The organism is Trichocoleus desertorum ATA4-8-CV12 (genome assembly GCA_019358975.1).
Lineage (GTDB): Bacteria > Cyanobacteriota > Cyanobacteriia > FACHB-46 > FACHB-46 > Trichocoleus > Trichocoleus desertorum_A.
This window is the reverse complement of record JAHHIL010000013.1, coordinates 1-57,671: the sequence shown is the minus strand read 5'-3', so window position 1 is coordinate 57,671 and position 57,671 is coordinate 1. Positions and strand designations below refer to the sequence as shown.

Sequence of the window (57,671 nt, the reverse complement as noted above, 5' to 3'; positions counted from 1 at the left end):
ATGGGAGCGACTATTTTGCCATTTTCTACCCAGAAACAGGCATAGCGGGTCATCCCGGTAATTCGTCCTGTCGGGCGATCGCTCCAATTTAAATAATGTAGATTCGAGACATACAAGCCTGTGTCCAGTTCTGACAAAATCTGATCGCGACTGAGGGTGCCAGGACTAATCTCTGGCGATCGCAACCCCTCCGAACCATTGGCTCCATTTGCAGCCACACCATACTCTTTGGCGGTGCGATCGCTGACTAGCGCATTGACCAATTGGCCTGCCACAATCAGCGGCAAGTCTAGCGGAGCTGTTTCACCCCACTCATTAAAGCGGGGCACTAAACCATGTTGAAAATTCTCCTTCAGTGTGAAGCGGGGAGACAAGCGCTTCTGACCACGGCGCAGCTCATTTAGGGCGCTATTTCCTTGCTGCAAGGTGGCTTCACTAATGCCACCCCAGGACAACATCCCTAGCAATTCTGCGACTGCTGCGGGCGCTAAATAGGTGCGGTATTGCCCCCGCGAGAGTTGCTTGGGGGGAGCGAAGAGCAGTTGCAGTTGCGTTTTAGATTCTTGAATTTGGGTTTTGTAAGCCTCTGTATCCCAGGTGCTACCTGCCAGTGTGCCTTTGACTGCTTCACCGTTGGTTCCAAACAAAGAATAGTCTAGGGCAAAAGAATTCGTGGCAAACCAATGCTTCTGACCGCTGGAGTCCGCATAGCCTCGCACAAGCAAGCCTGCTGCATAAATGCCTGTAAAATCCAACTCGGCTACGACTGGTAGCACGGTGGAGGTGACTGATTCAGGTGCTAGAAGTTGCCCTGAGTTGACATCTCGGCTGGTGCTGGTGCCCGCTGGAATGACTAAATAGGGGTCAATCGGTAGCTGGGGAACGGCTTGCCGCAGATCTGCAAAGGCGATTTGGGCTTGCTGCAAGTCAATTTCTAGATCGCCTGTAAAAGGAAAGGTGCGATAACTGGTGCGCTGGTCGCGAATCAAGGTGAGCTTGAGGCAGCCATCAACCACATTCCCGATTTGCCGCACTTTCGCGTGATTGAAGCGAATGAATTGACTGCGCTCACTGCTGAGTTTCAACGTTAAATGCTCACCGGGTTCGACTTGGTGCAACAGGGCTTCAACCACCTGAGCAAAACTGGTTTCCAAAGCGGCTAATGTCTGGGAGCTAGTTGAGGAGCTAGTTAAAGAACTCATGGAACTGATAGATGAACTCACCTAAAACTCCTGGGATGGTTGGAAGCCCTGGCTCTCTAGAGTAGGGAGGAAAACCGACTCAAGCGGCTTTAGCCGCCTTGGTGATACAGATACTTTCATGGGTTCACATGTGAGATAATCATAGGATGGAACAAAAGCTGACACTGACTTGCAAGCTTCAACCTACACCTGAACAAAGCGCCAAGATTGACGCATTGTTGAAGGCGTTTGCGGATGCTTGCAATTTTGCGAATCAGACCGTTAAACCATCCGTAACCAGCAAGACCACGATTCAAAGTCTGGTCTACAACCAGTTGCGAGAACAGTTTGGGTTGAGCGCCAATCAAGCTGTTAGAGTTTGTGCCAGAGTCGGAGCAAGCCGTAAGACCGCCAAGCTGAAAGACAAGCCCGTTAAGCAGTTCAAGCCTACGTCGGCTGATTACGATGCGCGGCTCTTTGCTTTCAGAGAAAAGGATTGGACGGTTAGCCTGACGCTTTTGGATGGACGGGAACACATCAAGCTGAATGTTGGCAATTATCAGCGAGGCAAATTGAAGGGACGAAAACCCACTTCTGCCCAGCTGTGCAAGCATCATGATGGCTCCCACTATATCCACATTCAACTGACCGATACCGCTCCAGACCCTATCAAGTCTGACAAAGTGATTGGTGTTGATCTTGGGCGACGCGAAATCGCTAAAACCAGCACCGACAGGGGTTGGGACGGCAAGCAGTTGAACGGCATTCGGGATAGGTTTTCTAGAGTTAGAACGTCTCTCCAGGTCAAAGCCTCGAAGGGCACAAGATCGACTCGCAGACGAGCGAGACAGGTCTTGAAACGGCTGTCGGGCAGAGAGCGACGTTTTCAGCAATGGCTGAACCATTCCATCAGCGCCTCCATTATCCGTGAGGCAAAACAACTCAATGCCACTATTGCAATCGAGAATTTGACGGGCATTCGAGATAGAACTAACCAACAACCAAGAAGTAAGACCGAACGGAGACGGTCTAACAGTTGGGCGTTCTATCAACTGCGTCAATTCCTCGAATACAAAGGCATTAAAGAAGGGGTTGAGGTTGTCGCCGTCAATCCTGCCTACACCAGCCAGACCTGTAACCAGTGCTTGCACATTGGCTTGAGGTCTGACAAAAAATTCAAGTGTGGGCATTGTGGCTGGCATGGTGACGCTGATCTGAATGGAGCTTTGAATATTGCTGCTTTGGGGCTGTCAGTAACGCAGCCTAGAGGTTCGGGATTGTTTTGCTCGCTTGAACAGGCAGTCTCAGGGCTACTGAAAGCCCCGTCGCTTTAGCGCGGGGAAGTTTACGCGCCACCTCCAAACACTTCAATATTGGCAAAGGCACAAACCGGGGCTGCGTGCCCAACCCAAATAGTCTGATTTGGCTCACCCTTACCACAGACTGGAGAACCATACAGCTTCCAGGTTGAGCGATCGCCCACTTGAGACAAGCTCCGCCAAAATTCGGGTGTCGTTCCCCGGTAGTTGGGATTGCGTAGAGTCTTGGTAAGTTGACCGTTCTCAATCAACCTGGCGTATTCGCAACCAAATTGGAATTTGTGCCGCTGGTCATCAATCGACCAAGAACGGTTAGATTGCATGTAAATCCCATGTTCAATGTTGCCGATGACCTCCTCAAAGCTGGCATTCCCCGGTTCTAAATTTAGGTTCGCCATGCGATCGATCGCCGGACGATTCCAAGAAGTAGCTCGTGCGCAAGCCACCCCTGGTAGCCCCAGTCGAGCTTGGCTTTCTAGACTTCCTAGACCACGCTCTAACACACCCTCGCGGATCACATACTCACGGGTCGCAGGCACGCCAGTATCGTCAAAGCTGTAGCTAGAAAACTCACCCGGAACCGTGGGGTCAAAGGTGATATTCATCAGCGGTGAACCGTAAACCAAATGCCCAAAATCCTTTGGTTTGACGAAACTGCCCCCGGCATAATTTCGCTCATCTCCTAAGATGCGATCGAGTTCTAGCGGATGCCCCACGCTTTCATGAATTTGTAACAGCATTTGGTCTGGATCGAGAACCAGCGTCGTAGCCGTGGTTGGGCATTCTTCAGCACTCAGCAACTCCACGGCTTGCTCCCCCACCTGCTTGACTTCATCCCATAGTTCAGGAGTTAAAAACAGTTCCATCCCGCCCTGAGAACAGTGGGCTAACCAGCCATTATGACTGCGCCGTTGCACGATCGCGCCTGCTTGAGCGGTTGCAGCGTAGTCGGTCGCCAAAGTGAGGAATTTTTGATAAACCTCAGAGCCATTGCTGCTGACAAACCAAGTTTCGATTTCTCTGGTATGGGCGGCGGCACTGGTTTGCACGATCTGATCAGATATCTTCAGGGTCTGACAGAGCTTGACCAGCACCTCGTTAATTTCCCCAGCTGTTAGAGATTGAAAGGGTTTTAGAAACGGTGACGTATATTGCCCGACCACTTTAGGCCGTTCTGCCACTGTGGTGGGGTGAATCGACCATTCACTAGCCGTAAAAGCTTGCTGGTAAGCAGTTTTGGCTGCCGCTTGCAAACTTTCTAGCTTTAGAGAATTGGTAGCTCCATAGCCCAGTTGACCATTTACCAACACTTCTACCATGACGCCTTGGGTCAGAGATTTGCCGTTGGCTTCAGGTTTGCCATCACGGACGGCATAAGTTGAGGAAGTGTCTTTAACGGCTCGCAGACCTATCCAATCAGCGGGAATATCTAGAGCCGCGATCGCCCTTGAAAGTTCAGATATCATCGTTTGTTGTTAAATAGCGCTTAACTTTGAGCAAAATCACAAAAGCAATGGATGAGGAGAGGAAACCTCATGGCTGCCCCTCCCTGCTCGGCTTTAACACTGGTTGCTAGTGTTTCCCTATTGGATTTGTAAGACTGGCTTCACCTGACCCCCAACCCTAACTAGCAAAATCAACGTAGTGAAATACTAGCTGTGGTGCCAGGTTGTGACGCCACCCAGTTGATCCACTAAAGTGATTCCTTGGGCTTTTAACTCATCCCGAATGCGATCGCTCTCCCCAAAGTTTTTGGCCTTGCGAGCCTCCTGCCTTTGTTGGATGAGTTGCTCGATTTCTGCATTCGTTAGGCCAGAGGGACTTAACTCAATGCCAGAATCCGATTCTTGACCTGAACCGAATTCGGTCGGCATGGCTTGTGGACGGATCTCTAAACCCAAAACCTGAGCTAGTACCACTAAAGTCTGCCACTTTTGTCTCAACGTTTGAGAGTCGAGCTTTGTTTCACCTTGATGAATTAGGAGGTTGCCTTCACGGCGTAGATCTTTGGCAAGTTCGAACAAAACGGCGACGCCTCCAGGGGTGTTAAAGTCGTCATCCATTGCTGTCTGAAAGCGTTGCACAGGATCACTCTCAATATCAATCCGCATGTTGGCGGAATTCCCAAAGTCAGAATCTTGGCGATCGGGCCAGTTCAGTTGCTCCCCGTATTGATAGCCGAATAACAATCCTTCTTTCAGTGTGTCCCAACTGTTGTTAGCAGAGGCGATCGCTTCATCGGTAAAGTCAATGGGTTTGCGGTAGTGCGCCTGTAAAACAAATAGCCGCAACACCATAGCATTCAGGCCATGATCCAACATTTGCCGAATCGTGGTGAAGTTGCCCAAGGATTTGGACATTTTCTCGCCGCCCACATTTACCATGCCGTTGTGGAGCCAGTAATGCGCTAAGGGGTGGCTTGTCGCTGCTTCCGACTGGGCAATCTCATTTTCGTGGTGGGGGAAGACTAGGTCGGCACCGCCCACGTGGATGTCGATTGTGTCGCCCAAGTGTTCCCGAACCATCGCCGAGCACTCGATATGCCATCCCGGACGACCTTGACCCCAAGGAGACTCCCAAAATTCCTCACCTGGTTTCGCTGCCTTCCACAGGGCAAAGTCAAAGGGGTCTTGCTTTTTCTGCTCCTCTACTGACACTTCGACACGGCCACTAGCCCCAGCTTGCATGTCATCTAGCTTGCGCCCAGAGAGTTTGCCGTACTCCGAAAACTGCCGCACCTTGTAGTAGACATCGCCATCCGCTGCATAGGCAAACCCCTTTTGCTCTAGCTCATGAATCAAGCGCTTGATGCCATCAAGGGTATGGGTGGCACGGGGATACTCATCAGCTTCGAGAATGTTCAGCCGCGCCATGTCTTCCAGGTAAGCTTCGGTGTAGCGATCCGCAATTTCTCGCGGAGAAACGCCCTGCTCCCGTGCCCGGTTGAGAATCTTGTCATCAATGTCGGTGAAGTTTTGCACGTAGCGCACGTCAAAGCCACGCCATTGCAAATAACGCCGCACCGTATCCCAAACAATGTAAGAACGAGCATGACCCAGGTGGCAGTAGTCGTACACCGTTACGCCACAGCAATACATCCGCACCTTACTAGGTTCAATCGGCTCAAAAGGTTCCTTGCGACGGGTGAGGCTGTTGTAGAGCGTTAGGGGCATTGTGAACTAGGGATGTTTGAGGGACGTAAGGCTAAACATTTTGATTCTACTAGGGTACTAGGCACAGCGCTCTGATTTGAGAAAGGCGATCGCTTAACCAGTCATTCGCCAGAGCGATCGCCTAATATGGGAGATGGCCCAACATCGGCTTGAGACTTCGTTACACTCACGCTAAATGTTGAGGTTGCTTCGAATTCAAAAAACTCTTGTTCTAGCAATTACTGACTAGTCACGCTATGCAATCAGCCACTGATCCCGCTCAAATTCAGGCAATGGATGCCCCCAAGCATGGTCTGCCAGTCACGATCATTACTGGCTTCCTCGGTAGTGGTAAGACGACGCTGCTAAACCATATCCTGACCAATCAGCAGGGGGTGAAAACTGCAGTTCTGGTGAATGAGTTTGGTGAAATCGGCATCGACAACGAGCTGATTGTGAAAACAGGCGATGACATGGTGGAACTCAGCAACGGTTGTATTTGCTGCACCATCAACAACGACTTGCTAGAAGCCGTTTACAAAATTCTAGAACGGCAAGAGCGCGTAGATTATCTGGTAGTTGAAACCACTGGCTTAGCCGATCCACTACCTGTAGCGCTAACTTTTTTGGGTACAGAACTGCGCGACTTGACCCGCCTCGATTCGATTGTGACGGTAGTTGATGCCGAAAACTACAGCCTGGATTTGTTCAACAGCGAAGCCGCTTACAACCAGATTGCTTACGGCGACATCATCCTGCTCAACAAGGTTGACTTGGTGGATGAAGCCGATGCGGATGCTCTAGAGCTAAAGATTCGGGACGTGAAGAAAGACGCTCGAATTCTGCGAACCACTAAGTCCCAAGTGGCCCTGCCTCTGATTCTGAGTGTGGGTCTGTTTGAATCGGACAAATATTTCAACCCCAGCGAGCCCGAACCAAACCAAGATCATCACCACGACCACCATCATGACCATGATCACCATCATGACCATGCTGAGCACGATCATCACGACCACCACGATCATCAGGCTCATGACGATCACTCAGCTTGCGATCATGATCATGGTCAATGCACTCACGATCACCATGATCACGACCATCACTCGCACCACTTAGAGAATGATGGCTTTACCTCTCTATCTTTCCAGAGCGACAAACCCTTTGCGATTAAGAAGTTCCAACACTTTCTAGATAGTCAATTACCTGCTGGTATCTTCCGGGCTAAAGGCATCCTCTGGTTTGACGAAAGCCCCAAACGTCATGTGTTTCACCTCAGTGGCAAGCGTTTCTCGCTCGAAGATGACACCTGGAACGGCCAGCCCAAAAACCAGTTGGTGCTGATCGGCCAAGACTTAGATCACGATGCTCTGCGATCGCAACTGGAAAAGTGCCTCTGCATGCCTTCTACTAACCGGGGTCGAGGGTTTGGTAAGTAATTAACGCCAGCTAGCAAAGTTGAGCGATCGCTGACTTTTGAAATCCCCGTGCTTTTCCCTAGGCTAGAGAATTTGTAGCTTTTCTAGAATGGGGAAACAGCACGGGGAATTTTTTAGTTGGAAGATGCGGCAGGTCAGCGTCAAGTTTTAGTTTGTCAATATCAGAACTGTCTAGCCAGAGGCTCGGCCCAAGTTTTGGCAGCGTTTCAAGCCAATCTGGTTCCTGAGGCCGATATTCAAGCGAGTGGTTGCCTAGGTCAGTGCAATATGGGGCCGAATGTGCGAGTGGTACCCGATGAGGTTTGGTATTGCCGAGTCCAACCTAGCGATGTCCCAGTTGTTGTGAACGAGCATTTGCGCTCAGGGTATGCGGTTGAGCCACTATTACATCCTCGATTTCATCCTAGAAGTGTGTGAGCCTAGACCCGTTACGTGCCAATTAGTTGCAATCTGTTGTGAAATCTATATTTTTCTCAGCAGCATGCTAAGAAACCGCGAGAATTGGCCCACAATATCTGAGGCCATCTTCAGCGATCGCATCGGCATCCTGAAGGTGATGTGAGTTTGTCACTGCTAGCCCAATTTTTCTTTGGAGTGCCAGGAGTTCCGGTGATCTACCGCCGATTGCGTCGCTACTGCTTAGTTGCCTCTGCTGCTTTATCTGCGGCTTTAGTGGTGGGTGGCAGTTCCCCTAAAGCTGCTGCTGTGCCTGCCGATATTTTTAGACCCCATCTAGATCAGATCAGCCAGACTTTGCCGCCAAATTTGGTCATGCGTCTGCCATCGCAAATTAGTTTGAGTGGCCCAGGAGATCAAGATTTTATTGATGAACTCATTGTTAAAGTGTTTCCGTCCCAGTCGCCTCCTGGTATGACCGTGGGGCTGTTCACTTGCGATATTGGCCCTCAGCCTTGCTTGATCGGCAGCTTCTCGGTAGAGAGTAAAAACTCAGAAAGTGCTCAGATCGAACTAAAAAAACATCAAGCTGCGGCGGCTCCGATTAAGTTGGCAGAAGGAGTGCAGGGTCATTTCTTACCAGGCTCTAGCCTTAAACCTGCCTCTCGATTTTCTTCTGTGATCTGGGAACAAAATGGCTTAGTGTACACCGTGAGTTTCTTTTCAGGAGAGCGGCAAAATATTTTGAATATGGCTTACTCTATGGCCAACAATCCACCGATTAACCGCGTTGTTACCCGTCAAAGGATGGTTCGTTAGGAGGCGTGGCGGTCTGAGATTGGAGGGTTAGATTGAGTTGATAACGAATAATTTCGGGTGAATTAGAAAGAATCACAATTTCGTAGTAGCCAGGACGGGGTAGCGTGCCCGACCAACTCGTTTTGGGTGTGTCGTTAATCAGCGCTTGAGCACCAGCGGAACGGCGATCGGGAGAATAAATAGACAACCGGGTGCCTTTACTCGGAGCTTGCAAGGCGACTTGGATCGTCTGCCCTTGGCTTAAATTGGCCACGTAAACTTTGCCTTCCCCAGGCTTGAGAGTGGCTGTCAAGGTTTGGCTAGGGTTTTTAGGGCCAAGCTGGAGCATAGAAAAGGCAGAGCCTGCTTGGATCGCTTTGAAGGTTTCCTCCGCGATCGCGTACCAGACCTGACCAAATCGGTTGGGGTCTAAATAGCGCTCTTGTTGCTCTGGAAACAGATGATAGAACTTGGCATCCACCAACTGGGCAAAGGTCGGACGGCTGAGACGTTGGCGCTCTAGGCCCATTACCCACTGGTCATAGTCTTGCTGACTGTAGCGTCCTAAGCGATTGCGGGACTCTTCGCTAAGGGTTTCTAGCTTATTGAGTAGTTTTTCTGCCGTGGCATTCCACTCGCGGCGCAACGCTCGATCGGATGGCTCGAAGCTGAGACGACGGTCGTTGAGTTCTGAGTGTTCTGTGTAAAAAACCGTATCAACTAAATGCACAAAGAGGTCATAGTTCACCCCCAAACGCCGACGGCGATCGCGCAAAGCTGCATGAATGTCATTCTCGGACTTAGGAGTTGGGCTAGGAGCGGCTGAAGATTTGGTGGCAGTGCGGGACTGAGCCGCTGCTTGCACCACCGTAGGGGCGGAGGAATCTGAGCGGGCTTGCTGCATTTGCCGTAGCGATCGCCAAGCCGTTCCAGCGAGTATCCCCATCACTAATAAAGTGAGTAACAGTGCGGCTACTGCTAGAGCTGAACCCATCCAAGTAATCTCACTTTCCTCTTCTGTCAGGTCTGATAGAGGAATAAAAGATTGTACTTCTGGTGCTAATTCGGGTGCTAATTCTGCCGCTAGCTCTGGTGCTGAGCTTGGCACTAGCTCTGAATTTAATTTTGGCTCAGGGGCTAGCTCTGGCTCTAGCGCTGTTAACGCTGGTTCTGGTGCTACTACAGGCGGCGGGTTGTTGTGTTGGGGAGCTAGCGCCAGGGTAGAAGGTGAGGGAATGTAAATGGGTTGGACAAACAGAGCTTGCAAGGCGCGAATCACTTTACCTGCTGAAGCATAGCGAGTTTGCGGCTTGGCACTCAGCATGCGACTGAGAATCTGAGCGAACCCTGGTGAAACCGTCGCCCAAGACTCCCAGGACCACAGTTGTCGCCGGGAATTGTAGAGCATGCGAGGTTCCTGGCCTGTGAGTAAGACAACCGCCGTCGCAGCTAAGGCATAGAGATCGCTGTTGCGATAAACTGTGCCAGATTGCAGTTGTTCTTTAGGCAGGTAGCCAGATGGGCTGAGATGCCTCCTAGGGCCAGGATAATAAAGTTCTAAGTCAGTAGCGATTTCCCGAATTAAGCCGAAATTGGTCAGTATCGGTGCGCCATCTCGTTGCCGAATCAGAATGCTGGCTGGAGAGAGATTGCCATGAATAATGCCTCGACTGTGAACATGCAGCAATACAGGCAGCACATGCCAAAGCAACTGCATCACTTCTGCTTCTGAGAAAGCCTGGTTCTGGGTTAACCGCTCCTCCAGCCATGCTTGACAAGTGGCCCCCTCAACATACTCTTGCACCACAAAGAAGGAATCGGCATACGTGATGATGCCGCGAAACCGAGGAATCTGAGGATGCTGCAATTCGTAAAGCACTGCTGCTTCTTGTTGAAAGACTCCCCGAATGACTTCGAGTGAGTAAGCGCCAGGATGACGCTGCCTGAACTCTTGCAACAGATACAGCTCATTAAACCGAGTTTGATCTTCGGCCAGATAGATACCTTGCTCCAGCAGGTCGATCAAGTGATATCGCCCTGGCAAAATGGTGCCTAGAGAAAGGGATGGCTGCATAGATCACGGGTAGACTTCACTCAAATCATAGAGAGTCTCATAACTCTACCCAACTAACTGTTGGGAGGATCTTAAGCTTGTAGTAACTTTATTTCTGCTTTTGTAGAATTTTCAGCAAAAACTTAAGGTGCTGGTGGGGTTGGTTCTGAGTCAGGGGAGGGAGAAGGCGGCGCTGAAACAGGGCTAGGAGGGGTAGAGATGACGTTATCCGCCGCCAAGCTTAGTTGAAACGTCACAGGCGATGACGCGCCTGAGACTACCACAAATTCGTAATAGCCATCTTGGGCCAACTTACCCGACCAAGTGGTTTCAGCAGAGTTTTCCAGCAATGGGGGTTGAGAGCTGGTAGGGGGGTAAATAGAGAGTAGGGTATTTTGATCCGCTTGCAGGCTCAACCGAATGAGTTGATTTTGAGAAAGTCGGGCAATATAAGCTTTGCCTTCACCGGGAGCGAGAGTTCCACTAACCTGCTGACTAAATGAGCCTTTAGCAAACTGGATTTCTTCTAGACTGGTTTTTGCTAGCACTGCTTTTAGCTCGTCCGCCGCGATCGCGTGCCAGAGCTGACCAATCGGTTGATTAACAAAATCTTGCCCCTGTTGTTCGGGAAACAGCTGGAAGAACTTGGCATCCGCGAGTGTATAGAGGGCACGGCTACTGAGGTTGAGTCCGCTGAGAATGCCCCGCCAACGATCGCGATCGCCTCGGTCATATTTACCCATCTGGCTACGCGTCTCTGGGCCAACGAGTTCTAATTTGTCGAGCAGTTGATTGGCGCTTTGATCCCATTGGGCGCGTAGGTCAGCATCTTCTGTGCCTGCACTGAGTTGTCGGCCTTGTAGCTCTGGGTGTTCGGCATAGAACACTTGATTCACCAGTCGCACGAAGAACTGATAGTCCACGCTTAAGTTGCGGCGGCGATCGCCCAAGGCTTGCTTGCGGTTTTGCTCCTCCTGAGACAATTCTGAAGCGGGCGGGGGTTCGTTGTTGGGAGCGACAATGGGTTGTTCGGTTGGGTTTCCAGATGGGGTGGGATCGGCCAAATCACCTAGCCAGCGGTTACTCAACCACCAGCCTCCAGCGGCGGCTCCAGCGATCACTAACAACAGTAAGAGCACTTTACCGAAGCCAAACGAGTTGCCACGGCTCGGGGGAGCATAAGCAGGGGGTGGGGCAACGGTGTAGTTGCTGACAGCTTCAGGCTGAGCGGGTGGCCGAGCCACGGCAACAGTCGCAGCAGGGGTCTGGACGGGTGGTGGGTAAACTGGGGCAGGAGCAGGTGGAGCATAAACCGGAACGTTATAGCTATTGAGGTCGTGTAGTACCTCTCGCACAGATTGGTAGCGATCGCTGGGGCGCTGAGCCAACATCCGGTCTAGAATGGCGCTGAGCTTGGGACTGAGGCTGACTTCCTGCCGCCAAACCCAACTCATGGTGTAGCTATCTAACAGATCGGGCGGTTCTTTGCCTGTCAGCAACACTAGGATTGTGACACCCAAGGCATAAAGGTCGCTGTGGGGAGAGGCGATGCCCATCTGTAACTGTTCATCGGGGGCGTAACCGATTTTGCCTAAGCGAGTGGGAGAACTAGCGCTACTGCCTACAGACTGCGCCAGAAACTGCGAGGCTACAGTAGCCGCAACCTGTTTCACGCCGCCAAAGTCAATTAAAACTGGAAGCCAATCAGCGCTCCGCAAAATCAAGTTATCTGGAGAAATATCCCGGTGAATGACGCCTAAAGAATGGATGTAGTCGAGAATCGGTAAGATTTGCAACAGGAGCTGAGTTACTTCTGCTTCATTGAACCGCTGCCCTTGGAGTTTGCGGGTGTCGAGTAAGGCGCGGTAAGTTTGCCCCTCGACATAGTCTTGCACTAAAAATAAGCGGCTGCGATCGGGGAGGGTAGCGCGAAAGAGTTCACGAAACCGAGGAATTTGCGGGTGTTGCAGCTTGTAGAGAATTCCTGCTTCTCGCTCAAACAGTTCTTCGGCTTTTTGCAGAGCGTAGGTGCCTTGAACCTGAGGCGCAAATTCTTTCAGGACACAAGGCTCTTGGAAACGGTTTTGGTCTTCTGCCAAGTAAGTCCGCCCAAAGCCTCCATGTCCCAATTCGCGCACGACTCGATAGCGATCGCCAAGCAGCAGCCCAGCATACACACCAACGCTGACAGGCGCTTGTAGCTTTTCGCCACAGAGATGGCAAAATCGGCTGGCATCCGGGTTTTCGTGTCTTTGACTGCAATAAAGGGGCATGGTAAACCTACAGCACTCCCATTAAATTTCGCGATCGCTCATCGATTTACTAACTACGCGCTGAACCGAGCTTGATCCAGATTACCCTTTCAAAGTGAGAAATTTCGGTGTCTGAGTCAAGGGCTTGGGGGCAAGCACCGATATACCCGTAAGTAGGCATTTCGCGCAGCCACAAAAGAGATAATGAAAGCGATCGCCCCAATTCTCTCTACATTTCCAAACTGGCTATGCAGATCATCAAATGCCTCCACACCGCTTTGCTAGTTGCTGATTTGGCGCGAGCGGAACATTTCTATGGCACCGTCTTAGGCTTGCCGAAAGCCGAGCGATCGCTAAATTTTCCTGGGGCTTGGTATCAGGTGGCAGATTATCAAATTCACTTGATTGTGGCGGACGGTGTTCCTAAGGATTTGGCGAACTCAGAGAAGTTAGGCCGCAATCGCCATCTGGCTTTTTCAGTTGCAGATTTAGCCGCAGCCAAAGATCAACTTTTGGCCCACGGTTGCTCTATTCAAATGAGTGCTTCCGGTCGGCCCGCCCTCTTCACCCAAGACCCAGATGGCAACATCATCGAGCTAGGCGAAACATAAACCGCTTAGAAGCATGAAGTAAATAGCTGCTGAGTGTAAATCTTATTGAGACCTAACCCCCAACCCCTTTTCTGGTAGGGAAGGGGAGCCACATTCAAAGTCCCTCTCCTGTAGAAGAGGGGTTTGGGGAGAGGTTTGAATTCAGTCTAAATTGCTTATTCCTAACTCCATGAAAATCATTGCCTATGTCTACAGCGATCCGTTGCTAGAACCTGCACCCGATCCGGAAATCTGGGGTTGGGAAGTCGATCGCATTTATCAAGACTTGGGAATGCGAGATGCCACCCTCAAGGAAATTGCTTTTCCCAGAGGTAAAGCGGCTCAGCAACAAAAGCGGCCCCAACTGCAACAACTACTTGTTGATTGCCAACAAGACTCTGTTGACTATGTACTAGTGCGCCGTCTAGAAGAATTAGGAGATTCGGTGCAAGAAGTCAGCGATCGCCTCGCCCAGTTAGAAGACCTGAGCGTGCAGTTGGTGGTCTTAGAAACCGCAGTCGGCACTGGCAATCAAACGCCACTGAAGCGCTCTGATTTGCTCAAAGTTTTGGAGGAAGTACAGCAAAGTCAACGGAGTCGTTTGATTCGACAAGGTCATGCCCGCAATCGCATCAAAGCTTTGCCACCACCGGGAAAAGCACCCTTTGGTTATCGCCGGGGCAAAGATCGTTACGCCCTCGATCGCAGCCAAGCCCCGATTGTGAAAGATTTCTTTGAGCGGTTTCTGCTCTACGGCTCTCTGCATGGCGCAGTACGCTACCTAGAAAAAAAACATGGGAAGAAAATTTCGGTTTCAACGGGGCAGCGCTGGCTCAACAATCCGGTGTATCGAGGAGATTTGGCTTACAAAAATGGGGAAGTGATCTCAAATACCCATGTACCGATCATGTCGCGGGAGGAAGCGGCCCAAGTCGATCGCTTGCTGCGGCGTAATCGTCGGCTCCCACCTCGTACCGCTAGCGCTCCTCGTTCTCTGGCGGGGTTGGTGGTTTGTGCTGAGTGTCAATCTGGCATGACCGTGACGCGCGTGACAACTCGCCGTAGTGACCAAGAATATCTCTACCTCCGACCGATCGCTTGTCCCCAGAAACCTAAATGCCGAGCGATTCCTTACGAGCAAATTTTGGAGCAAACCATTCAAACTATTTGCCAGGAGTTGCCGCGAGCGGTGGCTGAGGTGAATATGCCTAATATGGGCGGGATTCAAGGCTCAATTGAGCAGGCGATCGCTAGTAAGCAAACAGTGCTTGATCAACTGCCTGAACTGATTGAGCAAGACATTCTGGATGCTGAAACGGCGGAACTACGCGCCTACAAACTCCGCACCGAAATGTCACAGTTGCAAAACCAACTGGCTCAGCTCCCTCCACCCAATTTACCTGCGATCGCCCAAGCCGTTTCTATTCCTGAGTTTTGGCTGGATCTTTCTGAGTCAGAGCGTCGGTTCTATTTCCGTGAATTCATTCGCCAAGTTCAGCTGATCCGTCAAGACCAAACCTGGCAAGTCCGGTTGGTGTTTATTTTTTAAGCCTGCGTCGCTAGCAAGATTTCTTTAGGAACGGTCAGTACTTCTGGTACGCTGAGGAGTTCTGACTGCTGGAGCGGTAATTCGATCACAAAAGTGGTGCCTTCGCCCGGACTGGAGCAGCAATAAATTCGGCCTTGATGAGCCTCGGTAATGATTTGATACGAAATAGATAGCCCTAACCCAGTACCCACTCCTCTCGGTTTAGTGGTGAAAAAAGGTTCAAATAAATGCTCTTGAATGTCGGAGGCAATGCCAGGACCGTTGTCCGAAATCCAGATGCCTACGCGATTAGAACTGGCAGTAGCTGTCTTAATCACAATTTGTTTGAGTGGTGGGGAAGCGGTAGAACCAATCTGAATTGAACACTTCCCCGGTTCTGCTTCGAGTAAGGCGTCAATTGAATTGCTCAATAAATTCATGAATACTTGGTTGAGCTGATTGATGTGGCATTCTACAGGGGGAATTTTGCCAAACTGCCGCACAATCTCAATTTTCTGTTTATAGCGGTTTTGCAGCAGCACCAAAGTATTCTCAATCCCAGCTTCTAAGTCGGCTGGCTTCATTTCTGCCTCATCTAGGCGGTAAAAGTTTCGCAAGTTCAGCACGAGTTCGCGAATCCGCTCGGTACCCATTTTCATAGAAGCTAGGATGCGAGGGAGGTCTTCTGCAATGAAATCCATTTCGATGTTGGGTAAGGCCGCCTCTACCGCTAGGGTCTCCTGAGGAAAGCGATCGCGATAGGTTTGGAGAACGGCCAATAAATCCTCAACATGCTCCTCCATGTGGGGCAGGTTGCCGTGGATAAAATTGATCGGGTTGTTGATTTCATGAGAAATGCCAGAGACCATCTGCCCCAGCATCGACATTTTTTCAGTTTGCACCAAATGCAAATTCATTTTTTGCAATTCGGTCAAAGCTTCATTCAGGCGCTGATTTTGGGCCTCTAGCTCCTGAGTGCGCCGATCAATCTTCTGCTCTAGTTCAGCGTTGCGCTTTACCAATTGTTGCTGGGCTTCCAAAACCTGCGTTGAGCCAATCAGGAGGCTGTACCGTTGTCTCAAACTCAGAAACGCGATCGCGGGAATCACCGTAATAGCATCAAAGAAAGTTTGCCAACCAAGTGCCGACTCCAAGCCGACTATACTCGTAGCGTGGGCCGCATGGCTCCAACTGCCACTCCAAAAAATCCCAGCAGTAATGGCCGCAAAGGCATCAATGCCAGCCCGACGATTGCGCCACAGACCCAGACTAATTAAAACCGCAATCATCAGGTAGGAACCTGCAATGATCAAATTGGCAGCTCCATTCAGCTCTGCCAAATTTAGCCACGCCCGACTCAACCATGCCCAATTCAACCATGCCAGGTTCGGCCACTCAAGATGTAGATTTGCTGAGAAAAACGCTAGATATAAAAAACAGGCAGGTATCATTTCCGCATTGAATCAAACTGAGTGTTTACCATCACGTTTGTGATTGCAGCCTCGTCAATAGCTACAAATAAATAGCTACAAAATTTTTGCTGCTATCTTTACCTAGACTGGTTCGTCCCCTATGTTTTTTCAGGTAAATATTCAGGATTTTTTGCACCCAATTGTCGAGCCTGAAATCGGACGTAGCAACTTATACAATAACCAAGGCATGATAGAGACCTTGTAAAGTAGCTCGGCGCTTAGGTCAAGATATGAAGAACTAGAGCCAAGAGGTATCAAAATTGCCCAGTACGATCGATCGAGTTCAACCACCTTTGGAATTTATTCCACCTGCTTTCAATCCCTGGGTGCTTCGGGTGACTCAGGGGGTGCTGCCGCTATGGTTGCGATCGCGGACGGCGATCACCCAAATTCAGGCCAGCAATGTTGAGGAGTTGGTAGATTGCTATCGCCAATTTCAAGCGGGCAAAATTCGCTTTCTCATAGCGTTTCGGCACCCTAGCACTGAAGATCCGTTCTGTATGGCGCATCTACATTCCTCGATTTTGCCGCGTGTGGCAAAACAACAAGGAGTGGTGCTGCGGCACCCTATTCATGCCCACTTTATTTACGATCGCGGCATCCCGCTGTGGGCGGGATCACAAATTGGTTGGCTGTATTCACGCCTAGGTGGTACCCCGATTCATCGCGGCAAGGTTGATCGAATGGGTTTGCGATCGGCCCGCAACTTGTTTGTAGATGGCAAATTGCCGATGGCAGCGGCCCCAGAAGGAGCAACCAACGGCCACAACGAAGTGATCAGCCCCTTAGAACCCGGTGTGGCTCAGCTCGGCTTTTGGTGCGTAGAAGATTTGCTCAAGGCCAACCGCTCCGAACAAGTGCTGATTGTGCCAATTGGGATTCAATATCGCTATGTAGAAGCGCCTTGGCAGCAAATCGAGCAGTTGATGAGCCAGCTAGAAGCAGATAGCGGTTTGTCAGGGGCTGATGTTTCTCAGAGCGCGAATACTGCCAATATTAAAGGTCTGCAAGGGCGAGAAGCGCTGCTTTACCTCAGGCTCTATCGCTTGGGTGAGCATGTTCTGACTTTGATGGAAGAATTTTATACTCGCTTCTATCATCGAACAATACCCACGCAGGCTATGCCTGATCTTGAAACGCAAAACTCACCTGAGCAGAGCATTTTTCAATCGGATCAAGCCCCTATTTCTCAAGCCGATCAAGCTTTCACCCGTCGTTTAAGAGCCTTGCTAGATACCGCTTTGCAAGTGGCAGAACAGTATTTTGATTTACACCCTAAAGGTAGCTTAATCGATCGCTGTCGGCGGCTAGAGCAAGCGGGCTGGGACCGAATTTATCGAGAAGACTTCAAAAATCCCGAAAGTGTCTCTCTCTTGGAACGAGGTTTAGCCGATCGCGTGGCCGAGGAAGCCAACCTGCGGATGTGGCACATGCGACTGGTGGAGAGTTTTGTGGCGGTGACAGGGCGCTACGTACTCGAAAAACCAACGGCAGAGCGCTTTGCCGAAACAACTTTGTTGATGTGGGATATGATCTCGCGAATCAAAGGCAATAGCCCGTTTCAGCGGCCTCAATTAGGTAAACAGACGGTACAGATGACGATAGGGCAACCTATTTCAGTTACAGACCGTTGGGGTGCCTATAGTGCCGATCGCCGAGGTGCAAAACAAGCGATCGCAGACCTGACTCAAGATCTGCAAATTGCTCTGGAGAACATGATTCAATAAACCGCTACTCTTTCTGCTCTTGAGTTTTTGCGGGGGGCTTGCCAGAATTCCGCACATTGACCACTTTGCTTAAAAGGTCAAACCAAAAGGATGCCCCCATTGAAATGGCAATGCCACTGACGAGCCAACCCAGAATAGTTTTGAGAAAAGGTAAAGGCCAGCCTCTGCTCTGAGCTGCTTGTGATCTCAAGTTGATGCGGTCCCACCCGATTGGTAAGGGTAGGTCTTGTATAGCCAGATCGACCTGGGTTTGCACTTCAGAAATATTGCTTTGCGGGCGATTCGCAACTTGGGTGGCACTGGTGGCGATCGTGTTTCGTAATACTGTGTCTCTAGCCAAGCGATTCACGATATGGAAGGTATCCGCGTTGGCAGCAAATGCAATTAAAGAGCCGAGTATAATGGCGACGCCTTTGGCATTACGCTTATAAACCCCTGTAGCCCGTTCCATTGAGCGATCGAACCAGGTTTCAATTTCAAACTGAAGCTGCTTCACTTCATTCTCTACAGTGGTTGATTTTTCCTGCGCTCGTCTTGCTAAGACAGTAAGGCTATCTTTAATGGGCCTAGGCAATCGAGCGATCGCGCTCACCACATCGGTGTAGGCAGTAATATTTTTGTCTTGGATGAGGCTGGAGATCTGTTGATAAATCTCGGTATTGTGCTTAATCTCCCAGTCCACCTCCTCTGGAGTCGCACTGAACCAAGCGATCATCGCTACATAATTGTCAAAACTCCTGAAGATAATTCTTTGCTGCTCATCCACACTCCGCAAGAAATCTTTTTTCTGCTTTGGTGTGTTAATTTGGCGCAAAAATTTATCTCGACGCTTCACAGGAACTTGAGCTTTTGCAATATACTGGCCTGCATTGTCAATATAAGCATCGCGGGCTCCCATCATCTGGTTAATTGCAGATAAGAGCTGGATTTCTCCCCGCTCAAAGCTACTAATCACTTCATCCAAGACCTGACGCAAAGTATCTAGTCGGATGTGGAGCTGCGTCCCTCGTGTGATATCTCGAAAGCTGTCTAAAACCGCATCTAATTCGCTGATGAGTTTGTGCTTAAAAGTAGTTAAAGAAATATTTTTTAAGGCATTCAGTTCCGTCAGAAAATCAACATCTGTTAGGTAGCTCTCAGCGTTGTTAATATAGCCGTCCCGTACTGCCAGCATTTGATCAATTAAATCAATGCGGTTCTCAGTTGTGCTTTTGTCATGGATGGCGATCTCACTCAAACTTTGTTGAACTGTCTCCAAATCTGTGTAGAGTGCAGTGCCTTGGGTAATGACATTAAATTTTTCCAAGACAGTTCTAATTTCTTGCACTAACTCATACGCTAGTTTTTCGGGGAGTAAGCCGTTAATTTTTTGTCCAATCAGACTGGAGAGCCTGCGATAAGTCAGACTGTCTTGGTCAGTTACCGCTTCTACAATTTCAACCAAACTTGGTCGAATCAGGCTTTGCAGAACGGGCCTGACTGCGGTCGCACCGCTAACTGGATCATCTTGGAAAATCTCTTGCCTTAAAGCTTGTAGCCGACCGATAAAGGCTTGGGCTTTGGGGTCATTAGGTGAACTGACTTGCCTACACCGCTCAATGTAGCGATCGAGCCGATAAGCAATCCATTTGACGCTGGCTTCTAAAGTGAATTTGTTCGATCTAAAGTCTTCTAGAATCGTGTTGAACTGCTGCGTCAGTACATCAAACTCAGTCTGTAGCTGCGCTTGTAGGGCTTCAGCGTTGGGGTCTATCGCAGTAGCTTGATTCGTTTCAGTTTCACCTAAGTCTTCGAAGGCGACGGGGGAAGTATTTTCTTCTAAGGCTGTTGTCGTGGTTTCGGGGGTGGCAGCAGGAGGAGTCAGCAACGATACCTGAATAGAGGCTTGAGCTTCGGCGATCGCAGCTTGCAAATTAGTTTGAATAAACTCTTCCAGTTTTAATTCACTGAGTTTTTGCACTAAGACTGGAATCCCCGATGTTTCTAAAAGGGTTGTGGTGAAAGTCTCAGCATTGATATAGGATGGGCCGCTGTGTTTGGAACCACCGAAGGTACTTTTGCTCCGCCCCGTAACCAAGCCTTTAATCTGGCGATAAACTGAGCCAAGGCCCCAAGTAATACTCCGCAAAGAAGTCTCTATCCAACCTTTCGCTTCTTGGTTGATATTTTTAATTAACGGATTGGAGTATAGATTGTCGGCAAATTCTCTAACTTGGTTTTCTGCTTCTCCTTCTCCCCCAGTTAGCAAAACTTCAATTGATTTCTTGAGGTGAACCGCCCGCCACTGCAAAAGCGTAGCTAGTAATTCTTGAATTTCCGAAGCAAGCAAGCTCAGAATTAAATAAATAAACATTAATCCAATGGCTATATCTAAAACTAAGGGTAAACTCATGTGCTGCTTCGCTCCAATTCGAGATGCCTGATTCGAGATGCCTGACGATGCCGTGGTTGGCGCATACCACTATACGACGCTCTTCTTTTGACACCTAAATGCCTTAAAGATATTTAAAGCAAAAAAACAGCGATCGCCCTTCCTAAGTTCAGAGCCAGATCGCTGTTTTTTGAATTTTATGGCTTTTAGCTAATGAAAAAAAAGAATTAAATTGGAGTACTTAAACAGTCATTTCTGTTCGGTCGAAAAATCTTAAACCCTTGCCAGAGTGGGGCTATGGCCTCCTATCAGACGTTCAAGCTTCTGCCGACTCTGCTGTTTTGCTACCACAATAGAAGCGAGGTCTGGCATTTCTTGCCAACAATGAGTACAGAACCAATAAACTTCATTGTGACGAGCATGGCGCAGGAGTTGATCAGAGCAGCAAGGGCACTTATTCATATGTTTTTTAACCAATTTGAAGTTGTTAATTCCGCAAAGAAATACTTAGTAGGCTTTGCAGCTCTCTTATTAAACTTAAGTTAGGCCTAGGGGGAAAACAATGGGTTAGTTACCCAATGACTAGGGGGATCTCCCCGTAAAGGTTGTTAAGTTTAATATAAAAAAATGGATGGCCTAGATATTAAAATTCCATGACTGAATGTTGCAAGACGTCCGTCTCTAGGGGGAGTTGCAGCCAGTCTCTCAGTCCCCGAAAGTGCTTCAAAAATAGACACAAAACTTCAATTCTACCTAGGCGATACCCACAGGGTCGCCAAGTAAGTTTTCACAGGTTTAGCAAGTCTTGACTAAGTACAAGTAGCTAATGTGATGTTTAATTCTATCCGGGTACTTAGGGATTAAAAGATAATGAGATAACCAACCAAACTGCATCGGTTTTTGGTTGAAGCTAGTTCACTGATTATAACTTTTATATAGCGATTCCTAATCTGGTGAGGTACAAGTCACAAGCTGAAATCCTTACCCAGCCTGGATATGTGTACCTCATTTCGAGGAAAAACGCTATAAAATTTCCATAAATCTCTAGTTGGGTCGGTGAAGCCATCACTGCGGCAGTGACTCACTCGTAACTCACTGATCTGTATCGTCGAGGTTTACCTGATCAATTAGTTCGTTGATTCTGCCCTGGAAAACTGTGCCTTGTAAGGCATTTTGAGGCACTGTCCACTCTGTAACCACCGCTAAGGTAAGACTTAAAAGCACCACGCTACTGGCGATCGCCAAGAGAGATGGATTTCTAGCCAACCCAAAATCCCGTAAAATCCTCGCGAACGGATGACTCTGGCGACGTAGGGTGCGGCTATCCGCCAGTCGCTTCAGCGTAAATGGGTCACGCACAAAATGACCACTTCGGCTGACCACAAAACGCTCTCGGCATTGCGGACAAGTTAACAACCCATTCAACAACCGATGGGGCCTAATTCTGCCTGCACGATCGCAAAGGGGACAGATGACAGCGTCATGATCAAAAGTGTGAGCATTCATAACTGGCAAAATCACCCAGCTCATTGAATTCTAAGGGATCTTATTGCAATGCGATATCACTGTAACTTAATCAAGCTGTAACAGCCTACCTGATCTAGACCCCCACCCCTAGGACGGAATAGTTCTTGCCTTAGGAACGAGTTTAGTGCTTGTCGTCTACCTTGGAGATCAATCAAAATAAAGAATTAGAAGTACATAAAAGTTAAGCTTTATCTAATTTTTCTATTTACTTTCAATGCCTCCGACTCCTGCACCGGATGAGTTGGCTGAGCAATCTATGCCAGCCCCGTCTGCCTCTCATTTTGCCCATATTTTCAATCGCTTACAACCTACGCCAGAAACGGTTGTGCTAATTCTGGCTATTTTGATTGGCGGCGGCACCGGAATGGGAGTCGTTACCTTTCACTATTTGATTCAGCTAATTCATAGCTTAATGCTAGAGGATTTGATGGGGGCGATCGCGCCTTGGGGAGCATGGACGCTGGCTTGTGTACCCATGCTAGGGGGCGTGATCGTTGGCTTTATGCGATGGCGCTGGCGAGACTTTGGCCCAGGGATTTCCTCTCTCATTGCCGCTACCCAAGGGAAACGAGAGCTATCTCCCATTAGACCCGTGACCAAAATGGTCGCTGCATCAGTGTCTTTGGGCACCGGAGCTTCCTTAGGCCCAGAAGGACCGAGTGTAGAAATTGGCGCTAACTTTGGCATTTTGCTCGGCCAAATCCTGCAAGTCTCCCAAGAGCGACAGCGGCTTTTGCTGGGAGCAGGGGCAGCGGCAGGACTGGCCGCAGGATTCAATGCGCCGATCGCAGGTGTATTCTTTGCCCTCGAAGTTGTCTTAGGCACTACCTTTGCTACCTCAGCCGTGAGTGTTGTGCTCTTAGCGGCGGTGGTCTCAGCTTTAATCGCGCAAATTGGCTTGGGGGCACAGCCTGCCTTTGCCTTGCCTGCCTATGACGTTCGTAGCCCTCTAGAGTTACCGCTTTATCTCGGTTTAGGGCTATGCGCCAGTTTGGTCTCGGTGACTTATACCCAAACCATCAAGCTGGCTCAAGCCTTTTTTCGGGGCCAAATTCCAGGTTCAGCTTGGATGAACCGTATTCCCCATCCAGTTCACCCCGTCATAGGTGGAGCCTGCGTCGGGTTAGTCGCGCTTGCCTTGCCCCAAACATTGGGCATCGGCTATGAAACCATTGAGGCTTTGCTCCGAGATGTAGAATTCTCGCTACCCCTATTGCTGTTACTGCTGGGTTTCAAACTCGCTCTGACGGCTCTCAGTTTGGGGAGTGGTTTGGTGGGGGGTATATTCGCCCCAGCGATGTTTTTAGGGGCAGTGTTGGGCGCAAGTTATGGCAAAATTCTGGCTGTGATCCTGCCCACAGCCGCAATTAATATGGCTGCTCCGCCTGCTTATGCAATGGTCGGGATGGCCGCTGTTTTAGCAGGTAGCGTCCGAGCCCCACTCACCGCAATTTTGCTGCTGTTTGAACTGACGCGAGACTACCGAATTGTTTTGCCGCTGATGGCTGCTGTAGGCTTGAGTGTCTGGGTCATTGAGTCACTCAAGCCGATTTCACCGCAAGGTTTAGATTTGAAGCAAATGGGTGTTAACGTAGAACCCGATCAAAGTCAGGAAGCGTTAAAGCACTTAACTGTGGAAGATGCAATGCAACCCTCCCCGTTAATTCTGCCTGACTCTCTATCGGTTCTAGAAGCCAGTCATATCTTGCTGAACCAACATCTGCATAGTGCTCTGCTAGTAGATGCAGCAGGAGAACTGATGGGGATTGTGACGCTGCAAGACATCAATCGAGCGCTAGCCGCTTTACGAGTGCCTGAAAACCTGACCCCAAGCGCTTTACCAGCTCAATCGCTAGAAATTCAGCCCGTCAGTGAAATTTGTACGAGTGAGCTGTTGTATGCCTACAAAGATGAATTAGTCACGGAAGCGATCGATCGCATGGCCGCGAGAGGTTTACGTCAATTGCCAGTGGTCGATCGAGATCAACCTCATCAGATTCTAGGGCTGTTAGAGCAGGAGAAGATTGCCCTTGCTTGCAGCTTAGCTACGACTCGCAAAGCTCTGCATCAACATCTGGAGACTGCTTTAGATCAAGAAACTGAAAAGCTTGCTCTACCCACAGTAAAGCAGCCCGCTTAAATGGCAAAGCGAGCTGCTCCAAAAATTAGTTTTATCTCAGATTGATGGCTTAACTGGATGAATTGCTCTAGAGGTAATTCATCGGCTCTTGCTACTTCTTGCCTTTGGTCGTCCAAACACTAGTAAACATCATCAACATGCCCCCCACGAGGATAGCGATCGCTAGTGTGGCGGCAGATAAATTCATCCAATCGATATTTTCCATGGAAGAAATTTACACAGGATTACAATTAGAAGCTTAATGTAAAAGCCCAGCAAGAGTGCCTTGATTAATTACTCTTGCAGGAACTCTAATCAGAGACTCTATCCATTCCAGCGATCCTGACCTCATTAGCAACAGAATTGCTTCTCAAGCGTCAGAATTAAGGAATCAAGAAACTTAAGAGGCCGCTTCTTGCTCTTGGATGTCAAGCTGACGCAGATGAATGTGTTTGCGGCCTAGAGAAATTTCAAATTCATCCCCTGGGTGGAGATCCATTTGCTTAGTGTAGGCAGAGCCAATGAGTAAATTCCCATTAGACTGAACGCTGATGCGGTAGCTAGCGCTGCGTCCACCCCGACCATTACCATTTTGCTTGCCGTCTAACTCAATTCCCTCTGCATCAATGAGGGCATTCAGAAATTTCATCATGTTGACGCGCTCTACACCACTTTTTGTTTGGGTGTAGTAGCCACATGCTTTCGCTTTATCTTCTTTAGTAAGAGTCTCTAGCTCTTTTACTTTTTTGAGTAGAGCTTCACCTGTCAGAGGTTCAATTTTTTTCTTTTTAGTCATCAACTTGAATCTAAAAGAATTAACAAGAGGAGCAGATTACTTCTTGCTGACTGATGCCAAGACATAAAAATCTAAGCTGCGTATCAGCATGTAAAACCATACTACACTGATAGAGCGGAGTTGTTTACACTATCTATTGATTTTAAGAAGTAATTTTTTTGATTTAGTACTTGTATTTAGTATTTATGAAGTAAGGCTGATGTCTAAATTTAGTAGATAAGTGTTATAAGTGCGGATTGGATCGGTAAAAGGTACAATTTCATGGTTGATTCGGTCGGTCGTAACTGCAACTATTTAATACCTGCAACCAAATTGGTATATGAATTGATAATGCAATGCCTAGTGAATAGTTTAGGAATAGTCTAGGCTGCCTTAGCCAGAAACTTAAAATCATTAAAGCAGAGCTTGCTTCCGACAGAATTAGCGTAAATTACTGCATCTTACTATTAAGGGTGACCTTTTAATTGAAGACCCGTTATCTCTTTTAACAAGGTTTTTGGAGCCATGAAGCTAACAACCCGTGGTCATTACAGCGTCAAAGCTCTGCTAGATCTAAGCTTGCAACCGGGTTACGGTCCTACCTCCGTCAATGCGATCGCCCGTCGCCAAGATTTGCCTGCCCCTTATCTAGAAAAGCTGTTGATTGAAATGCGTCGAGCGGGGTTGGTGAATTCACTCCGAGGGGCTCAAGGAGGCTACCAACTAGCGCGATCGCCTGCCCAAATCTCTCTAGGGCAAATCTTGGAAGCGGTCGGTGAAACGGTTGACCCCTTGCCACGTTACGCCCCAGATGCAGAACAAGCCGAGGATTGGGTGACATTTACCCTCTGGAATCGCTTACATCAAAAGTTGAAAGAGGCGCTATACAGTATTTCCTTAGAAGACCTTTACTATGATGCCCGAAGCTGGCAAGCATCTCAAGGAGAATCGACAAGTTTTGTCGTTTAGCTTGGTTTGAAAAAAAGAAGGAGCCAACCACTTTTTAATTAGGTGTTGACTCCCATATCAGCTCTGTCAGCAAGCTGGGTAAAATTTAATACTAGCTATGCTTAGAAGATGCACGAGCTTGATAGTGCTGCATCAGCAAGGTCTTTACTAAACTGGTTGCCTAAACTGGGTGTGATGGTTGTGAATTTGGCGGCTAACTTCTTCATAAGCTGATCCGTTTACTGGCTCATTGACCTGTTTATTGGCTGCACCGTTGATCTGCCTATTCACGGGTTCATCGGCTGGGTTTTCCTCTGACTCTTCCCCTGGATTGTTGTAAGAGCACTTAACTGTAATTTTCATGCTGCTTTGGGCTTTGCCATTGGCAATGTAGGGCACGCCTGCGTCTGCACTAAAATTGATGCCAAATTCTAGGGTAACTTCGTCAATGTTGCCAGCCCCAAAGTTTTTGAAGGCGTTTAGCGTATAGGCGGTGTAGCTGCGGAGAGTATTCTGCACCATCTGCATTGAGCTACTAGAACTCATAGATTTAGCGGCAGTACCAGGCCATCCCTTTCCTCCCCCTCGTCTCTGTTCTTCTTCGCTGTTTCCGGTGGGTGGAGTGTCAGAAATCGGAGGATTCTCAACATTTTCCTGAGCTTCGATGTAGATGATTGTGCCGTCGTCAGACTGAATAGGAACAAGTTGATGGGAGGACATAGCAATTAAACTTCCTGCGAGAGTAGATGCATCTGTTGATTGTGCCTAAAAAAGCCAGGTACACTCCGATGGGCCACACCCCTTTTTGACCTTATTGGCATGACTTCAGGAGTATCTTTTTTTAGCTCTTTCTTCGCAGCTTTAGAATCATTCACTACACCATCCACGATCGCCCTTTTAGTGTTAGCGATCGCGGCTTTGATTGATTACACCATCGGAGATCCTTGGGGCTGGCCCCATCCAGTGCGAGTCATGGGCTGGGCGATCGCTCGGTACCAACAATTAGTGTTTCGTTACCTCAAGTCAGCCACGGGACAGCGGTTGGCAGGGGTGTGCTTGGGGCTTGGGCTGGTGATTGGCAGCGGCTGCGTTGGTTGGGCGATTGCTACAGGTGCCACCTGGCTCAATTCAGGACTAGGAGTCGCCGTTCAAAGCATTCTATTGGCATCCTGTTTCGCGGGGCGGAGTTTGAGATCTGCGGCTGAAGATGTGTTGCAGCCTTTATCCAGTGGGGATTTAGCACAGGCGCGTACTCGGTTGAGCTTTTATGTAGGACGAGATACGGAGAACTTATCAGAGCTGGAAGTGTTACGAGCTGTATTGGAAACCGTCACGGAAAATGCCACGGATGGGGTGATGGCTCCCTTGTTCTATGCCCTGCTCGGTGCCACATTGCCTGGAGTCGGAGTAGTGCCTTTAGCGATCGCCTATAAAGCTGCCAGCACCTTAGACTCAATGGTGGGCTACAAAGAAGCACCCTACACTCACTTGGGTTGGTTTAGTGCCCAGATGGAAGATCGCTTGACTTGGCTACCCTGCCGCTTGGTCGTGCTGACCCTGGCCTTACTCTCCAGAAAACCAGGCTATGTGTGGCGGATTTGTCGAAGAGACGCGATCGCCGATGCCAGCCCTAACTCTGGTTGGAGTGAGTGTGCCTATGCAGCAATTTTAGGTGTGCAAATGGGAGGCACCAATTGGTATCGCGGCGTTGCCAAGCAAAAACCTTTGCTAGGAGAGCCAATTCACGCAATTACGCCCGAACGAATTCACCAAGCCTTGCAACTCACCCGCATCAGCTTTCTGGTTTGGTTAGGATTAGGAATTCTTAGTCTAAGTCTGTGGTCTGGAATAGTTTTTTCTACAGTCTAGTTGTCCTAAACTTTGCCTAATGCCGCTTAGGGTGTTTCTGACGAATACAGCTCTAGTAAAACTTTATGGCCTCTGAAATCATAGAAATTCTCTCAGCAGAGGAATTGCGTCGGACTTTAACCCGACTGGCCTCTCAAATTGTCGAAAAAGCCAATGATTTGTCTCAGTTAGTGCTGCTAGGAGTTCGTACCAGAGGCGTACCCTTAGCTCACGCATTAGCGCGACAAATCGAGGTTCTAGAGCAGGTAAAAGTGCCAGTGGGAGCTTTGGATATCACGTTTTATCGAGATGATTTAGATGAAATTGGGGTGCGTACTCCCGATAAAACCGATATTCCCTTTGATTTAGCTGGGAAAACAGTGGTCTTAGTAGATGACGTGATCTATAAGGGACGGACGATTCGAGCGGCCCTAAATGCAGTGAATGATTATGGTAGACCTCCAGAAATTTGGCTGGCCGTTTTAGTCGATCGCGGGCATCGAGAGCTGCCGATTCACCCAGATTTCACCGGGAAAAAACTACCCACCGCAAAAGAAGAGAAAGTGAAAGTCTACCTACAAGACTTGGATGGTCGAGATGGGGTAGAGCTGGTGCCTCGCAAGCCTGATAGTTGGGGTGGCTAATGACCTGAATCACTTGATTCCTCCTTAGAGGGAAGTGTATGGAGTGCCGCTATCCAAGGTATTCTGATCAAGACTTCCCTTTTGCTTGCCCCATTGGTCCTTTGTGAACGCGCCCCTTACTTCCTCCACCGAAACCCAATCCCGCAAAGCCGATCACATCCGCATCTGTTTAGATGAAAATGTGCAATGTCATCAGGCGACCAATGGACTAGAGCGCTATCGCTTTACCCATTGCTGTCTGCCAGAGATTGACCGCAGCGAGATTAACCTAACGACTCAATTTCTAGGTAAAACACTGGCGGCTCCCTTGCTGATTTCCTCCATGACAGGCGGCACGGAGCTAGCCAAAACCATTAATTACCGCTTAGCCACCGTCGCACAGCACTACAAAATCGCGATGGGGGTTGGTTCCCAGCGGGTTGCAGTCGAGAACCCAGAAGTTGCGCCGACCTTCAATGTGCGATCGCTCGCCCCCGACATTTTGCTATTCGCTAACCTGGGAGCAGTGCAACTGAACTACAGCTACGGCCTAGATCAATGTTTGCGAGTGATTGATTGGCTAGAAGCCGACGCCCTAATTCTGCACCTGAATCCACTGCAAGAGTGTGTGCAGAGCAAAGGAGATACCAATTTCCGAGGTCTGTTGGCCAAAATTGCGATGCTGTGCGAGAAGTTACCTGTCCCGGTGATTGCCAAAGAAGTGGGCAATGGTATCTCGGCAACAATGGCGCAAAAGCTAATCGAAGCAGGAGTGCAAGTTATTGATGTGGCGGGTGCAGGTGGGACTTCCTGGGCCAAGGTGGAGAGTGAACGGGCTATAGATGCCAAACAACGACGCTTAGGGGCTACGTTTGCCGAATGGGGCTTGCCCACCGCAGAATGCATCACCACCATCCGGGCGATCGCCCCGACCATTCCCCTGATTGCCTCCGGTGGTTTGCGCGATGGCTTAGAAGTGGCTAAAGCGATCGCCCTAGGCGCAGACTTGGCAGGTTTGGCCCAGCCCTTCTTGCAGGCAGCTTGTGAGTCGGAAACCGCTTTAGCAGAACTGGCAGAGGTGCTGATTGCGGAGATCGAAACAGTGCTCTTCTGTACAGGCAACCCCACCATCGAAGCGCTCAGGCGATCGCAAGCTCTGGAATTAAAGTCGTAACTCACCTTTAACCCTGAGTTGGGGCATGCTGAAAGAGCGGCGGCTTCGTGAGAGAGCAATTAGCTAGCGACGGAAGCCCCGCGCTGTACTTGAAAAATCAGCGTCGGGATAGGGAGTCCGGCGATGAGGAGTCTCACCCCGAACGATGCCACAGGCGAGTGGAGTAGGTGAGCGACGAATCGCCAACCTATCGAGCAAATAAAAAGCTTGAAGTCTATTCATGGCAAGGGTTTCAAGGTATAATTTAGATGGTTTAATAACCCACCTGACCGCATCGAACAGACAGGCAAACTTCAAAGTAGAGGTTCGACTCTTGCCGCAGGCAGATCGGTAGTTCAGGGAAGCTGTTTTCTCCAACTGGTCGCCATGGCGTAAATCCAAGAGAAGCAAAAGCAAAAGTTATCAACCTGCGGAAGGCGGGTTGCTGCCTGGGTGGTAGGCAACTATCACGGGAGTCAGTGGGATGTGCTGCGAATGCAGACATGACCAAAACCTCCAGAAGCTGTGTCAGACCAATACTTTGCTTGCAAGGTGGAGGCAGTGGCTGTTGAAACAGGAAGCCCGTGCTGTATTGCTTGCCATCAGCGTCGGGTACTTCACGCACCTAGCTAAAGCTTGACCAGGTTGATTTCTCTTCGAAGAATGATGCTTGCCGAGGCGCTATTCACTTTTGCCAGGAATTCTCTCAATGCGTGACTTTCTCAAATACACCTTCGCTAGTTTGGCAGGACTCATCCTCTTTTGCAGCTTGGGAGTGGGGGGACTCATCTTTTTGTTCATTGCGGCTGCGGCGGTTGACTCTGGCCCTCAGGTGAGAAATAAGTCCGTTCTGACATTTGATTTATCTTTAAATATTACAGATTCTAAGCCTGCCACTAGTACCAGTCAGGCGATTAGTGAAGCGCTCTCGAATGACAGTACTGAGTCCATCTCTTTACAGACCGTCCTGCAAACGATTGATCGAGCGGCTAAAGATGACCGCGTCATCGCTCTTTATTTGTATAGCAATGGCAATTCCAGCACTAGTTCCGGTTTAGCGACTTTGAAGGAAGTGCGGGAAGCACTAGAGCGGTTTCGGGCTAAGGGCAAAAAGATCATTGCCTATGACACAGAGTGGAGTGAGCGAGAGTATTATCTAAGCTCGATCGCGAATACCATAGCGCTCAACCCGTTTGGCTCGATGGAACTGAATGGTTTTAGTTCTCAGCCAACTTTTTACACCGGAGCTTTGCAAAAATATGGCATTGGCGTTCAGGTTACTAGAGTTGGCAAATACAAGTCGGCGGTAGAACCCTTCCTCCTCACCAAGCAAAGCCCTGCTAGCCGTGAACAAACGGCCAAGCTGCTAGGAGACCTCTGGAGCGAGTTTTCCACCACCGTCAGCAAGGACCGCAAACTCAAGCCTCAGCAAATACAAGCGATCGCAGATAGCCAAGGCATTTTACTCGCCGAGGAAGCCTTACAGCGACGCTTAGTCGATAAAGTTGCTTACTTCGACGAAGTAGTAGCTGACCTGAAGCAAATGACAGACAGCGACGAAGACGACCGCTCCTTCCGCCAGATTAGCTTGCCGACCTATGCCAGAACAGTCGAGGACACCAAGAAGGCTTCTGGCAACCAAGTCGCAGTGGTTTATGCCGAAGGCGACATTGTAGAAGGCATTGGTAGCCCTAGCTCAGTCGGAGGCGATCGCTTAGCTAGACAACTGCGAGAACTACGACTCAACGATGATGTCAAAGCGGTGGTGCTACGGGTGAACAGCCCCGGTGGGAGCGTCACTGCCTCCGAAGTGATTCAGCGAGAAGTCGTCTTGATCAAGAAAGCCAAACCCATTGTGGTTTCAATGGGAGATGTGGCCGCTTCCGGTGGCTATTGGATCTCCACCTACGCTGACCAGATTTTTGCCGAACCAAACACGATCACTGGCTCCATTGGCGTGTTTGGCCTCTTGCCCAACGTGCAAAAGCTAGCGAACACCCAAGGAGTGACTTGGGACGTGGTGAAGACCGCCCGCTTTGCCGATAGTGAGACCATTACCCGCCCTAGAACTCCCCAAGAATTAGCTGTGCACCAGCGCGTCGTGGATCGAATCTATGACCGATTTATTACCAAAGTTGCCGAATCTCGCAAACTACCCAAACAAAAAGTAGCAACCCTAGCCCAAGGACGAGTGTGGTCAGGCACATCTGCCAAACAACTCGGCTTAGTCGATGCGATCGGTGGCCTCAATGCTGCCGTCGAAGATGCCGCCAAGCGAGCCAAACTAGGCGATAACTGGAAACTAGAGGAATACCCTAAAACCCGCACCTTCGAAGAACGAATTCTCAAGAAACTGGTAGGTGACCCAACAGCCCAAGCTGGCGAAAAAGCGATTGAAAAAGCCGATCCCTTCACAGCCGAGTTTCTCAAGATGCAACAAGACCTGTCCACCCTAAAAGCCTTCAACGACCCCCTTGGCGTTTATGCCCGTCTACCCATCGACCTCCGCATCGAATAAACCTAAGCCGTAGGATTACCAATCTTCCGACCAGCTATCATCGCTCTGAGCGTTGCCGCCCCCACCCGTTGGAGCCGCAGAATAACCCTGAATAGAGCTGCTCAAACCCCAGAGTAGCTGTACAAAAGCCATACCAACCACACCCAGACCCACACTAAACGCCAGCACAATCCCAAACGGAATCTCCACCGACTTAAACAGCAGAAACTCAAAAGAAACAGGCGCAAAATTCTGCACCGAAATAATGGCGATCGCCACCACCCAGGCAGTGAGGATTAGTGAGGTGAGGAGAGGAACCATGAGGAGGAAGGATGAAAGGAGTGAGGGGTAAGGATGAGGGAGGAAGGATGAAGGATGAAAGGAGTGAGGGGTGAGGAGTGAGAAATCAGGAGCTAGAAATACAGGGTTAGAAAGTTGAACGCCAAGTTGTCAAAGAGAGACCCCAAAGTTACCTCTGGAGGGGGTCTGGGGGACGCAGCCGTCCCTCAGCGGGGGGTTGGGGGCGAGTGCCCCCAAGGCTCGGATTTACACACCCACAGGTTGAATCTGATGAATCACCTGATCCATATGCTGAGCAATTTGGGTTTCCTTCTCAGGAGAATTTGTCTCCATATAAACCCGCATCAACGGCTCAGTTCCAGAGGGACGTAACAACACCCAGCTACCGTCTTCCAGGTAAAGCTTAATGCCATCCTTGCGGCCTACCTCTTTCACCTTAATCCCTGCCACTTCCGACGGTGGATTCTTAGTAAAAGATTCTAATACCGCTTCCTTGTGAGGGTTTTCCAAGTGCAAGTCGAGACGCTTGTTGTAGAGCGGGCCACCTGCCTCTGCGATCACTTCTGTTACCAACTGGCTCAAAGGCTTACCTGCATAAGCGATCGCCTCCGCCACCAGCATGTCTGCCAAAACCCCATCTTTTTCAGGGATATGGTCAATGATGCTGAGACCACCCGACTCCTCACCACCGATCAAGACAGTAGTTTCCCGCATCTTCTGACCGACATACTTAAAGCCGACCGCCGTTTCGTGAATTTCCAAGCCATATTTAGCGGCAAAATTATCTAGCAAATGGGTTGTGGCTACAGTCCGAACAATTGCCCCCCTTTTGCCTTTGTTTTGCACTAAATGGCGAGCCAACAACAGCAGCACCGTGTTAGGCGTCAAGACATTGCCTTGCTCATCCACAATGCCAAAGCGATCGCTATCTCCATCCGTCGCCAAGCCCAGATCCGCGTGATCGCGCTTCACGGCTGCAACCAATTCTTCTAGCTGCTCCCCTTTGGGCTCAGGCATACCCCCACCAAACAGCACATCTCTGTAAGTGTGGAACGCTTCTATTTCACAGCCACAGTGCATCAGCACTTCATCTAAGTAACCCCGTGACGTGGAGTAAAGCGCGTCATACTTAACTTTGAGCTTAGCGCTGCGAATTCGCTCGACATCCAAAAGCGTGTAGATGAACTGTAAATACTCTGGCTTCGGGTCAAAGGTGGAAATGCGATCGCCGTTTTTAGTCGATGCAGGGGCATCACTCGCGCCTTCAATATTGGCGACAATCGTATCTGTAATTTCGGTCGTTGCAGGACCCGCATAGTCAGGAATGTACTTAATCCCACAGTAGGGGGCAGGATTGTGACTCGCCGTGAACATGAGCGCTCCGGCTGAGTTTAGGTGACGAGCGTTATAGGCAATGACAGGCGTTGGGCAGTCCCGGTCCACAACTTTGACAGTCCAACCTAACTCTGCCAACACTTCAGCAGCCGTTTGCGCAAACTGATCTGCTAGGAAGCGAGTGTCATAGCCAATTAAAACGGGTCGATCCTGAGAATAAGCGGTTTTGAGATAGCTGGCGATCGCGCGTGTTACCCGCCGCACATTAGCAAAGGTAAAGTCGTCAGCAATGATCCCTCGCCATCCATCCGTACCAAACTTAATCGCTTTCGAATTGCTGCCTGCACTCATAGTTGCCACTTTGCTTAATTCACCCTCAATAGTACAAGAACCTTTCGGTTCAGGGTGTAGCAATCTGCGCTAGCGCCACCTGCCGCTATGGACATAAATAACTTGCGCTTGGGAGATTTTATGTAAGTAGAGCGAGGTGATGTTGCTATAATTTATACCTTAAGGAAGGTGACTTTTTCTCATAAATAGTGCTTGTAAGGGCTGATTTCTGACTGTAGAGTGAATTGAGACCCCAGTTAACCTTAACTAAATTGAAGATTCTCAACAGCCTGTTTTACTTTTCAGCAAAAATACAGGATACTTGATGTCCAATAGAGTATTTCTCAGAAAAATCGTAAATATCTGCGTATTTCCTCACGGAACTGCTAGTGCTGGATTACTCAGCCACCGATTTAGATAATCAAGTTTTGATTTCTAGCTTCAAAAACCCTGTTGATAATTGTGGATTTGGTAATGACTCATTCCCTGGCATCTACTGCGGCTAAAGAGCAACCGTCTATGGCATTGCCATCTCAGCTGCAACGGATTGCAGCACCAAGTCCAGGTTCTAGGGGAGCAGTGCCAGAATCTAAAATTCATTCCTTGGCAGCGATTTGGGCCAGGAAATACGTCGTTGCTGTCAGTTCTAAGGAAACGACAGAGCAACTAAAAACGAGTGACAACCTGGCGACGATCAATTCTAAAGAGGGGCGAACTCTCACTGCCAGCAAACTACTGAAGCAGTTGACCTTAGCCAGTGCTCAGGCTTGGTCCACCACAGAAACGCTGCTCTCAGAAGAAATGGAGCGACACGATATTGACCCCAGCTTGATCGACCCCTGGCAAATCGCAGCAGATTCTCACAACCTCTTCAAGAAATCATTAGATGCCTACGCTGAGCGGATTACCCCTCGGCGGTTGTCAGTTGTCGTCGGAAATGACTTTGGCCGAGTGCGTCGCAAATATACGGCTCAAGACCCACGCGCCATCGGTTTTGTCAGCATGCAGTTTCACTACACTGGCAAAATGTTGCTAGAAAAGCTGCCGCCTACAGAGCGATCGCTGTTAGAGCCTTACTTCAAAGTCATGGATGACCACATGTACATGCCCTTACGAGACGCTTATAAAGCAGCCGCAGAGCATGACCTTGACTCCCCCGTCTTAGAAGCAGTGCAAGCTCTCTTGCCTGTGAGTACCAAAATTGCTCATGCGGTTTGCAGCCAAGTCGGGCGATCGAATCCGGGTTATGAGAGCTATAGCGGCTTGCTAAACTCAGCCTCCGTTCGAGTTTCCAGCATCCGCGATGTAGAAATGTTCCAGGTTTACCTTTGCCTGTGTATTTTGGAAGACAGTATTCGTTCGGTGCAGCAAGAACTCTTCCCGCTTTGTGTCATGCTCTACCCCCGTTTGAACGTGAGCTGGAAGCTGGTGCAAGACATGCTGCAAACGTTGGGCTGGGAAATGCACGATCGCCTAGCCCCAGACCAACTAGCCCTATTTCTACCTTATCTGCGCACCTTAACTGAGATGTTCTCAGTTGAAGTATTTCAGAATTAAGGTTTGAGGCAGATCTGAGTTGGGCAAGGTGAAGGATAGATGCCAGCAAACCCAGCTTCCGTTCGGTAATTTAATATTCCAAGAACAACATATCAAAAGGTTCTGGCTGACCACTGGTAGGCGCGGGAAGAGGCCGTGCTTCTGGAATTGTCTTTGACCGTAGCTGCTGCAAAGTTGTTTCCAGCGCCGCAATTTCTTGATCCAGTTGTGTCATCCGCTGATTGATTTGCTGGCTACGCTGTTCAATTTTTTGCCGTTCCTGTTCCAGTCGTCTGCGCTCTACTACCAGCTTATAGACATCTAGATATACCGTCGCTTCTGTTTGCTGACGCGGCATTGTGCTGATCTTAGGGGTGATGATATTGGGGCGGCTAGGTCTTTGTGGCATCTTCGAACTCCCTAGTGAACTCTCTGGCATTTTGCTGCTTAGTGTTCCCAAACCTCGGGGTTTGCTTGGTACTCCAGCCCATGTTCTAGCCATTACCGCGCATTCCGGCGGGCTTGTTGCCACAATAAAGATTGAAGCTTATGTAGTTTTGTCAGTCGTTCTCTAGAAATTCCATGATGCCCCCCGCTTCTAATACCTCAGCCGTGACCCGCACTGATCTCATTGCCTTGACCTGGAACTGGCAGGGATTTCCGATTTCCTACCATACCCAAGGCGATCGCGGTCCTGCCGTGGTTCTGGTACATGGCTTCGGTGCCTCCTGGGGACACTGGCGCAAGAATATTCCCGCTCTAGCCACCACCTGCCGAGTTTACGCCCTAGACCTAATTGGGTTTGGCGGTTCAGCTAAACCGAAACCCGGTTCGTTGCAGCCCGGTGAGCAAATTGAGTACACGATGGAAACTTGGGGGCAACAAGTTGCGGATTTCTGCCAAGAGGTCGTGGGTGAACCTGCTTTCTTAGTAGGGAATTCGATTGGTTGTATTGTGGCGATGCAAGCAGCGGTGGATCGACCAGCGATCGCCTTGGGGGTAGCTTTACTCAACTGTTCCTTACGTCTGCTGCACGATCGCAAGCGGTTGGGATTGCCTTGGCATCGTCGAGTGGGTGCCCCGGTGCTACAGCGTCTACTTGGCGTGAGCTGGATTGGACAGTTCTTTTTTAGCCGCTTAGCCCAACGAAAAGTGGTGCGGAAAATTTTGTTGCAGGCGTATCGAGATCCCGCAGCAGTTTCGGATGAACTAGTGGATTTATTGATGGCTCCTACCGTGGATACGGGAGCGGCGGCAGTCTTCCTGGCCTTTACTCGCTACTCCCAAGGGCCATTGCCAGAAGATTTGCTCCCTGTCCTACCTTGCCCTGCCATTATTCTCTGGGGTGCCGAAGATCCTTGGGAGCCGATCGCTTTGGGGCAGGAGTTTGCCAAGTTTCCTCAGGTAGAGCAGTTTATCCCCCTCGAAGGGTTGGGACACTGCCCGCAAGATGAAGCCCCGGAGCGAGTGAATCTAATCTTGCAGGAGTGGATTTTGGCAAAAGCGGCGACTCACTCAGCAGAAGCTGTTTCTTAGCGGCTGTTTTGGCGGAGCCAGTCTTTGCCAATTTGAATGGTGACATCCGATTGGATAGCCCCTGTACTCTCAATTCGGACTTCCCCCACGCCTAAGACTTGTCGTAAGGCTTCAGCGCTTTCTGCATCTCCTTGTTGGGCCACAATCCGAGTCACATTCAAAGGCTCACTCCAAGGGTTATTGACTGAAACATTGGAGTAGCCTGCCTCGGTGAGCGTATTCATCAGTCCTTCTGTAGCGGCAGACTCACGGGTGCTGTCTTGAATGGCCACGCGGAGATAAGCCGGATTCGTGGGTAGAGCGCTGCCTCCACCGAGATTAAAGTGCTGCGCCATGATGGATTGAATGCGATCGTGGTCAGGAATCCAATAACTCGCTTGGTATTCACTCGGAGCGCTAAAGTCGCCAGGAACCATCAACATTTGCACATTGGAGCGGTTTGTCTGCGTGGCAAATCCGACCAAAGCCATGAGTTCTTCGACGCTCAGATTGGTGTCGAGATGCGATTGAATCACAGACAGAATTTTGGGAACACGAGCCAGGGTGGTAGGGTTGAGAGCTTGCTCCATCAAGGCCCGCATCAGCATTTGCTGGCGTTGAATACGGCCAATATCGCCATTCTCGTCGTAGCGGAACCGCAGAAATTGCAGAGCCTGGTTGCCATTTAAGTGATGTTTGCCAGCTTTAAGATTGATGTAGAGGTGCTGGCTGTCATCTTGGTACTTCATGTCATTGGGGACGTAGACGGTGACCCCACCCAAAGCATCGATCAGTTTTTCAATGCCTTGAACGTTGACGCGGACATAGCGATCGATGCCCACCCCGTCTAATAGCTCACTAGTCGCTTTAGCGCTGAGGGCAGGACCCCCGTAGTAGTTCGCTTCATTAATTTTCGTCACCCCGTAGCCTTCTACATAGGTGCGGGTGTCACGGGGAATGGATAAGACTGCCAGCTTCTTGGTATCTGGGTCAAACCGAATCAACAGCATGGTGTCGGTTAGACCTTCAAAAGAGTTGAGGGTCGCGTGGTAACCCAAGTCACGGGCGTTAGCAGGCGGGTTTGCTACATCCGTCGAGAGCACCTTGGCACCTAACAGCAGGATGCTAACGGGACGTGTGAGTTGGGGTAAGCGGAAGTTAGGATTGCTGGAAATGCTTTCGCCTCGACCAAACACCGCCGCTTCTTCTGGGCTGAGCTTACTCTGCATTAAAGGTGTGGTTGCCAGAGACACAGCCAGCAAAGCTCCAGCCGTTGCCGATAACATCGCAACCCCAGTCAGGCTAAACAATAGCCAAATTAGACGAGTGTTACTGGATTTCTTGGGTTTCTTGGGCACGGGCTGAGCAGAACGTTTCGGCAGCGATCGCTGGTAAGGAATCTTTTGGGTTGACACTGGCTTCCTCAACACACACTAAGGCAAAGATATCTGAAGCTACTGGAGTTACTGAGAAACCTCTGCACCCGATTCGTTCCCACCTGGCTGGTACCAAGATTAGGCCAGCCCATCTAGAGGTGGCAGGCCAAGGGTTTCCTAGCCTCTGTCCAGTTCACAGCAGCATGTTAACAGTATTCTCTGGATTCTGTGCCAAAACTGGACATCTGATGCTTCCTCTTCAGATCTAGCAAAGAGAATTCCCCTTTGCCTCCAAACGTAAGAGAGATTTGCAGCGCTGGAGATAGATTCTTACCTACGGTAGGCGATCGCTCAGATGACTGACTCCAGGTAAACGCAATGGTTTACGCTGCCACAAACGCACCATCAACCAGATATTGACCAAAAAATAGCCAGAGGTGAGCAAGCTGCTCATCAATAGCAAGGGGAGAGTGAGAGATTCTGAAGTTTGAGCTCCAGTGCCTAATAAGATATACCCAAATAGCCATCCTAGAGCGAGGGTTACGACCAATCGGCTGAGCGCTTTTCTGGGGCGACCCCCTTCATTTCGGTACAGCGTCCAGATGGCAGGGAAAAAACCAACCACTGGGATCAGATAGAAAAATATCTGTAATCGTTTCAGGTCTGGGTTTTCTAGGGGGTCAATGTCTTTCATGCTTACCAACCCCAAGTCCCTGATGCGCCCTTGAAAGGCCCCGCAATATCGGAGGTGATCCAACCGCCGTAAAAGTTTCCTGGTTGGGGCTGAACTGGCTCACCATTGACGTAGCAAGCTTCCATCAAGTGGGGGTAAAACGCCACATAGTCCTTAATTGACTCAAAAGCAGGGGTGGGGTCGGGGTAAAACCAAGCAGCATTTGGAGCTTGGCGATCGCCTACTGCCACGGTGTAGTAGCCTGCTCGCCCTTTCCATTCGCACCAGGAAGTTTGGGCCAAGGGGATGAGATAGTCGGAGTGAATATCAGTGGGTGGCAGGTAATAAACAGGGGGATGGCTGGTTTCTAGGACTCGCTTGGCTTGATGGGTATCTGCAATGATGACTCCGTTAAAGACCACCTGGATATGTTTGGGTGAGTCTTCTAAGCGGGGGGGGCGAGGGTAGTCCCAGACTGATTCTTGTCCTGGGCCAGGGATAAGGCGCTCACGGTTCACTAATAATCATCTCCTCAGAAAGACAACCTGCGCTAGCAAAATTCATACAGGCCGAGGCAATCTTTTCTCTTAGGCTAACAATCTCTTAGGCTAACAATCTCCTAGGCTAACAACAGTGGAAAAATTCCACTGGCTAACTCAGTTCCCACCTGAAGATGGGGAATACTGCCTACCATAGCTACTCTTCCAATTTTTCCAGTTGCATTCATGAGTTCTCTGCAAGGCATCTACTGCAAGCCCCGTCAATTCTACTTCTGCTCCTAAGAGGTTTTAACAGATGCTGAGCGAACTTCTTTTCAGCGTTAACCTTTTGCTAGTAGGTTGCAACTTTGGCCTTGCCTTGCTATTAGTCCGCAAGGTGAAACACATGTCGCGTTTCTCTACAGATATACCCTGGTCTGCCCCACCGCAGGGGATCTTGGCAACTGAATTAGGACAGCAAACGGCTGAGCTAGAGGCACGAATTGCCGCCCAAGCTGCTGAGTTGGCTCAACTCACCCAGCAACTTGAAGTGGAACGCAGCGATCGCGATCGCCGTGCCGAAACCGCTTTACAACTAGATCAAGAGCAACTGCACTACTTACTTTCGTGTGGCCCAGCAGCGCTTTATAGCTGCAAGGCAAGTGATTTTCAGATGACTTTTATTAGTCAAAACAGCCTCTTGGTGATGGGTTATGCAGCTGAGGAATTTCTCAGAGATGAGAGATTGTGGCACCGTCATGTGCACCCGGAAGAGATGGCTTGGATTGAAGCAAACACTGCTAAAATCTTGGGCCAAGATCACGGAGTTTATGAATACCGCTTTTTAAGCCCAGATGGGACTTATCGTTGGCTACGCGATGAATTCCAGGTGGTACGGGATGATACTGGAACTCCTCTAAAAATGATTGGTTACTGCTCCAACATCACAAACCAGAGGCAAGCAGAAGCCGCGATCGCCAAACGAGAACAGTATTTAGCCGCTTTGGTCGAAGTTCAGCAGCAACTATTGGTTTGTAGTGGCGGTTGGCATGACTACACTCAAATTCTGCAAATCTTGGGCCAGGTTTCAGGAGCCAGCCGAGTTTATATTTTTGAAAATCACTACGCCAATGGTTATGCAGAGGGCACCCAACTATTGATGAGTCAGCGAGCTGAGTGGTGTGCCGCCGGAATTCAACCAGAAATTGATAATCCAGATTTACAAAATCTTTCCTACGCAGACTTTTTTCCTCGGTGGGCGCAGAGGTTAGCACAAGGCGAGATTGTAGCTGGCATCGTGGCCGATTTTCCTGAGTCTGAACAAGTGATTCTGGAGCCTCAAGGGATTTTGTCAATTCTGGTTTTGCCCTTTATCGCCAATACTCGATTTTGTGGCTTCATCGGCTTTGACAACTGTGTCGAAGCGCGAGCCTGGGAAACCTCAGAGATTGATTTGTTGCGGGCTGCCGCCGCCGCGATCGCTCTCGCCCAAGAACGCTATCAAGCAGAGATGGGTTTGCAACAGCAGTTTCAGCGCACTTTGTTGCTGAAGAAAATTACAGAAGAAATCCGCCAAAGTCTGGATGCGTCGCAGATTTTTCAGACAGCAGTGACCCAAATTGGTCAAGCTTTTGGGGTGAATCGTTGCGTCATTCGTACCTATTCGACCGCGCCAACTCCTTGCATTAGCTTGGTGGCCCAATATGCTCAACCGAGCTTTGACTTGATCAACCAGGCTGAGGTGATGGACATTCCGGCAGTGAATAATGCTCTGGTCTCAAACATTTTGGTCACAGATCGAGCGATCGCCTATACCAATGTCTATGCCGACCCGTTGTTAGAACCCTATCACCTCATCTTTGATGCCCTAGACCTTAAATCTTTATTGACGGTTCGTACTTCCTACCAAGGAGAACCGAATGGCGTGATCAGCTTGTATCAATGCGACCGATTTCGCACCTGGACTCCTGACGAGTTGGAACTCCTAGAATCAGTGGCAGTTCAAGTGGGCATTGCCCTAGCTCAAGCTCACCTATTGGAGCAAGAACAGCATCAACGCCAAAAGTTGACTGAGCAGAACGAAGCCCTAGAACAGGCAAAGCGAACTGCTGAAAGTGCGAACCAAACCAAGAGCGAGTTTTTAGCAACCGTCAGTCACGAAATCCGTACGCCGATGAATGCAGTAATCGGCATGACTGGGCTTTTGCTCGATACAGGGCTGAGCAATCAACAGCGAGATTTTGTAGAGACAATTCGCAATAGCGGAGAAACGCTCTTAACCATCATCAATGACATTTTAGACTTCTCCAAAATCGAATCTGGCAAGCTAGAGCTAGAGCAACAACCCTTTCATCTTGGTACCTGCATTGAGGGGGTGTTGGATTTGCTGTCCCCGAAAGCCGCAGAAAAAGGGCTACAAGTGGCTTATGTGATGGAGCCACAGGTTCCTGCCGAAATTGTCGGTGATGTCACTCGGTTGCGGCAGATTCTGGTGAATTTGCTCGGCAATGCCATTAAATTCACGCTAGCAGGAGAAGTGGTCATTTCTGTGACGGCTCGCAAGTTATCCACCACCCATCCCGCTCAAAGTTCTACGACACCGAAATATGTGATTCGGATCGCAGTAAAGGATACGGGGATTGGGATTCCGGGCGATCGCCTGCACCGTCTGTTTCATCCCTTTAGCCAAATTGATGCCTCTACGAGTCGCCAGTATGGGGGCACGGGGTTAGGACTCGCCATCAGCCAACGTTTAAGCGAGATGATGGGAGGTCGCATTTGGGTGGAAAGCGAAATGGGGGTAGGCTCTACCTTCTATTTCTCAATTTTGGCTGAGTCATCTGCGACCACTCAAGAAAATGGCTTCCCCATGCGATCGCCCCAGTTTGCTGGGAAACGCCTGCTGATCGTAGAAAGCAACGCCACCAATCGCCAAATCTTGGTGCAGCAAGCCCAAATGTGGGGAGTCACAGCTCAAGCTGTCAGCACCAGCCAAGACGCTCTCCATCAGCTCCAACTAGGTTCCGCCTTCGATTTAGTGATGCTTGATCCACAAATTTCTGGCTGCAATGGTCTGACGCTCGCAGCCATGATTCGCCAACAACCGCACTGCCAAGCCTTGCCTCTGATTGTATTGAGCACTGTGGGCCAGCCGGAGGTGCAGACTCAACTGCAAAATATTAATGTTGCTGCATTTCTGCCTAAACCGATTAAGCAGTCGCAGTTCTACGAACTATTGATGCAGATCTGGGGCACCGATCCGGGCTTGGCTTTAGCACCACTGCGAGTTGCTGCGGCTAAAGCGGAAATACCTTGGCTGGCAGCCCAGCATCCGTTGCGAGTTCTGTTGGCAGAAGACAATGTGGTGAATCAAAAAGTCGCCCTGCATCTGCTCCAACGCATGGGGTATCGAGCGGATGTGGCAGGCAATGGGTTGGAAGTACTAGCGGCCTTAGATCGCCAAACTTACGACCTGATCCTGATGGACATGCAGATGCCCGAAATGGATGGTTTGGCAGCGACCCAACAGATTTGCCGGGAACGGTCTGCGACTGAACGCCCTCACATTGTGGCGATGACTGCCAACGCCATGCAGGGAGATCGAGAAGTTTGTCTGCGAGCTGGCATGGATGACTATATCAGCAAGCCGATTCGCGTTGAAGAACTCATACGGGTGTTGCGGGAATGCCCAGTAAGAGCGGCGCAGGGCTGGCCTGGAGCTGGTGTAGCATCCTTAGAAAATGTCATTGATTTAGAGTCATTACAATCTCTGAAGCAGATGAATACAGGTCAATCTGCCAATATGCTGCAAGAAACAATTGATAGTTATTTGGTGGAAGCTTCTGAGTTAGTACGAGCGATCGCGCTAGCCGTCGCCAATCGAGATGCAGCCCCTCTTCACCAAGCGGCTCGGACCTTGAAATCTATCAGTACTATCGTGGGGGCCATGTCTTTAGCTGAGCTTTGCCAAGAGCTAGAAGCCATTGGCTGTCGGGAAACGTTGGAAGAAGCGGTGGTTTTGCTGCCACGCTTAGACCTGGAATATCGCCAGGTCAGAACAGTCTTACAACAATTCAGAGACTGTTGATACATTCGGCATGATCATAGGCTGGGCTATTAACTTTGGTGCTGACGGGATAAGCAGTCATCGCCTCCGCTGGATAAGACTGAAGTAAGGGTTGCAACGGCTCTGGCTGGCGTACAGCGGGATCGAGCCACAAGTCGTAGCTGCTAGGTGCCAAAATCACTGGCATGCGATCGTGAATTGTGCTGAGTAATTCATTGGCTTGGGTCGTCAGAATCGTGCAGGAATCAATGCTGTCACCCTCTGGGCTTTGCCAATGCTCCCACAGCCCTGCGAAGGCGAACGGTTGCTGATCTTGGAGTCGAAAGTAAAAGGGTTGCTTTTTACCCTCCAGACGCTGCCATTCGTAGAACCCATCGGCCACAATCAGACAACGCCTTTGCCGAAAGGCAGACCTGAAGGCAGGTTTCTCCGCCACGGTTTCGGCGCGAGCATTAATCATCCGCGCTCCCATACTCATGTCTTTAGCCCAACTAGGAATCAAGCCCCAACGGAGCTGTCGCATTTGCCGCTCTGTCTGGTCGGGTGTCTGTTTGGAGGCTGGCTCCGTGGTCGCAAGAACCGCCGTGACTGGTTGAGTCGGAGCGATATTGTACCGGGGTGGCAAGTCGGGGACTGCCGATAGGTGAAAGGTAGCCGCAAGGGTTGTGGCAGATTGGCTCTGAGTAAATCGTCCACACATGTCTAAATTCTTTGCCTCTCAAACCTGGGATAGCTTTTTTTAGCAATTAATTCTCTTACATTGAATGTAGAGCCAGGTCGCAGGAGGCTAGCTCTGTCTAGCGAAGAATCTTAGTTTTTCATAATACTCTTGCTAAAGTTTATTTTGTAGATTGGGCTTGACCACCGTGTCCAACGATAGGTTTCCACTAAAAACTCAATCTGACGCATCCGCATCTGTCCATCGGCCTACGCAAGCTCGTCGGCTTCTGAATTGGTGGCAATCGCTCAAGCCATTTCCTCGCTTCTTGGCGATCGCGCTAGCAGCACCGTTACTCGTGCTGAATGCTTGGGCGCTGGCGTTGATGTTTGAGTACTTTCACTCGCTAATTGTGATTTTGATCGGCGCGTCTTTGATCGCGTTTCTCCTCAACTACCCCGTTGGTTGGCTAGAGCGGCATGGAGCGCAACGGCAACAAGCAGCAATCTTGGTTTTTCTATTAGCGCTGTCAGTGTTGCTGGCTTTAGGCGTGACCCTAGTGCCTTTGGTGTTCAGCCAAGCCCAACAATTAGTCAGCCGCTTACCGGAATGGATTGATTCAGGGCGACGGCAATTGCTGATGTTGAATGAGCGGGCGGAAACGTTGAACCTGCCTGTGAATTTTGACGCCTTGGTGGTGCAAATTAACGATCGCTTGAAGGGACAATTGCAGGCGATCGCAGGGCAAGCGCTCAACTTGGCTGTGATTACAGTGACGAGTCTGCTGGATGGGTTGCTGACCATTGTGTTGTCGTTTTACTTGTTGCAACACAGCGATCGCCTCTGGTTTAGCTTAGTGGAGTGGCTACCCACCCCTGCTCGTCAGCCTTTTACCCAAACGCTGCGCCTCAGTTTTCAAAACTTTTTCATCGGGCAGTTAATTCTTGCCACCTGTATGGCTTCGGCCCTAATTCCTACGTTTTTGTGGCTCAAGGTGCCGTTTGGCTTGTTGTTTGGCCTCACCATCGGGTTCATGGCTTTGGTGCCGTTTGGTGGCACCGTAGGGATTGCTCTAGTGACGCTATTGGTGACTTTGCAAAACGTGTGGTTGGGGCTGCGAGTTTTGCTAGCCTCGGTGATTGTGCAACAAATTTTAGAAAACTTGATTGCGCCTAGAATTCTCAGCAGTGTGACGGGGCTAAATCCAGTCTGGGTGTTGATTTCGATTTTGGCTGGAGCCCGTGTGGGTGGGTTACTCGGTGTGATTGTGGCTGTTCCGACAGCGGTGGTGATCAAAACTGCCTTGATGGCCTTGCGATCGCCCAACTTAGCGCACGCAGTCACCCCCAACTTTGCAGCGGAAGGCCCTAGTCTCACCTCTCCTCGGACGATCGTAGAGACAGCACCGATTAACTCGCTCGAAGATGCAACACCGCAAGACGCAACGCCCCAAGAGTTGCCCAACTCCTAGCCATCGTTCAAGTTCGGATCTAGGTCTGGGGATTGGTGATTGAGCCCATAAACAGCAAGTTGCCCGTTTCATTGTCTCGAATTGCGCCAAAGAAGGGGCGATCGGCTATTAATTTGAATGGCGTTGGTGAAAATTGAGTGGAGGTGACGATCATTTCTACAGAAGTTGCTGCCGCTGCCTCAGTACCCACTTCATTGACTTCTATAAATGTCTTATGACGGACTTGATCGATCGCCAAGTTTCCTAGCCCGATGCCCGAAAAATCTGCTCGTCCCCCCTCAAAGGCGACACCCATGCCCAATGCTTTCAAGGCATTGTTGAGATTGAGGTCGTACTCTAGCTTGAACTTGGGAACTTGAATCGAACCAGGCCGATTTTGGAACTCGTTCATCCACTGCTCCCAATTGGCTGCGGTCAAGTCTCGGTAGAAAGAAGACAAATTTGATTGAGGTTTAGGCACAAACAGATACAGGCTAAAGCGCCCTTCCCCGTAAGGCAAACTCACCGCTTGAAATTTGTCGGTTTCGTAGTAGTCATATTCTCCCGTTTGGGTCATCATGGGATGCTGTCTGCGCGTGCCATTCGCCAGCGTAAAGGGACGTGCTACCGTGTCGGCTGCGTCGAAGGCTTGGCTCCACTTGCCTTTGAAGTAGACCGCATTCAGCAGTAACAGCGCCAAATTTGGTTGCACTTTGTCCACAATTTGGTTAATCTTGCCACGGGTCTTCTCTTTGACCCAACCATTGATCTGGCTAACGGCCTGAGGCTTGGAGAAATCAAGTTCTGTGATCTGGGCTTTGTAAAACTGTTGGTTACGCTGCAAAAACTCTCGCTGGAGCCTTGCGCCTCTTCGAGTCCACAACGAGTTAGCGATCGCCACTTCTACGGCTGGATCGGCCTTTTGCAATCCTGAAATCAGAACGGCATTACTTTGATTCACATCTGCCAAGCTTAACCCTTGCAGTTCCAATGCTTTCGCCATCGCTTGCTGCGTTTCCCCTTTAGCTCCGTTGTAGGTCATGGCTAAGGCGATCGCGACGCTAGAAGGGGAGATGAAAACATTCTTGCCAGCGTCAGCCTTTAGAGCTTGGGCAAATAGCTTCAACCCAAAGCGGGTGTTGGCAGTCACTAGCTTGGGGTTAATCGCACCTGCTTGTGACATTGCAGTTTGAGGATTGGGGCTTACTGGGGCTGGAGAGTAGGGCCGCGCCATTGCTGCCTCTGTGGTTGCCAACTGCCAACTACCTAGCAAACCAAAAAGTAATAATGTACTAGCGCTAAGCGTACCAACCCGTTGCAATGACCGTAATTTCATGAGGCAGCTCTAGGGTTTAGGGATGAGAAACTTTCCTTTCCTAGATTAGTCCGGTCAGGATTAAAGCAGAGGGTAGTTACCTTTTCCGCAACATCTGTTACATGGAGTCTTAACGAGCCGGAACCGTCCACCAAGCTAGAGCATAGGGTTGAGTCGCTTGATTAACCTGTTGACGATACAGAACCCGAATTTTATATCGACCCGTGGTGGGAACCGGGTGAAAGATATGTTCAACACTATCGACTTCACTGACCGAAGCCCAAATGCTGTCGGCTGGATCATCATCCTCAGCCCGCATCAAATAAATATCTAGATTATTCAGGCCGCGATCGCGAAAGCTCTCGTTGATGTCATACTCACCATTTCGGTTTCGGTCCTGCAACTCTATGTAGCGATTCCAGGCTAAGGTCACAGACACAAAGCTGCCTTGTTGTAAGGGCTGCGCTAGCACATAGTCCTGAAACGAACCATTTGGCGAGTCGGTTGCCACACTTCTGTAATCCCAGCCGATGGGCGGTACTAGTGCTGTTGGGTTCCATTGCCCTGGTTGAAATTGTTGGTAAGCCCGGAATGTATTGAGTTGCCCTGTTCCCATTTGACGGTTGAGAGGAATGGTGCGATCGCGGTAGGCATCAGATGCAAACCAGTCTTGCTGATTTCGATCAAAAATTGTGCGGCTCATACCCAGAGACCAACCATCCCCTCGGTCTTGAACTTTATCTGCCGAGTTGAGCAAAACCGCTTTCATGACTTCATGCCGCCGAGCGTCCAATCCCCACTGATTGCTCCTGCGTCGCATGGCATTATCCCCAAACTCTTGCAGTAAGGCAACACTAGCTGTGGCGTGGGGAGCAGCGAAACTCGTACCTGTAACTCTGGTGGTTTTGCCATCCGGGTTGAGCGCCACGATATTGCTGCCAGGTGCCGCTAAGCTAATCGCCCGACGAGGACCAACATTGCTCTCTAAGCCCAGCGATCGCTCTCCCGTGGCAGAAGCAAGCTCATCCCCTAAGTTGGCCGTATCTATCTGAGCAAAAGGCCCATTACTGGTGAGACGGCGGGTAAAAGCCACATTGATCCCATTAAAGTTATCGGTGGGAATGGAAATGCCTCCTTTTCCCTGGTTGCCTGCTACCACATACAAAACATCATGAACCCGAGTAGACCAGTCCAGGCATAGAGTTAAAAGCGCATTACCATCGAGTCGGGCTCTCGGTCTAGGGTCTTGCTGAAGCGATTCACCAAAGCTGAAATTAATCGCTCGGATATCTCCCCCATTTTGCTGGGCGATGTGCTGAGCTGACAAACACTCTTCCGCCTGACCATTGCGATTCAGTAAACCCACAGCAGACGAATACAGCCGCGCTTGAGGGGCGATGCCTCGCATCACGGGGTCGGCACTGACCATAATGCTCGCCACATTTTGGGCATGGCTATCGACATGGGCATTGCCTTTAGCAGGACCATCGCGAAAAAATACTCGCAAGAGCGCGATCGCCCAGCTTTGAGAAACTGCCTTGTCTACCCCAAATTTGCCTGGACGACCAATTTCTACCTGTCCGATCGCAATTTTGTTGCCCGTGAGGTTGTAGGGGGAAGCTTGGAGTCGATAGGCATCAATGCCTAATTCGCCGAGTGAGGGAGCAGTGCCTTGGAAGGAAGCAGGCAGAACGGTAATACTGAGTCCCCCCCATAGCCCTGCTAAGCTGTTCAACATCCAGGGCTGAGTCACGATCTCTCCTCCACGAAATTTTTACAAACTAAGGGGGATTTAGAAATCAAATGACAACCTTCTGATTACATATTTTTTTAAACATTTTGTTAAACTGGATACGACAGAGGACACGGGAGAAATTCGTTCGCCATGACGCAGCCGCAATCCGAAAAACAGATAGTTGTCGCTCCATCCATCCTATCAGCCGACTTTAGCCGTTTGGGAGACGAAATTCGCGCAGTAGATGCCGCAGGAGCAGACTGGATTCACGTAGATGTTATGGATGGTCGCTTTGTTCCTAACATTACGATTGGGCCGCTGATTGTAGAAGCGATTCGCCCCGTGACTCAGAAGCCTCTGGATGTCCACCTGATGATTGTGGAGCCAGAAAAATATGTCGAAGGTTTTGCTAAAGCTGGAGCCGATATTATCTCTGTGCACTGCGAGCACAATGCTTCTCCTCACTTGCATCGCACCCTCTGTCAAATTAGAGAACTCGGAAAGAAAGCGGGTGTCGTACTCAATCCCTCTACCCCACTAGAGTTGATCGACTACGTCCTGGAAGTTTGCGACCTCATTTTGATTATGAGTGTCAACCCTGGTTTTGGGGGCCAGAGCTTCATTCCGGCAGTACTCCCCAAGATTCGCAAGCTGCGTCAAATCTGTGATGAGCGCGGTCTCGACCCTTGGATTGAAGTCGATGGTGGCCTCAAAGCGAACAACACTTGGCAAGTCCTAGAAGCAGGTGCCAATGCGATCGTGGCTGGTTCTGCGGTTTTCAACGCACCTGATTATGCAACGGCGATCGAAGGTGTCCGCAACAGCAAGCGCCCTGAGCTAGCAACTGTCTAATCTCACAGCTACCTAAAACTTTTGCTTAGATAATCAATGGCAAGCTACTAATTTCTGGTGGCTTGCTTTTTTCATGGGCATAGAATAGGCAGAGCTTTAGCATCAGTGATGGTTAGGCGATCGCATCGAACGGGCATTGTCAAATAAGCAAAACCCAAAGGCAGCTAATTGTAGGTACCTTTGGGTTAAAAAGTTTATACAGTTTGAATTGTCTAATTAATGAGCTCAATTCAAGTGAAGGTGTGTCTCAAGGTAACCTTGGCTTGAATTATGCTGATTGAGAAAGCTGGCTACTAAACTATTTGTTGCGGTTAGATAGCCATTTAGCGGCAACTAACCCAAACGCAGCACCCACCATAGGATTGCTAAAGAACTTAATAATGCCTGGTTGCTCAGCCAAAACATCGCGGAAAAGATCGGGATGATTGTGATAAGCAAAGCTTGCTAGCTTGGTCACATCATCTGCATTCATGCGGCTGGCATGATGAGTAGACAGACCCAACTGCTGTTCCAAAGCGTGATCGCTCAACCCACGTTCTTTGAAGTGCTTGAAAAACTCACGAGCTACATCGTCTCTTTCATTGGGCTTGATTTGGGCGATCGCGTGCTGCAATTCGGGTTCCATTTGAGCCGAGGAAATTTTCTCAGGATGGAAGGACTGACCAAACAAGTGACGGCGCTCATCTTTGGAGGAACGCTGAGCAAAATCGTCAAAACTTTGATAGTTCTCCAGAGAGGAGTTGTCGTCGAGTTGCTCGGTATTGCCATGAGCCAAATCATTCATGATTTGACGCTTATATTCTTCGCTGCTAGACACAGTATTAATCTCCTATTTGTCACCAGAATCTTTAAAGATGTCTGAGGTTATAAAAAGCGATTTAATTTCCACTCCGTGGAGAAGTGGCAGCTAAGTCTGCACTCTACTGATACTCAACTTGCTTAGAGCCAGAATCGTAGCGAGCGGTCAAAATCAATTGTTTATCTGGGGCATACATCAAGACTGTTAAATCACGATTGGGTGCGCTTTGCCGGAAGCCCTGCAACAAAGACTTAGCCAAAGGCCGCACTTCGTTAGGCTTAACTTGGGGAGCAATGACCACCCCTAGCTTGCTGTTGTCCCGGACATAGGCGTCTTGAACCAGGCCACGGGCTGTTTGTACAACCCAGTTGCCAAAGTTGCCGCCCGCTGCCGTATTACCCCGCTCCAGTTGGCTATAGCCTGATCGACTCTCAATTTGAGTTGGCTGGTTCACAGCTTGGGTGGTTGAGGATGGGCCACCACAAGCAGTTGTAATGGTGAGTACCAAAACCAAAGCTAAAGCCGTGAAAAACTTACGACTGTGTTGAAGTAAATTCACGAAAGGTCTCCTCTCAAAATAACTAATGATTTGAACTGATTTGAAATACCGTAACTTCTTACTTCTTAGAAGTACTTGGCAGGTTGTAAGCTGATTGTAGATAGCAACTAAATTTGAGTCAGTCAAAAACAATATTTTTTGAAACGGCTGAGACCTTTAAAGTGAATATCACTTGTTGTAATTGGTGGCAACTAACTCAAATACAGAAGACTTAAAAAATAGACATCTGGGTAGCTCAGATGCTACCCATTGTTCAAACTAGAACAAATGATGACTAGTCAACGGCTTTCTTGATATTATCTTTGATATCTTCTTTAGCGTGGCCAGCTTGAGATTCGACTTGCTTAGCTTGCCCTTCTGCTTGATCCTTAGGATCTCCAGTTACGTTGCCCCAAGCTTCTTGAGCTTTCCCTTCGATGTTTTTGCCAGTGGCTTTAGCTCTATCTTCTGCACTCATTTTATGTACTCCGTAATTTCCAAAAGTTCAGATTTAATTCTCAGGCTCAACCTCAGACTTGACTGAATTTTCGTTTCGCCTGATAAGTTCAAATGTAGCGACTACTACGGTTAAAGCCATCTGCCAGAAGGTGCATTGGTGCTGAGATAGACTGCCTCTTTCGATTTAATCTAGAAGGGTTACTAGCGGTAAACGTTGCTTTATTAAGTGAGTTATTAGATGTTGGATTTCAATAAATGCAAGTGGGAAAAGTAAAATTTATTACTAGGTTCTACATCAAATTAAAAGTTAAATTGGTCTAGATCGGGTATCGTTTTGAGCTGTTTGCTGACTAAAGCATTGACTCATCAGCGTTGTATAGTTTCTTCCCCGACAGATGGGTTGAGTTGGAGTAGCAACCCGTTGCGCGATCGCCTGGAGTATAAGTTATACGGCCCTTAGAATCGTAATCTAGCTTTGTAATTCCTAGGATGGCGATCGCGCACCTCGACGTGCCTTAGAGAACCAAATGTACTATTGAAGCTCGCTACACTAGAGAAGTGTTTTAGTTATTTTTCAGTGCTTTGGGCTGTTATTGAGTCGAGACTATGGCGCAATTCCAAATTCACGCTCCCTTTCAACCCACCGGGGATCAACCTAAGGCCATTCAACAACTTACCCACAGCCTCCAGTCGGGTGAGCGCTTTCAAACGTTGCTAGGGGCCACGGGTACGGGCAAAACCTTTACAGTTGCGTCTGTAATTGAGAAGGTGGGCAAACCGACCCTGGTTTTGGCTCATAACAAAACCTTGGCTGCTCAGCTTTGCAATGAGTTGCGAGAGTTCTTCCCCAACAACGCCGTTGAGTATTTCATCAGCTATTACGACTATTACCAACCGGAAGCTTATATTCCGGTGACCGATACTTATATTGAAAAGACAGCTTCGATCAACGAAGAAATTGATATGCTGCGGCACTCCGCCACGCGATCGCTGTTTGAGCGTCGTGATGTGATTGTCGTCGCCTCCATTAGCTGTATTTACGGCTTAGGCATTCCCTCCGAATATCTGAATGCAGCAGTGCCCCTGCGCGTGGGAATGGAAGCCGATCAACGCCAGATTCTGCGCGATTTAGCTTCTGTGCAGTATTCTCGCAATGACCTGGAAATGGGGCGCGGTCGCTTCCGAGTCAAAGGGGACGTGCTGGAAATTGGCCCTGCTTATGAAGATCGCATTATTCGAGTAGAGTTTTTTGGCGACGAGATTGACGCGATTCGCTACATCGATCCTGTGACTGGCACAACGCTACAAAGCATGGAAGGGGTGAATATCTACCCAGCTCGCCACTTTGTTACCCCCGAAGACCGCCTAGAGGAAGCCTGCAACGCGATTGAACAAGAATTGCGCGATCGCCTGGAAATTCTAGAGCAAAACAACAAGCTTCTAGAAGCCCAACGCCTAGAGCAACGCACTCGCTACGACCTGGAATTGCTACGGGAGGTGGGCTACTGCAACGGCGTGGAAAACTACTCGCGCCATCTAGCCGGACGACAAGCGGGAGATCCACCCGAATGCTTGATCGACTACTTCCCCGAAGATTGGCTCCTCGTCGTAGACGAATCCCACGTCACGGTGCCTCAGATTCGTGGCATGTACAACGGTGACCAATCCCGCAAACAAGTGTTGATTGAGCACGGATTTCGTCTACCCAGTGCCGCTGACAACCGCCCCCTTAAGTCTGAGGAGTTTTGGGGCAAGGCAAAACAGTGCATTTTTGTCTCTGCCACTCCTGGAGACTGGGAGATGGGGATTTCTGAAGGTCGAGTGGTAGAGCAGGTGATTCGGCCTACTGCGGTGCTCGATCCCGAAATTTTCGTCCGTCCGACTACAGGACAAATTGATGATTTGTTTGGCGAAATTCAAGAGCGGGTGCAGCTTCAGGAACGGGTGTTGATTACGACGCTGACGAAGCGCATGGCCGAGGATTTAACTGAGTACTTACAAGAGCGCCAAGTCCGGGTTCGCTACCTGCACTCAGAAATTCACTCGATCGAACGGATTGAGATTCTGCAAGAGTTACGCGAAGGCACCTTTGATGTATTGATCGGTGTCAACCTGCTGCGCGAAGGGTTGGATCTGCCAGAAGTTTCGCTGGTGGCAATTTTAGATGCTGATAAAGAAGGTTTCTTACGAGCGGCGCGATCGCTGATTCAAACCATTGGTCGAGCCGCCCGTCATATCCGAGGCCAAGCCATTCTCTACGCAGATAACCTAACTGACAGTATGGCCAAGGCTATCAGCGAAACCGAACGGCGGCGGGCTGTACAAACGGAGTACAACACCAAGCACGGCTTAACCCCACAGCCAATCATCAAAAAATCTACCAATGCCATTTTGTCGTTTTTGGAAGTGTCCCGCCGTCTGAATGCTCAAGAACTAGAGCAAGTGTATGAGCAAGCAAGCGATCTGCCATTAGAGAACATTCCGCAGCTCATTGGTCAGCTAGAAGCTCAAATGAAGGAAGCGGCAAAAAAATTAGAGTTTGAAGAAGCGGCTAAGTATCGCGATCGCATCAAGCACTTACGGGACAAGCTATTAGGGCGTTAAGCGACTCCGTGAAATTCCCCAAGCTTTGCCGTTATTTCATGAAGCTCTCATGATTGATTTGAATGTTTTCAACAAATCACTCTTAAGCTAGATGCGATAGACTGGCTTGAAAAAGTGACAATGTTGGAGCTTGACTGTTTTATAAAGATTTATGGCTTCTGCTACGAAAAAAAGCAAAAGCATTAAGCAGTTAATGAACCAGCTGTTGATAAAAATGTCACTGGGGAGTTTAGTAGTGAAGCAAAATCACCGATTGCAGGCATATCGCTACGCTAATCGGGGCAGCATTTACCTATTTGCACCCATGTTGGACTTTAATGTAATGGCCGAAGTCGGAGAAACTCCGCCATAAGGTATAGCGATCGCTCAACAACACCCATTGTTGGCTAAATTGGTAACTTCATAACACCAAATACAACTATTTACTAAAACTTAATCGTTAGGCAAAATTCCTACTAGTACTGATGGAATTTTGGAAGGATTAATTATTGTCCGATTAAGCTGTTGGTTAAAGTTGCCAAATTTTTTAGGTAACAAGTTTAACTCATAGTAACTACTAAGAATATTGCGCTCGATCTTAGCTTAGAGTGCAGTACACATCGAGAACAAGGCAACCTGCAACGGTGAGTTTACTCTAGTTGCTCTATTGCAACACTTAAGTGCTTCAAGGCCACTTGATTCAGAAAGATACCTTACTCACTTCAACTCTGGACTCAGATGCCCTACTCTCCAATGTCCTCCTCTCAGACATTCCACGGTAGCAGCCCTATTCTTGCCTCTAAGCCCCTCTCGCCCGAATTCACAGTTGCCATCCCCACATACAACGGTGAGCACCGCTTGCCTGAGTTGTTGGAGCGTTTGCGATCGCAGGTGAATACAGATCATTTCCGCTGGGAAATTCTTCTGGTTGACAATAACAGTACAGACCAGACTGCTGATGTCATTCGCACCTTCCAAGCAGATTGGCCTGATCGGTATCCTATCCGGTACGTGTTCGAAGGTCGCCAAGGATCTGCTTATGCAAGGCAGCGAGCAGTGCAAGAAGCCGAAAGCGAGCTGATTGGTTTTTTAGATGATGACAATATTCCAGCCCAAGACTGGGTGGCAGCAGCTTATGCCTTTGCTCACACTCACCCTAGGGCAGGAGCTTACGCGAGTCAAATCCACGGTGACTTCGAAGTCGAGCCTCCTCAAAACTTTCGAAGAATTGCTGGTTTTTTAGCGATTACTGAACGCGGTCCCCAGCCACTGCTGTACGATCCTGGCAAAAAGCTGTTGCCTCCCTCAGCAGGCTTGGTGGTGCGAAAAAGTGTTTGGAGTCGCTACGCGCCTCAGACTTTTACCTTAAAAGGAAGAGTCGGTGAGTCTCAGGGGCAAGCGATCGCTGTCAGCGAACCGGGTGAAGATCTAGAACTTCTCTTGCATATTCAGAATGCAGGTTGGGAAATTTGGTACAACCCAGACATGGAAATGCACCACAAAATTCCCCACTGGCGTTTTGAGCGAGATTATCTGCTAGCAATGTTTCGAGGGATTGGTCTGAGTCGCTACTACACGCGCATGCTTAGTGTCAAACCCTGGCAGCGTCCACTAGCAACGGTAGCCTATACTCTGAACGATATGCGCAAAATCCTTCGGCACTGGCTGAAGTACAGAGCAGTCATCCCTCAAGATCTGGTAGCGACTTGCGAAATGGAGCTATTCCGCCACAGTTTGCTGAGCCCTCTCTACCACTGGAAGAAAACCCTAGAAAACTAAGAGGGCGTAAGTTCTAATTTTCCTATGCATGTAACGATTGCAATTCCCACCTACAACGGTGCCGATCGCCTGCCGCTGATTCTAGAGCGCTTGCGATCGCAAACTGCCACTGAATCGATTCAGTGGGAGATCCTCATTGTTGACAATAACAGCACCGATGACACCGCCGCTGTGGTACAAAAGCATCAAGAAAATTGGCCTTACCCCTACCCTCTCAAATATTGCTTTGAACCCGAACAAGGTGCCGCTTTTGCACGACAGCGGGCAATTCAGGAAGCAGAGGGTGAGCTGGTTGGCTTTTTGGATTGATGACAATCTACCAACAGCCGAGTGGCTTGCGGCTGCCTATGAGTTTGCTCAAACTCATCCCCAGGCAGGAGCTTACGGCGGGCAGATTTATGGCGATTATGAGGTAGAGCCTCCCGCTAATTTCGAGAAAGTTCAGGCATTTCTGGCCATTCGGCAACGAGGTTCAGAGCCAAATCTATACGAACCAGAGCGCATCAGTTTGCCCCCAGCTGCTTCCCTCGTAGTACGGCGGCAGGCTTGGCTTGAGCATGTCCCTCTACGTCCTGCTTTGAGCGGTAAGGTCCGAGGCTGTATGCTTCAAGGGGATGATTATGAACCCCTGCTGTATCTCCACAAAGCGGGTTGGGAAATTTGGTACAACCCTGCCATGCAAACCTATCACCAAATTCCTCATTGGCGGCTAGAAAAGCCCTATTTAACTGAGCTAGCTAGAGGCTGTGGACTTGCGACCTGTGAGCTACGCCTGATACTACACTGCTGATGCCCAGAAGCCTTGGATCATGGCTAGAACCTTTTTAGGAAATTCGCGCAGAGTTGTATTGCATTTACTCAAGCATCGCCAGCGTGTCAAAACAGATTTAATTGCTGCCTGTGAGCTGGAGTTTTTTATCGGTAGCTTACTCAGCCCCTTTTATTACCTCAGAAAAAAGGCTGCACCCGTACAGTCAGCAAACCCACTTTCTAGCTCTAAGGTGGCGTAGTGCCCTTGTCTCTTGGCTAGAGTAGCGGGAAGTGGAAATTTCTGTACTTTGGCTAAGTTAACCAGTCATAGTCGGTATTGCCGATACACATCACTCGCAGCACGATGCAGCAATGAGTGCCGATACACTAAAGCGTTGAGATCATCAGCATAGCCACCCCCAATGACGCAAGCCACTGGATAGCCTGCCGCCACACAGGTACTCAAGACTTGCATTTCTCGCCGGAATAAACCTGTATCGGTGAGTGCTAGTTTGCCTAAGCGATCGCCTAAGTGCGGATCAACCCCTGCATCGTAGAGGACTAGACCTGGACGTACTTCACTCAGTAAATCGGGTAAATAGGCAGCTAGAGTTTGTAGATAGGCATCGTCTTCCATCCCAATGGGCAAAGGCACATCCAAATCACTTGTCTGCTTGGTGCCTGGAAAGTTAACTTCGCAATGCATCGAGAACGTGAAGACGCTCGGATCATTCTGAAAGATTGCAGCCGTACCATCGCCTTGGTGTACATCTAAGTCAACGATCAAAACTTTCTCGACCAGACCCAGCTTTTGCAGAGCACGAGCTGCGATCGCCAAATCGTTAAAGATGCAGAATCCAGAGCCATAACTGGGAAATGCGTGGTGAGTTCCTCCTGCCGTATTGCAAGCAAGTCCCTGTTGTAGAGCTAACTGTGCTGTGAGAATCGTTCCTCCCACCGCAGTACAGGTGCGATCGACCAGAGCTGGGCTCCAGGGCAAGCCAATTCGTCGTTGGGTCTTAGGGTCCAGGGTGCCATCACAATACGCTTGCACATAATCCGGAGTATGGACGAGTTCAAGGACTGTTTGTGTGGGCCGCTCTGGAGTAAAAAATTGTTCTAGATGCGCTACCCCATCAGCCAGCAGCCTGTCGTACAGCAACTTAAACTTTGCCATCGGAAAACGGTGACCTGCTAGTAAGGGCGCGACATAAACAGAGTTATAAACCAGGGGTAAGTCCATCGGCTTTCTTAACTGGTGGTGGGTTCGGGAGGCTGTAAGTCCCGCGCTCTACCGCTATGCCTTCGGCAGGCTACGCCAACGGTGAGCGTCGGGATACACGGACATCCCGCGTGAGTTGAGGGGTATGCGCTACGC

The 57,671-nt window shown here is 49.5% G+C and carries 44 protein-coding genes and 1 pseudogene (1 of these 45 running past the window's edge); 21 read left to right on the top strand and 24 right to left on the bottom strand.

Features of this window, described 5'->3' with window-relative positions:
* On the bottom strand, window positions 1-1,202 hold the 5' portion of the coding sequence (locus KME12_12210; protein ID MBW4488544.1) for a TldD/PmbA family protein. 169 nt of this gene lie to the left of the window's left edge; the window shows 1,202 of its 1,371 coding nt (coding positions 1-1,202); the start codon lies at window positions 1,200-1,202; its stop codon lies off the left edge, out of view.
* Window positions 1,203-1,348: 146 nt separating this feature from the next.
* Between KME12_12210 and KME12_12205 the strand changes: the two genes are divergently transcribed.
* Window positions 1,349-2,515 (top strand): transposase, encoded by a 1,167-nt coding sequence (locus KME12_12205; GenBank protein MBW4488543.1) that lies wholly within the window; start codon window positions 1,349-1,351, stop codon window positions 2,513-2,515.
* A gap of 11 nt (window positions 2,516-2,526) precedes the next feature.
* Here KME12_12205 and KME12_12200 read toward each other — a convergent pair whose 3' ends face one another.
* A complete protein-coding gene (locus KME12_12200; GenBank protein MBW4488542.1) occupies window positions 2,527-3,966 on the bottom strand; it encodes a TldD/PmbA family protein in 1,440 nt (479 codons plus the stop codon).
* A gap of 186 nt (window positions 3,967-4,152) precedes the next feature.
* The gene (gene cysS, locus KME12_12195; GenBank protein MBW4488541.1) at window positions 4,153-5,673 is read right to left on the bottom strand and encodes a cysteine--tRNA ligase; all 1,521 of its coding nucleotides are present in this window, start codon (window positions 5,671-5,673) and stop codon (window positions 4,153-4,155) included.
* Between the two features lie 236 nt (window positions 5,674-5,909).
* Between cysS and KME12_12190 the strand changes: the two genes are divergently transcribed.
* From KME12_12190 to KME12_12180, 3 genes are all read left to right on the top strand, one after another.
* A complete protein-coding gene (locus tag KME12_12190; protein ID MBW4488540.1) occupies window positions 5,910-7,088 on the top strand; it encodes a GTP-binding protein in 1,179 nt (392 codons plus the stop codon).
* 117 nt (window positions 7,089-7,205) lie between these two features.
* Complete coding sequence (locus tag KME12_12185) at window positions 7,206-7,505, top strand: (2Fe-2S) ferredoxin domain-containing protein (protein MBW4488539.1); 300 nt, start codon at window positions 7,206-7,208, stop codon at window positions 7,503-7,505.
* A 141-nt stretch (window positions 7,506-7,646) separates the two neighbouring features.
* Window positions 7,647-8,303 (top strand): hypothetical protein, encoded by a 657-nt coding sequence (locus tag KME12_12180; GenBank protein ID MBW4488538.1) that lies wholly within the window; start codon window positions 7,647-7,649, stop codon window positions 8,301-8,303.
* Here the strand turns inward: KME12_12180 and KME12_12175 are convergent.
* Together KME12_12175 and KME12_12170 are read right to left on the bottom strand one after the other, a co-directional pair.
* Window positions 8,278-10,356, bottom strand: a complete 2,079-nt coding sequence (locus tag KME12_12175; GenBank protein MBW4488537.1) for a protein kinase — start codon at window positions 10,354-10,356, stop codon at window positions 8,278-8,280. The two genes, KME12_12180 and KME12_12175, sit on opposite strands and share 26 nt — an antisense overlap.
* Window positions 10,357-10,478: 122 nt before the next feature.
* Complete coding sequence (locus KME12_12170; GenBank protein MBW4488536.1) at window positions 10,479-12,608, bottom strand: protein kinase; 2,130 nt, start codon at window positions 12,606-12,608, stop codon at window positions 10,479-10,481.
* Between the two features lie 227 nt (window positions 12,609-12,835).
* Between KME12_12170 and KME12_12165 the strand changes: the two genes are divergently transcribed.
* Both KME12_12165 and KME12_12160 read left to right on the top strand, forming a co-directional pair.
* Complete coding sequence (locus tag KME12_12165; protein MBW4488535.1) at window positions 12,836-13,198, top strand: VOC family protein; 363 nt, start codon at window positions 12,836-12,838, stop codon at window positions 13,196-13,198.
* Between the two features lie 169 nt (window positions 13,199-13,367).
* A complete protein-coding gene (locus tag KME12_12160) occupies window positions 13,368-14,726 on the top strand; it encodes a recombinase family protein (GenBank protein ID MBW4488534.1) in 1,359 nt (452 codons plus the stop codon).
* Here KME12_12160 and KME12_12155 read toward each other — a convergent pair.
* Window positions 14,723-16,081 (bottom strand): sensor histidine kinase, encoded by a 1,359-nt coding sequence (locus KME12_12155; GenBank protein MBW4488533.1) that lies wholly within the window; start codon window positions 16,079-16,081, stop codon window positions 14,723-14,725. The two genes, KME12_12160 and KME12_12155, sit on opposite strands and share 4 nt — an antisense overlap.
* Window positions 16,082-16,437: 356 nt before the next feature.
* On the opposite strand from KME12_12155, the gene KME12_12150 reads away from it, so the two are divergent.
* On the top strand, window positions 16,438-17,904 hold the full coding sequence (locus KME12_12150) for a 1-acyl-sn-glycerol-3-phosphate acyltransferase (GenBank protein MBW4488532.1): 1,467 nt from the start codon (window positions 16,438-16,440) through the stop codon (window positions 17,902-17,904).
* 4 nt (window positions 17,905-17,908) lie between these two features.
* Here KME12_12150 and KME12_12145 read toward each other — a convergent pair whose 3' ends face one another.
* Entirely contained in the window at window positions 17,909-20,296 is a 2,388-nt protein-coding gene (locus KME12_12145) for a hypothetical protein (protein MBW4488531.1), read from the bottom strand.
* A 1,071-nt stretch (window positions 20,297-21,367) separates the two neighbouring features.
* Entirely contained in the window at window positions 21,368-21,805 is a 438-nt protein-coding gene (locus KME12_12140; GenBank protein ID MBW4488530.1) for a hypothetical protein, read from the bottom strand.
* A 211-nt stretch (window positions 21,806-22,016) separates the two neighbouring features.
* Between KME12_12140 and KME12_12135 the strand changes: the two genes are divergently transcribed.
* Window positions 22,017-23,942, top strand: a complete 1,926-nt coding sequence (locus tag KME12_12135; protein MBW4488529.1) for a chloride channel protein — start codon at window positions 22,017-22,019, stop codon at window positions 23,940-23,942.
* Between the two features lie 379 nt (window positions 23,943-24,321).
* Here KME12_12135 and KME12_12130 read toward each other — a convergent pair whose 3' ends face one another.
* Window positions 24,322-24,717 (bottom strand): AbrB family transcriptional regulator, encoded by a 396-nt coding sequence (locus tag KME12_12130; GenBank protein MBW4488528.1) that lies wholly within the window; start codon window positions 24,715-24,717, stop codon window positions 24,322-24,324.
* Window positions 24,718-25,221: 504 nt separating this feature from the next.
* Here KME12_12130 and KME12_12125 point away from each other — a divergent pair.
* The gene (locus KME12_12125) at window positions 25,222-25,665 is read left to right on the top strand and encodes an RrF2 family transcriptional regulator (GenBank protein ID MBW4488527.1); all 444 of its coding nucleotides are present in this window, start codon (window positions 25,222-25,224) and stop codon (window positions 25,663-25,665) included.
* Window positions 25,666-25,812: 147 nt separating this feature from the next.
* On the opposite strand, the gene KME12_12120 is transcribed toward KME12_12125, so the two are convergent.
* Complete coding sequence (locus KME12_12120) at window positions 25,813-26,364, bottom strand: hypothetical protein (protein ID MBW4488526.1); 552 nt, start codon at window positions 26,362-26,364, stop codon at window positions 25,813-25,815.
* Between the two features lie 99 nt (window positions 26,365-26,463).
* On the opposite strand from KME12_12120, the gene cbiB reads away from it, so the two are divergent.
* The 3 genes from cbiB (at window position 26,464) to fni (ending at window position 29,289) form a co-directional block, all read left to right on the top strand.
* On the top strand, window positions 26,464-27,513 hold the full coding sequence (gene cbiB / locus KME12_12115) for an adenosylcobinamide-phosphate synthase CbiB (protein ID MBW4488525.1): 1,050 nt from the start codon (window positions 26,464-26,466) through the stop codon (window positions 27,511-27,513).
* Between the two features lie 65 nt (window positions 27,514-27,578).
* On the top strand, window positions 27,579-28,136 hold the full coding sequence (pyrR, locus tag KME12_12110; protein ID MBW4488524.1) for a bifunctional pyr operon transcriptional regulator/uracil phosphoribosyltransferase PyrR: 558 nt from the start codon (window positions 27,579-27,581) through the stop codon (window positions 28,134-28,136).
* 103 nt (window positions 28,137-28,239) lie between these two features.
* Window positions 28,240-29,289 carry a type 2 isopentenyl-diphosphate Delta-isomerase gene (gene fni / locus KME12_12105; GenBank protein ID MBW4488523.1) on the top strand — a complete coding sequence of 350 codons (1,050 nt, stop codon included), beginning with the start codon at window positions 28,240-28,242 and terminating at the stop codon, window positions 29,287-29,289.
* Between the two features lie 63 nt (window positions 29,290-29,352).
* On the opposite strand, the gene KME12_12100 is transcribed toward fni, so the two are convergent.
* Window positions 29,353-29,511, bottom strand: coding sequence for a hypothetical protein (locus KME12_12100; protein MBW4488522.1), 159 nt, complete (start codon window positions 29,509-29,511; stop codon window positions 29,353-29,355).
* Window positions 29,512-29,977: 466 nt separating this feature from the next.
* Here KME12_12100 and sppA point away from each other — a divergent pair, with 466 nt between their 5' ends.
* Complete coding sequence (gene sppA, locus KME12_12095) at window positions 29,978-31,786, top strand: signal peptide peptidase SppA (GenBank protein ID MBW4488521.1); 1,809 nt, start codon at window positions 29,978-29,980, stop codon at window positions 31,784-31,786.
* A 15-nt stretch (window positions 31,787-31,801) separates the two neighbouring features.
* Here sppA and KME12_12090 read toward each other — a convergent pair whose 3' ends face one another.
* Complete coding sequence (locus tag KME12_12090; protein MBW4488520.1) at window positions 31,802-32,086, bottom strand: LapA family protein; 285 nt, start codon at window positions 32,084-32,086, stop codon at window positions 31,802-31,804.
* 225 nt (window positions 32,087-32,311) lie between these two features.
* On the bottom strand, window positions 32,312-33,751 hold the full coding sequence (locus KME12_12085; protein ID MBW4488519.1) for a phosphoglucomutase/phosphomannomutase family protein: 1,440 nt from the start codon (window positions 33,749-33,751) through the stop codon (window positions 32,312-32,314).
* Window positions 33,752-34,309: 558 nt separating this feature from the next.
* On the opposite strand from KME12_12085, the gene KME12_12080 reads away from it, so the two are divergent.
* A complete protein-coding gene (locus KME12_12080; protein MBW4488518.1) occupies window positions 34,310-35,287 on the top strand; it encodes a hypothetical protein in 978 nt (325 codons plus the stop codon).
* Window positions 35,288-35,357: 70 nt separating this feature from the next.
* Here KME12_12080 and KME12_12075 read toward each other — a convergent pair whose 3' ends face one another.
* Window positions 35,358-35,675, bottom strand: coding sequence for a DUF3287 domain-containing protein (locus tag KME12_12075; protein ID MBW4488517.1), 318 nt, complete (start codon window positions 35,673-35,675; stop codon window positions 35,358-35,360).
* 176 nt (window positions 35,676-35,851) lie between these two features.
* Here KME12_12075 and KME12_12070 point away from each other — a divergent pair, with 176 nt between their 5' ends.
* Window positions 35,852-36,802 carry an alpha/beta fold hydrolase gene (locus tag KME12_12070; GenBank protein MBW4488516.1) on the top strand — a complete coding sequence of 317 codons (951 nt, stop codon included), beginning with the start codon at window positions 35,852-35,854 and terminating at the stop codon, window positions 36,800-36,802.
* Here the strand turns inward: KME12_12070 and KME12_12065 are convergent.
* From KME12_12065 to KME12_12055, 3 genes are all read right to left on the bottom strand, one after another.
* On the bottom strand, window positions 36,799-38,067 hold the full coding sequence (locus KME12_12065) for an LCP family protein (protein MBW4488515.1): 1,269 nt from the start codon (window positions 38,065-38,067) through the stop codon (window positions 36,799-36,801). The genes KME12_12070 and KME12_12065 overlap by 4 nt on opposite strands.
* 424 nt (window positions 38,068-38,491) lie before the next feature.
* On the bottom strand, window positions 38,492-38,851 hold the full coding sequence (locus KME12_12060; protein ID MBW4488514.1) for a hypothetical protein: 360 nt from the start codon (window positions 38,849-38,851) through the stop codon (window positions 38,492-38,494).
* A gap of 2 nt (window positions 38,852-38,853) precedes the next feature.
* A complete protein-coding gene (locus tag KME12_12055; GenBank protein MBW4488513.1) occupies window positions 38,854-39,348 on the bottom strand; it encodes a DUF427 domain-containing protein in 495 nt (164 codons plus the stop codon).
* 367 nt (window positions 39,349-39,715) lie between these two features.
* Here KME12_12055 and KME12_12050 point away from each other — a divergent pair, with 367 nt between their 5' ends.
* Window positions 39,716-43,396, top strand: a complete 3,681-nt coding sequence (locus tag KME12_12050; protein MBW4488512.1) for a response regulator — start codon at window positions 39,716-39,718, stop codon at window positions 43,394-43,396.
* Here KME12_12050 and KME12_12045 read toward each other — a convergent pair.
* Window positions 43,383-44,075, bottom strand: a complete 693-nt coding sequence (locus tag KME12_12045; GenBank protein MBW4488511.1) for an SOS response-associated peptidase — start codon at window positions 44,073-44,075, stop codon at window positions 43,383-43,385. The two genes, KME12_12050 and KME12_12045, sit on opposite strands and share 14 nt — an antisense overlap.
* Window positions 44,076-44,241: 166 nt before the next feature.
* Here KME12_12045 and KME12_12040 point away from each other — a divergent pair, with 166 nt between their 5' ends.
* Entirely contained in the window at window positions 44,242-45,504 is a 1,263-nt protein-coding gene (locus KME12_12040; protein ID MBW4488510.1) for an AI-2E family transporter, read from the top strand.
* A 19-nt stretch (window positions 45,505-45,523) separates the two neighbouring features.
* Here KME12_12040 and KME12_12035 read toward each other — a convergent pair whose 3' ends face one another.
* Together KME12_12035 and KME12_12030 are read right to left on the bottom strand one after the other, a co-directional pair.
* Window positions 45,524-46,819: a serpin family protein gene (locus KME12_12035; GenBank protein MBW4488509.1), complete on the bottom strand. Its 1,296-nt coding sequence runs from the start codon at window positions 46,817-46,819 to the stop codon at window positions 45,524-45,526.
* 109 nt (window positions 46,820-46,928) lie between these two features.
* Entirely contained in the window at window positions 46,929-48,536 is a 1,608-nt protein-coding gene (locus KME12_12030) for a S8 family serine peptidase (protein MBW4488508.1), read from the bottom strand.
* Window positions 48,537-48,683: 147 nt separating this feature from the next.
* On the opposite strand from KME12_12030, the gene KME12_12025 reads away from it, so the two are divergent.
* A complete protein-coding gene (locus tag KME12_12025) occupies window positions 48,684-49,385 on the top strand; it encodes a ribulose-phosphate 3-epimerase (protein MBW4488507.1) in 702 nt (233 codons plus the stop codon).
* Window positions 49,386-49,683: 298 nt separating this feature from the next.
* Here the strand turns inward: KME12_12025 and KME12_12020 are convergent, their stop codons facing one another.
* The 3 genes from KME12_12020 to KME12_12010 all read right to left on the bottom strand — a co-directional run bounded on the left by KME12_12020 (window position 49,684) and on the right by KME12_12010 (window position 51,200).
* A complete protein-coding gene (locus tag KME12_12020; GenBank protein ID MBW4488506.1) occupies window positions 49,684-50,202 on the bottom strand; it encodes a hypothetical protein in 519 nt (172 codons plus the stop codon).
* Between the two features lie 103 nt (window positions 50,203-50,305).
* Window positions 50,306-50,743: a hypothetical protein gene (locus tag KME12_12015; protein MBW4488505.1), complete on the bottom strand. Its 438-nt coding sequence runs from the start codon at window positions 50,741-50,743 to the stop codon at window positions 50,306-50,308.
* Between the two features lie 274 nt (window positions 50,744-51,017).
* A complete protein-coding gene (locus KME12_12010; GenBank protein MBW4488504.1) occupies window positions 51,018-51,200 on the bottom strand; it encodes a CsbD family protein in 183 nt (60 codons plus the stop codon).
* A gap of 587 nt (window positions 51,201-51,787) precedes the next feature.
* On the opposite strand from KME12_12010, the gene uvrB reads away from it, so the two are divergent.
* The 3 genes and pseudogenes from uvrB to hpsE (KME12_11995) all read left to right on the top strand — a co-directional run bounded on the left by uvrB (window position 51,788) and on the right by hpsE (KME12_11995) (window position 56,553).
* Entirely contained in the window at window positions 51,788-53,785 is a 1,998-nt protein-coding gene (uvrB, locus tag KME12_12005; protein MBW4488503.1) for an excinuclease ABC subunit UvrB, read from the top strand.
* Window positions 53,786-54,517: 732 nt separating this feature from the next.
* Window positions 54,518-55,543, top strand: a complete 1,026-nt coding sequence (hpsE, locus tag KME12_12000; protein ID MBW4488502.1) for a hormogonium polysaccharide biosynthesis glycosyltransferase HpsE — start codon at window positions 54,518-54,520, stop codon at window positions 55,541-55,543.
* Window positions 55,544-55,567: 24 nt separating this feature from the next.
* A pseudogene (gene hpsE / locus KME12_11995) lies at window positions 55,568-56,553 on the top strand (hormogonium polysaccharide biosynthesis glycosyltransferase HpsE).
* 65 nt (window positions 56,554-56,618) lie between these two features.
* On the opposite strand, the gene KME12_11990 reads toward hpsE (KME12_11995), so the two are convergent.
* The gene (locus KME12_11990) at window positions 56,619-57,536 is read right to left on the bottom strand and encodes a histone deacetylase (protein MBW4488501.1); all 918 of its coding nucleotides are present in this window, start codon (window positions 57,534-57,536) and stop codon (window positions 56,619-56,621) included.
* Between the last annotated feature and the right edge of the window lie 135 nt (window positions 57,537-57,671).

Bases quoted from the DNA above. Each gene is read 5' to 3' on its own strand.
- KME12_12205 (MBW4488543.1), top strand. From the start codon at position 1,349: ATGGAACAAAAGCTGACACTGACTTGCAAGCTTCAACCTACACCTGAA.
- KME12_12200 (MBW4488542.1), bottom strand. From the start codon at position 3,966: ATGATATCTGAACTTTCAAGGGCGATCGCGGCTCTAGATATTCCCGCT.
- cysS (MBW4488541.1), bottom strand. From the start codon at position 5,673: ATGCCCCTAACGCTCTACAACAGCCTCACCCGTCGCAAGGAACCTTTT.
- KME12_12190 (MBW4488540.1), top strand. From the start codon at position 5,910: ATGCAATCAGCCACTGATCCCGCTCAAATTCAGGCAATGGATGCCCCC.
- KME12_12175 (MBW4488537.1), bottom strand. From the start codon at position 10,356: ATGCAGCCATCCCTTTCTCTAGGCACCATTTTGCCAGGGCGATATCAC.
- KME12_12170 (MBW4488536.1), bottom strand. From the start codon at position 12,608: ATGCCCCTTTATTGCAGTCAAAGACACGAAAACCCGGATGCCAGCCGA.
- KME12_12165 (MBW4488535.1), top strand. From the start codon at position 12,836: ATGCAGATCATCAAATGCCTCCACACCGCTTTGCTAGTTGCTGATTTG.
- KME12_12160 (MBW4488534.1), top strand. From the start codon at position 13,368: ATGAAAATCATTGCCTATGTCTACAGCGATCCGTTGCTAGAACCTGCA.
- KME12_12145 (MBW4488531.1), bottom strand. From the start codon at position 20,296: ATGAGTTTACCCTTAGTTTTAGATATAGCCATTGGATTAATGTTTATT.
- KME12_12140 (MBW4488530.1), bottom strand. From the start codon at position 21,805: ATGAGCTGGGTGATTTTGCCAGTTATGAATGCTCACACTTTTGATCAT.
- KME12_12135 (MBW4488529.1), top strand. From the start codon at position 22,017: ATGCCTCCGACTCCTGCACCGGATGAGTTGGCTGAGCAATCTATGCCA.
- KME12_12130 (MBW4488528.1), bottom strand. From the start codon at position 24,717: ATGACTAAAAAGAAAAAAATTGAACCTCTGACAGGTGAAGCTCTACTC.
- KME12_12125 (MBW4488527.1), top strand. From the start codon at position 25,222: ATGAAGCTAACAACCCGTGGTCATTACAGCGTCAAAGCTCTGCTAGAT.
- KME12_12120 (MBW4488526.1), bottom strand. From the start codon at position 26,364: ATGTCCTCCCATCAACTTGTTCCTATTCAGTCTGACGACGGCACAATC.
- cbiB (MBW4488525.1), top strand. From the start codon at position 26,464: ATGACTTCAGGAGTATCTTTTTTTAGCTCTTTCTTCGCAGCTTTAGAA.
- pyrR (MBW4488524.1), top strand. From the start codon at position 27,579: ATGGCCTCTGAAATCATAGAAATTCTCTCAGCAGAGGAATTGCGTCGG.
- KME12_12100 (MBW4488522.1), bottom strand. From the start codon at position 29,511: ATGAATAGACTTCAAGCTTTTTATTTGCTCGATAGGTTGGCGATTCGT.
- sppA (MBW4488521.1), top strand. From the start codon at position 29,978: ATGCGTGACTTTCTCAAATACACCTTCGCTAGTTTGGCAGGACTCATC.
- KME12_12090 (MBW4488520.1), bottom strand. From the start codon at position 32,086: ATGGTTCCTCTCCTCACCTCACTAATCCTCACTGCCTGGGTGGTGGCG.
- KME12_12085 (MBW4488519.1), bottom strand. From the start codon at position 33,751: ATGAGTGCAGGCAGCAATTCGAAAGCGATTAAGTTTGGTACGGATGGA.
- KME12_12075 (MBW4488517.1), bottom strand. From the start codon at position 35,675: ATGCCACAAAGACCTAGCCGCCCCAATATCATCACCCCTAAGATCAGC.
- KME12_12070 (MBW4488516.1), top strand. From the start codon at position 35,852: ATGCCCCCCGCTTCTAATACCTCAGCCGTGACCCGCACTGATCTCATT.
- KME12_12065 (MBW4488515.1), bottom strand. From the start codon at position 38,067: ATGTTATCGGCAACGGCTGGAGCTTTGCTGGCTGTGTCTCTGGCAACC.
- KME12_12060 (MBW4488514.1), bottom strand. From the start codon at position 38,851: ATGAAAGACATTGACCCCCTAGAAAACCCAGACCTGAAACGATTACAG.
- KME12_12050 (MBW4488512.1), top strand. From the start codon at position 39,716: ATGTCGCGTTTCTCTACAGATATACCCTGGTCTGCCCCACCGCAGGGG.
- KME12_12045 (MBW4488511.1), bottom strand. From the start codon at position 44,075: ATGTGTGGACGATTTACTCAGAGCCAATCTGCCACAACCCTTGCGGCT.
- KME12_12035 (MBW4488509.1), bottom strand. From the start codon at position 46,819: ATGAAATTACGGTCATTGCAACGGGTTGGTACGCTTAGCGCTAGTACA.
- KME12_12030 (MBW4488508.1), bottom strand. From the start codon at position 48,536: ATGTTGAACAGCTTAGCAGGGCTATGGGGGGGACTCAGTATTACCGTT.
- KME12_12025 (MBW4488507.1), top strand. From the start codon at position 48,684: ATGACGCAGCCGCAATCCGAAAAACAGATAGTTGTCGCTCCATCCATC.
- KME12_12010 (MBW4488504.1), bottom strand. From the start codon at position 51,200: ATGAGTGCAGAAGATAGAGCTAAAGCCACTGGCAAAAACATCGAAGGG.
- uvrB (MBW4488503.1), top strand. From the start codon at position 51,788: ATGGCGCAATTCCAAATTCACGCTCCCTTTCAACCCACCGGGGATCAA.
- hpsE (MBW4488502.1), top strand. From the start codon at position 54,518: ATGTCCTCCTCTCAGACATTCCACGGTAGCAGCCCTATTCTTGCCTCT.
- KME12_11990 (MBW4488501.1), bottom strand. From the start codon at position 57,536: ATGGACTTACCCCTGGTTTATAACTCTGTTTATGTCGCGCCCTTACTA.